We start from the raw sequence: 54,078 nt of genomic DNA, 5'->3' as shown, positions 1-54,078 counted from the left end.
GGCTTTGTTGCACAAACCTATCTCTAAAGGCTTATTCCACAATATAATTCTCAAATGAATAAGCCCACACCTAAAATCTATCGTACAACCAATTGGTCTTCTTATAACAGTGCATTAATAAATCGAGGAAATCTCTCAATTTGGTTTGATCCCAAGACTCAATGGTACGCTCAACCCAAAGGTAAACATGGTCGAAATCAAACTTATTCAGATACAGCCATCCAATGCTGTTTAATGATCAAATCCTTATTTCGTCTTTCTTTACGCATGGTCACTGGCTTTGTGCAAAGTCTCATTCATCTTTGTAGATTAGATTGGACAGCACCAGACTATTCCACCATCTGCAGAAGACAAAAGCATATTGATATTGCAATTAACTATCAAAAAAGCAGTAATGGTCTCCAGCTACTCGTCGATTCTACTGGCTTAAAGTTTCTAGGCGAAGGTGAATGGAAGCGTAAGAAACACCAACCTGAATATCGTCGCCAATGGCGTAAACTTCATATTGGTATAGATGCTGAAACCCTTCAAATACGCGCTATTCAACTCACTACAAATAATGTGAGTGATTCACAAGTGCTTGGTGATTTACTCGATCAGATTCCACAAGATGAGCAGATTGACTCTGTCTATACTGATGGGGCTTATGACACCAAGCAATGCCGTCAAGTAATTGCAGACCGACAAGCACATGCGGTGATTCCGCCAAGAAAAAATGCGAAACCTTGGAAAGATACAAAGACCAGCTCGCTAGAGCGAAATGAATTACTTCGAACAGTTAAACGTTTAGGGAGAACAATATGGAAAAATTGGTCAGGCTATCATCGCAGAAGTCTGATAGAAACCAAGATGCATTGCATCAAATTATTAGGCGATAAACTCCGTGCGAGAAACTTTCAAAGCCAAGTCAATGAGATTCATGCACGTGTGGCCGTATTAAATAAATTTACAGATTTAGGCCGACCTCACACCCAAGTTGCCACTTAAATTTAGATAACTTGGAAGAAGTTTAGCTTTTGAATGTTTGTGCAACAAAGCCGAAAGGAAATAAAACTTGTATACTAAGTTTTGGCGCACTAATTGCTTAATTCATTCTATTTTTTGACTGTTTGATATAACAAATTAGGAAGTGGATGTGACAGCAACATATTTACGTGGGCAAGATCTGATAGACCAGATTCAACAACAAGACTATTCCAGAGATCTGATTGGCTATCATGGAGAACCACCCAAAGTGGAATGGCCAAATGGTGCTCGTGTCGCGGTTCAGTTTGTATTGAACTATGAAGAAGGCGGTGAAAACCATGTAGAACATGGTGATGCAGGTTCAGAACAGTTTTTGTCAGATATTATTGGCGCGGCCAGTTTTCCAGACAAACACATGTCGATGGATTCCATGTACGAATATGGCTCACGAGCGGGCTTTTGGCGCATTCACCAAGAGTTTAAAAAACGCCAACTCCCCATGACCATTTTCGGTGTGGGTATGGCTTTGGCACGCAATCCTTACATTGTGGAAGCGATTAAAGCAGCCAATTATGATGTCGTATCGCATGGTCAACGTTGGTTGCATTATCAAGATATGCCAATCGAACAAGAACGCCAGCATATGGATCAAGCTATTAGCGTGCTTGAAACGCTATTTGGTAAAACACCAATCGGTTGGTATACCGGACGTGATAGCCCGAATACTCGAAAATTACTTGCTGAATTTCCTCAGATTCAATATGACTGTGACTATTATGGCGATGACTTACCATTTTGGAGCACAGTGACGAATGTAGATGGTGCAACACGTCCGCATTTAATCATTCCATATACACTTGAAAGTAATGATATGAAGTTTTGCTCGCCGGGTGGTTTTAATAGTGGTGAGCAATTTTATCAATACCTTAAAGATGCCTTTGATGTGTTATATGCCGAAGGTGAAACTGCGCCAAAAATGCTATCTATTGGTATGCACTGTCGTATTTTAGGGCGACCAGGACGCTTTAAAGCACTACAAAGATTCTTAGATTATGTGCAATCGCATGAAAAAGTATGGGTTTGTCGTCGTGCCGATATTGCAGAACATTGGATAAAACACCATGCACCGTAATAAAAAAAAATAAAGAAGAAAGAGAGGCTTAGCGCCTCTTTTTTTGTGCCTATAAAAAGCAATTTGTCTAAGAAATAAGGGATTGGCATTGATATTGCAAAACATGTTTTGAACGAACATTAAATATTTTTAGGCGATTTAATAGTGCAACTTGTTGAATTTAATCAAGCAACCGAAGCCGATGTAAAAACATTTTTAAAGCACTGTGTGCAAATTGAAAGCTGGGCGAATGAGCTGCTCAGTCAGCGTCCGTATGCATCATTAGACAGTATTTTGGAATACGCGGCTCAAGCTGCTCGTACATGGTCGTGGGAAGAAATTAAATCTGCTTTAGATAATCACCCGCGTATTGGTGAAAAAAAAGCCCAAGCTGAACTTTCTGAATTAGAAAAGAATTTTTCCAACCGTGAACAATCCGCTATTTCAGCCGATGAAGAAACACAAATGGCATTGCTCAAAGGCAACATCGCTTATGAAAAAAAGTACGGCTATATCTTCTTAATTAAAGCTTCAGGCTTAAGCAGTGAAAATGTATTACAAGCATTGCAGTACCGTCTGCTGAATAATCCAGAAACTGAAAAGCGTATTGTCCATCATCAATTGGCTGAAATTGCCTTATTAAGATTAAAACAGGAGCTAAGTGCATGATCAGCTCACATATTTTAGATACAAATCTTGGGAAACCTGCTGCCAATGTCTTGATTAAATTATTCAATGCAGACGGTATGTTACTTGGTGAAGGGCAAACCAATGCAGATGGCCGTGTGACCGACTTTGGTTTAAGCGAATTTTCTACGGGTAGCTATAGCTTAGAGTTTGCCACAGCGGACTATTTTGAAAGTCTTAATACCGAAACTTTTTTCCCAAAAGCAGTAATTCATTTCTTAGTAAAAGATGCCTCACAGCATTTTCATATTCCTTTGTTGATTAGCCCTTTTGCCTATTCAACATATCGCGGTAGCTAAAAACAGCATCATAAAACGGATCGGGGGATATAAAAATGACAGAACAAAATCAAACAGTTTCACCAGAACATGAATATTTAGGTGCAGGGAAAAGCCTAGCTTATGGCTTACAACATGTATTGACGATGTATGGCGGTATTATTGCGCCGCCACTGATTATTGGTACAGCCGCAGGACTTGAACCTGCACAAATTGGTTTATTAATTGCAGCAGCATTATTTGTCGGTGGTTTAGCCACGATTTTACAAACGGTCGGTGTGAAATACATCGGTGCAAAATTACCCCTAGTTCAAGGCGTATCCTTTGCTGGTGTGGCAACGATGATTGCCATAGTCACTGCAGGTGGTGGGCTTTCGGCAGTATATGGTGCGGTTATTGTTGCTTCATTAATCGGTTTCTTTTTAGCACCATATTTTTCAAAAATTATTCGTTTTTTCCCGCCAATCGTGACCGGCTGCGTGATTACCGTGATTGGTTTGTCATTGCTACCTGTCGCAGTACGTTGGATGATGGGTGGAAATAGCAAAGCGCCTGATTGGGGCAGTGCTGAAAATATTAGTTTGGCTTTTCTAACTTTAGCCATTGTCATTGTGCTGAATATTACTCGAAACGCTACAATTCGTCGTTTATCCATCTTATTAGCAATTGTGCTAGGTACAGTGCTGGCATATGCGATGGGCTTTGGCGATTTCTCAAAAGTCGCAAATGGCAATTGGATTCAATTCCCAAGTTTCTTTGCCTTTGGTATGCCAACATTTGAACTGAGTGCCATTATTGCCATGCTAATTGTGACATTGGTGATTATGACTGAAACTACAGCTGATATTATCGCTGTTGGTGAAATTGTCGGTACCAAAGTCGACGCTGAACGTATTACCAATGGGCTACGTGCCGATATGCTTTCAAGTGCGGCAGCACCAATATTTGGCTCATTCATGCAAAGTGCCTTTGCACAAAATGTAGGCTTGGTCGCGATTACTGGTGTAAAAAGCCGTTTTGTTGTTGCAGCGGGTGGCTTAATTTTAGTTGTATTGGGTATTTTACCAATTATGGGCCGTTTGATTGCTGCAATTCCTGTACCGGTATTGGGTGGCGCAGGTTTGGTATTGTTTGGTACAGTGGCTGCAAGTGGTATTCGTACTTTAGCTAAAATTGATTATAGTGAGCAAAAGAACCTAATCATTGTTGCTACAGCAATTGCCGCAGGTATGATTCCAATTATTGATCACTCATTCTATGCGAACTTCCCAAAATGGGTACAAACCCTGTTCCATTCAGGTATTAGTTCAACGTGCCTCATGGCCATCGTATTAAATATTGTGTTTAACCATCTAAACTTTTTTAAAAGTAAAGAAGTGAATAAAACCAGCAATATTGTTATAGATAGTCATCACTAAGCTATTCAAAATAAATAAAAAAAGCTCACATTAATGTGGGCTTTTTTTATTAAAAAATCTAATATTGGCTTTGTTTTTGCTAAATAAATTACTCAAAACGTATTTATCGCTAGGAAAAACAATTTAATGAAATTTATGCCTCTTTCAGCTGCAATTCTATGCACTATTTCAGCCAACTCTATCTTTGCAGCCCCAATCTGGCAAGACTTCAGCATTACCGGTCTATATGGCACCGACTATCAGCTCATTGCAAAAGAAGACAAACAAACCACTGTGACATTTGAATACGCGTCAAAGCTTAAATATGGTGATTTCTTCATTTTTGCCGACCGTACACATAATGACGTCAGGGGCGATCAAACCTATTTTGAAGCATCACCACGATTGAGTTTAGGCGCTGTAACGGGTAAAGAACTTAAATTTGGCCCTGTAAAAGATGTATTGCTTGCAACCACTTGGGAAGCGGGTAGCAACTGGATAATTTTCTCTATGGTATTGGCTTAGACTTTGATGTGCCATATTTTCAATATGCAAAATTAAATTTATATAAAGTGAATAATGATACTAAAGCTGATGACTATCAAATGACGCTTACCTATGCCATACCTTTTAAAATTGGCTCAGAATCTTTCTTAGCAGATGCTTTTCTGGATTGGTCAACTGCGGAAAAAGGCTCAGCCAGTGAGATGAACTGGACCAGTCAATATAAATGGAATCTGGGGCAACATATTTCCCCAGATACACGCCTGTATGTAGGCGTTGAGCATTCAGTTTGGAATAATAAATATAATATTAAAGGTAAAGATGAAAATAACGTCAGTGCGCTAGTGAAATATCACTTCTAATTGATTCGTTAAAACCGTACATCGTTACACAACATACTGCACAAGACTTAAAAGCCCCACGGATGGGGCTTTTAATTTCTGAGACAATTTTAAATTGAGGTTTCAATTTCAATGATAGTTTAAATTTATGCCACGATATTGAGTACTTCATTAAACTGATAAACATCACAATTATGTCCAATACCAATACGATCAACCACGGCAAAGTTACTTGGCGCCTCTAAAGTTAATAGAGGGTGATGCCATGTACCTGCATGGTAGTTAACACCTTGTGTACCATCTGAAATAAAAGCACAGAGTTTTGAAATATCAGGCGTTTGATCATCCAATGCAGGTGCCACCACAATTAAAAAAGCCTGACCTTGCATCGGGATAAAAGCTTGTGAGCCATTCGGATGTCGCTCAAGCATCGAAACCGAAAAAGGAATTTCTGTCTGTTTAATATTACGAAAAATACTAATACCTGCATGTGCTTCACCGAAGATTTCAGTGGTTACAAGGGCATGATAACGCTCGGTATGTGCATCATTGATATGAAAAAAATCCTGTCCTCCGCAGCAAATCACCTCACCAAAAGGGGCAAAGTTTTCAATGCTCAGGGGCTGTAGCTGAATTGTTTGAACCATGTGTAATTCTTTTATTGTCTATATCAAGTGTAGGAGAAGAAGGATAAAACCACAGTACTTATCCTTCTCGATGTAGAAAGTATTCAAGCTTTCAATTTAGCTTTTGGTTTTACCCCACAAACGAATACGGCTGATACCACCATCTGGAATCATATTAATGCGAATATGCGAGATCTTTTCATGTTGCAAAATTTCGTTTACAAAGCTATGAATATGATCCATTTGCATGTCTTGTGCTTCAAGCAAAAATGGCCAGAACATACTTTGTGGAATTAATTGTGGATCAGTTGCATCTTTAACATATACGGCTTGAATAGAGACTTGGGCTGGAAAGTTGCCTTTAAAGTGTGCCGTATCGATATCAATTTTTTCAATTGCACCAGTTTGACCCAAAGCCAAAATACACCAATCAAAGCCCGGTGCACGACGACGTTTGGTTTCCCAACCATCACCCATATTAATTCCGCGACCTGGGTTAATCAGATTACGTGGATGACCAAAATGTGCATCGCTATAAGCAATTACACGTCCACCATTTTCTAAAGCAACTAAATCAATTGTTGCAGTGTGATCTTGTTGTTGAACGCTCACTTCACCATACACTTTAAAACGAGCAACACCACCATCAGGAAAAATATTTAAACGCACATGAGTAAAAACTTGGTCAGCTGTAATCGGCAAAACATGATGCTGACTTGGGCCAAGTACGTTGTTCTCTAATATGTTCAACCATTCAGCTTGAGCAAGATCGCCATCAGGGGCGTAGCAGGCTTCAACTGAAGCTGAAGCAGGGTAATTCCCAGTGAAGAAGGTAGTGTCAATATCTAAAGCCTTAATATGCCCAGCTACGCCCAATTGAATAATTGCCCAGTCATAACCTGTGTGACGTTTACGGCGCGTTTCCCAACCATCCATCCATTTACCATGGTCATCGAATTTATCTTCAACAAAAATTGGCGCGTCAAATTGAAGCATACGTTTTGCTTCTGCGAAAAATTCATCTGAACATTCAATAATTTTTGCACCAATACGGTCATCTGCAAAATTTGTAAGTGTCTGTAATTGTGCAGGAATATCAAAATCGGGTGCTAATAAAGTCGCCATATATTAAATCCATTCGCTATTTTCTTTCAAAATTCATGCTTTGCGCTATCGTGCTACAAAAAATTTAACAACCGATAAAAACAAGCATTTACACGCGTTTAGATGCACAGCGTGTGCCAACTTTGGATTTTTTTCAGGGCGCTTTATAAAAAATGGCACGCTTTTAGCATTTTATGACTTAGAAACTTATAAAACACAGGGGAATTATAGATGGAAATTACAATTATTGGTGCAGGTATGGCGGGTCTAACTACAGGCATCGCACTAAAAAAATTCGGACACCAAGTAACCATCTATGAACAGGCAGAACAAATTTTACCGGTGGGTGCTGCTATTTCGTTATGGTCTAACGGTGTGAAATGTCTAAATTATTTGGGTTTGACAGAGCAAGTTGAAAAGCTTGGCGGCAAAATGGATAACCTTGCTTATATTGATGGTCTGACGGGCGATGTGATGACCCAGTTTAGCCTTTATCCATTGATTGAAGAAGTCGGGCAACGACCATATCCGGTATCACGTGCGGAACTTCAGAATATGTTAATGGATGAATTTGGTCGTGAAGATATTCATCTAGCTAAGAAAATGATTTCTTTTGTTGAAGAAGGAGAGCGTGTAAAAATTCAATTTGCAGATGGTAGCGAAATAGAATCTGATCTATTGGTGGGTGCAGACGGTACACACTCAATTACTCGTGCCTATGTTTTAGGTGAGCAAGTTGAGCGACGCTATGCAGGCTATGTCAATTGGAATGGTCTCGTTGATGTCTCAGACGATTATGCCGCAGCAGATCAATGGACAACGTTTGTAGGTGAAGGCAAACGTGTTTCACTGATGCCAGTGGCGAATAATCGTTTCTATTTCTTTTTTGATGTGCCGTTAGCTGTTGGTCTTGAAAATGATCGTAGCCAATACAAAGCTTTATTCAAACAATACTTTAAAGGATGGTGTGAGCCTGTCCAAAAGTTAATTGATGCAGTCGATGTGCAAAAGACCAATCGTGTAGAAATTCACGATATCGAACCATTTGCCAATTTTTACAAAGGTCGAGTGGTGATTGTAGGTGATGCAGCGCACAGTACAACACCTGATATTGGTCAAGGCGGCTGCCAAGCGATGGAAGATGCTATCTATTTGGCACGTTCATTGCAAATTAATACCTTAGGTTTACAAGATTCTTTACGTCGCTATCAGAACAAGCGTAATGAACGTGCCAATGAGTTGGTACTTCGTGCCCGTAAGCGCTGTGATGTGACACATATGAAAGATGAAGCGGTGACCCGAGAGTGGTATGAAGAGTTACGTAAAGAACAAGGCAATCATATTATGAAGGGAATTATTAGTAACATTGTCGGTAATCCACTCGACTAAGCTGTAAGACACAAAAAGAAATGTAAAACTAAAAGGTTAGCTTTCAGCAGCCAGTGTGAATATTCACACTGGCTTTTTTTAGCTATTTAGAAACATTAGATTGAAGAGCAAAGGATTAAATGTTTAAGGAAGTTGCTTTAATTGCAATTTGATTTCTTCCATTTTTTCGACCAATAAATTTACCATTATTTGTGAAAGACGTGATGTTTGACGTTTTGAAGCGACGCACAGTGCAATGGTTAAACGATGCATACCTTTTTCACGAATGGGCTTAAATACGATCTTTTTTGAGTTTAAAAGTGGTAATGCATCCATATATGACATTAAGCCAATGCCTAATTGTTGTTGAATTAATGATGTTATCATTCTAATGTTATTACATTCTATCTTTTGTATAGGATTAAATTTGTGATGTTTATAGAGTGTATGTACATAATCACTGATGACTAAGGGCTCACTTGGCATGATATGACGCTCATTTAAAGTGTCAGATAAATAGATTTTATCCATGCCGGCTAAGGTGTGATGTGGTGATAAAACATAGCCTAAAGGAATTTCAATAAAGGATAAGATTTCTAATTGATTGTGACTTTTAGGATTTAAGATAATGCCAAAATCTAATTCTGCATCAATGATTTTTCTCGATATTTCTTCACTGCTATTCATACTGATATTGAGATTAATCCATGGATAGCTTTCAGCCATGCGTTGAATACAATCCACGACAAAACCATCATTTAGGGCAGAAATAAAACCCATTTCAATATTGCCGCGACTTAATCCTTGAATTTCATCAAATCGAATTCGAGTCAGCTGATATTCTTTTTGCCATTTAAGCAAATCAGCATAAAGTAATTCACCTGCTAACGTTAGCTTCAGCCCCTGCGGTAAACGCTCAAATAAAGCAACGCCTAACTCTTCTTCAGCAAGAACAATTTGCCGATGCACTGCAGAGACTGAAATAAAAAGCTGTTCTGCGGCTTTACGTAAACTGCCAGTACGGGCAACAGCCATAAAATATTCAGAAAATCGGGAAAAGGTAATCGACATACAGCTATTCAATCTCACGGGCAGTTTACAAAGTACTTATCCATGCTTAAGCGATTTTCATGCCATAACTTTTGATTTTTTCAATTCATTCTGCTTTTGTGTTCTAAAAAGCAGAACATTGTATGCAAATCATTCTAATAGACAGAAATGCTATCCAAACGTATTTTTGACTTAGAAAGGCTTTGTTGCACAAAGATTTAAAAGATAACACTCTGCTCATTTGAACAGAATTCAAGTGACAACTTGGGTATGAGGACGACCTAATTCTGTAAATTTGTTCAATACGGCTATGCGTGCATGAATCTCATTCACCTGACTAGAAAAACTCCTTGCTGTTAATTTATCACCTAATAGTTTGATGCAATGCATCTTGGTTTCAACTAAACTTCGACGATGATAACCAGACCATTTTTTCCAAAGCGTTCTTCCTAAACGTTTAACTGTTTTCAGTAACTCATTCCGCTCTAAAGATCTCAATTTCTGATCTTTCCATGGTTTTGCATTTTTTCTTGGCGGAATGAGCGCATGTGCATCTCGATCTAGAATGACTTGTCTGCAGTGCTTCGTGTCATAAGCACCATCGGTATAGACCGAATCAATTCGTTCATCTAAGGGAATTTGAGCAAGTAAATCACCGAGTACTTGCGAATCGCTCACATTATTTGTAGTAAGCGGTACTGCACGTATTTGCAAGGTTTCAGCATCGATGCCAATATGAAGCTTACGCCATTGGCGACGATATTCAGGTCCATGTTTCTTACGTTTCCACTCACCTTCACCTAGAAACTTTAAGCCAGTTGAGTCGACGAGTAGATGTAGCCCATCACTACTTTTTTGATAGCTAATCGCAATATCAATATGTTTTTGTCTTCGACAAAGCGTACTGTAATCTGGTGCGGTCCAATTTAATCCACAAAGTTTAATCAGACTTTGAACAAAACCTGTGACCATGCGTAAAGAGAGTCTAAATAAAGATTTGATCATTAAACAGCATTGAATAGCCGTATCGGAGTAAGTTTGATTTCGACCTTGCTTGTTTTGTGGTTGTGCATACCACTGAGTGTTTCGATCAAACCAAATGGAAATGTTGCCCCGATTAATGAGAGCGCGATTATAGTAAGACCAGTTGGTTGTACGATAAGTTTTAGGAGTAGGTTTATTCATTTTGAAATTATAGGACTGAATAAACCTTATAGGCTAGGTTTGTGCAACAAAGCCCCGTCAGACTAGCCGACCGGTCTGTGTTGGCAATGGGGAAACCTGTCAGCGACTCACCCAACAAGGTGTAGAACAATTAGCTTGTCCATCACCAGATTTATGTCCTTTGGCACAGGGCGGACAATGTAAACCCTATGGCCGTTTGCATGTGAACTTAGATGAATCTGATGAATTTGGAACTTTTATCTTTAGAACCACGGGTTTTAACAGTATTCGGACTTTGGCTGCACGGCTGAGCTATTACCATGCAGCTTCAAATGGTTTGCTGTCATGTTTGCCATTGCAACTGACATTACGAGGTAAAAGCACAACGCAGAGTTATCGTCAGCCTGTGTATTACGTGGATCTGACTTTAAGGGAGGGAGTAGATTTACAGTCCGCACTTCAGACTGCAAGGGATATAGACCAACAGAGTAAACAAGCCGGGTTTAATCAAGAGGCTTTAGATCAAACGGCAAGGCAGGGATTTGCGAATGGTTTGTTTGAAATGGATATTGAGGAGGGGCTAGATGTGGTGGACGAGTTTTATCAGGAAGAAGGTCTGCACCAGCCTGTGGTAGAACAGAATGCGTTCGATATCCAGCAGGGATTGAAAGGATCTGTGACAGCTTTGAACTGAGTTAAATAAGAGGAAACCTTTTACTGATATCAATGAATTAAGGGAGCATTAGCTCCCTTTTTTACATAGAACAAGAATGTTTTAAGCTGTGTATCTGATATTTATGCATCTTTCAATTTCTGAAGATACTGTTCATCCAATATCCGCTGTTTTCGATTGAGAACAGCATTCAAAATCACAGCACAAAAAGCCGTTAGCAAAATTGGGCTGTTTAACAGAGGTGAAAGATAAGATGGTAGTTGTGAGAAAATAGTAGGTGAGAATACAGGCAACATACCTATGCCGGCACTGACTGCAATGATGTAGAGATTATTCACATTTTGAAAGTCGACACGCTGCAGTACTTTGATACCATTAGATGTCACCATCCCAAACATAAACAATGCGGCTCCACCTAGAACACATGAGGGTATAGACGCAACAAAGTAAGCTATTTTAGGAAATAGACCTAAAAGGATTAAAAACACACCAGCTAAAGCACATACACTGCGATTCTTAACACCTGTGATCGCTAGCAAACCGATGTTCTGAGCATAGGATGTATACGGGAAGATATTAAAAATCCCACCAATCATTGTGCCAAGGCTGTCAGCTCTAAAACCGCGAGTCAATTTTTCCTGATCCACTTCTTCTTCAACAATTTCACCTACAGCCATGAACATCCCAGCTGTTTCAATGAAAATAACCAGCATGACTACGCACATAGTCAAGACAGCCCAAAAGTTAAACTCTGGAATACCGAAGTGAAATGGCATCACCCAACCTAACCATGGGCTTTCATCTATCTTGTCTAAAGAGATGAGGCCAGAAAATGCAGCGATGATATAACCAATTCCCATCCCGATTAGAACTGAAATGTTGCCCAAAAAGCCTTTAACATAACGGCTGATGATAATAATGCTTAATAGAACACAGGCAGCGATAGATAAGTACAATGGATTTCCAAAGTCTTTTACCCCATATCCGCCAGCGGACCATGTGCCTGCAATACCAATGAGAGATAGACCAATCACAAGAATTTGAGTTCCTGTCACCACAGGAGGGAAGAATCGTATTAACTTTCCAATAAATGGTGAAATCAGGAAGCCAAAGATCCCTGCGATAATGATTGCCCCAAATACACTTAGTAGTCCCATATCTGGATTAGTCCCAATTGCAATCATTGGGCCTACTGCAGTAAAGGTAACTCCCATCATAATGGGAAAGCGAATACCTACATTTTTAAAACCAATAGTTTGAATGAGGGTGGCAATGCCACAAACAAATAGATCTGCAGTAATTAAGAAAGCAATTTCTGCAGTGCTTAACCCTAAAGCTCCTCCAACAATTAGGGGAATTGAAACAGCACCTGCATACATTACCAAGACGTGCTGGATACTGAGAAAAATCATGGAGCTTGGTTTTAAGTTATTGGCTGTGATTGTGTTAGTCATATATGTTTTTCTCCTTCAGCCTAAAAGGTATATTTGACGATGAAACTAGTAGCATTTTGATTAGTTTTAAAATATGGAGTGTCTTCGATTAAGAATTTGTTTTTCCAATAGTCGTATTCAATACCTGCTGCTAATTTTTTTGGGCTTAAGCCTAGATGAGGGCTAAGGTCATATTTGATTTGTGGGTTAAAGTGAAAGTCGGAAGAGTTATTACCTTTGGAATTGACTACCCAATCAATGTATCCATCAAAAATGATTGATGATTTAAGAAATGGGACGGTATATGACCAGCAAGGAGTGATTTGCCATTGTCCACTTGGGGTGTTTCCATCGTCTGGAATGCGATAGTAAAAATTAAGGGTGAAATAATCAAAGCCTTTGATATCAAGGTCAAAACCTGGACCAACTAAATAAGTCCACATATCGTCATAACCAGGCTGATCTTGGATGCTTAAGTCAAAGCTTGTAGCTATTAGGACATCTTTCACTGGCCCAAAGCTCAAATTCGTATTGGTTAGTTTTCCTATTGAAAAGCGGGGAGCAATTTCTGTATAGACCGCATTATGACCTTGGGAAGCAGTCTTTTCACCGTCAAACCAATAAGTGTCGACAAATAGATAGAGATCTCCCCATTTCCAACTGCTCGCATGTTCAAAAGTAATCGTTTCATGTGTATCTGGTTCAACTTCAAAACCTTTACCGTAAAGTGCAGAAATACTATTGGATTGCCAATTTAACCATGATTCCTCAGCAAAAGAATAAGTGCTTATTAAACATGTGCTTAAAAATAGATAGAGCGCATTTTTTTTCATATAATTGTTTCCGATATTCAAACTTCAGCACGATGTTTGTAGGTTGCACTAAAACGTGATTGCAAATATTCCATACTAGTAATTGGTAAGTACTTAGGAGGATTTGATTCGTTATAACAGTTAGGTAGGCAGCGAATTATCGTTTTTGGACTAGGTTGTATGAAAAATGGAAATGAGAATCTTTGTTTTTCTTTAGGACTCGAAACGCGATGAGGTGTCGATTTATAGAGATCATTTGACCATCGTGCCATCATATCTCCGATATTGATTACATAGGTGTTAGGTATAGGAGGAGCATCGATCCAATTACCATTTACATCCTGAACTTGTAATCCACCTACTTCATCCTGAGCCAAAATAGTTACACACCCATAATCAGTATGTGTTCCCGCTTTAAAACCTTGAGAGTCTGCATTGTCTAAGGTAGGCGGATAATGAATTAACCGGAGAAAACATAGGCTGTCTTGCAGACAATGATCAAAATAATTTTGCGGAAGACCAATGGCATGAGACATGGCATTAAGCAATATTTTTGCTAAATCCACCATTTCATCAAAATACTCTTCTGTAGCTACTTTCCACCCTTCAATATTTGGATAAACATTTGGTCCCCTTAGAGGTTCTTGATTAATGACTTCGGGATGATTAGCTTCTAAATGGACACCCATGTCATATATTTCTTTAAAGTCTTCAGGTAAGTCAGGGTTCAGTTGTTCTACTCCTAATGCACCATATCCTCTATGTGCAATTTTATTCTTTTGAATATCTATTTCTAATTTCTCTTGTAGAGGCTTACTAAAAAACTCTTTAGCTAAACTTTGAACTTCTGCAAGGTGATTCGGTTTATAACCACTGATATAGAAGAATCCCCATTCACGACATGCTTGGTCAATTTGGTTGCATATATCTGCATAATCAGGATGGTTAACGTCATAAAGAGGTGCAATGTCGATAACTGGTAATTTTTTCATGGGAAACTCCTTATTATTAGATATATGTTTTTTTGAACATGTTACGATAATGCTGTTCAACACTGATTGGTGGATATAGCGGTTCTGAGTTTTCCTCCAAACACTCTCGAATGCATTCAATCTGATACTGGTGATTACCGCTGTAGAAGAATGGAACAGAATATCGTTCCCCACCTGAGATGTTGATGACGCGATGGAGGGTGGATCTATATGTATTGTTCGTCCACATAGAGATTAGGTCACCTAGGTTAACGACATAACTATCTTCAATAGGCTCTGCCCAAATCCATTGGTTTGTTGACTGATCCCATACTTGTAAACCACGATTATGGTCTTGAAGTAATAGAGTAAGCCCGCCGAAATCAGTATGTGCCCCGCAACCTTTTTCATTTGGTTGAGCATTAGCTGGTTGAGGGGGATAGTGTAATAAGCGTAAAGTGACTAAATCTGCATCCTTACAAAACTCTGTGAAATAGTCAGCTTCCAAGTTTAGAGATAATGCAATAGCACGCATGAGTCGTTCAGAGACTTTAATCAATTCAACTTGATATTCCTCCATTACCTCTTTAAATCCATCAATATCTGGCCATTGGTTTGGGCCTTGGTTAAAAGCTTTATGGATGACAAAAGGATCTGAAGGTGAGCGTTCCTTCCCGATATAAAAGCCTTCCTTTATATCAGGCGGAGAATTAGGTTCAAGTGTTTGTGCTCTTAATGATTCATAGCCTCTATTTGCTTCAGAAAGCTCTTTGGACCACTGCTTTTTCTGTTCTGGGGGAAGACTAAAAAATAATTTGGAATATTCAAAAACCTTATCTTGTAATGCTTTAGAAACTCCATGTCCCGTAATGTAAAAAAAACCTTTATCTAAGCATGCTTTCCGAATATGTGAGGCAATGTTTTGGTGCGTTTGTATGTCATTATCCAAAAGTCCAGAAATATCGATGATGGGTATAGAGGTAATGTTTTGATTGTTTTCCAGCGCAGTCATGTAGCAATCTCTCAAAAATAATGTTTTCTTTTTTTATAAAATAATCATGAGACCGCATAGCAATGAATATCGAGCAAGCTGATGCCAAAAAGAGAGCTATTCTTAATTAATTAAATAAAAACAATTGCTTAAACTTTTTTAAATGAGTGGTGATGCTGAAAAAGCAACGGGATGCACTGAAAATAATGCTTTAGGTCCAAAAAATGGCTGCTACTTAATGGCAAGTTTTTTGCTTCTATTTCAATAGCTCATTCAAATTTATAAATGGATTGGGGCTTTAAAATTGGAATAGGATGTGATGTTAAAATGAGTACACGTGGTCTTCGCTTTCACTCAGCAGCAATTCATTATTTTGATGCTGTACGCCGGTGCGGTTCAATCAGGGAAGCAGCCAGACAATTAAATGTCGTATCTTCTGCTGTAAACAGGCAAATTTTAAAACTCGAAGATGAAATTGGAGCACCATTATTCAATCGGGTGCCTTCGGGTATGGTACTTACTCATGCAGGTGAGTTATTTTCAAGACATATAAGTTTAGTATTGCGAGATACTAAGCGATTGCAGAATGAATTGGATGCACTGAAAGGGCTTTATAAAGGTCATGTAGAAATTGCGAGTGTTGAAACACTGGCAATTAATTTCCTGCCAGAGATTATTGAAAAATTCCAAGTAAAATATCCTAATGTAACTGTAGGGGTTACAATTTTAGGCTCAAAAGATATCCCTAATGAAATCATTGAAAATAGGGTGGATCTAGGCTTGGCTTTTGCCTTGCCAAAGCATAATGATTTGCACCAAATAGCAATATCCCATTTTAAATTAGGTGCAATTGTATCGACTGACCATCCGCTGGCTTCTCAAAAGACGGTGTCATTCCATCAGTGCCTCGACTATGATGTGATTATGCCAAAACCTAATTTATCTATTTATCAACAGTTGGCGCCATTATTTGCGGGTGCACAACATGCTATTCCAAATTTTAAAATGCAAACGAGTTCTTTGGAATTAATGAAACAGTTAATACTCAGGAATAAGGGAATTGGTTTTCAGACATTCTTTGGGTTGGAAAATGAAATAATTAATAATCGCCTTCGCTATATTCCGCTTAATGATAACAATGGTATCTACTGTGATTTAGGTCTGTATGCACGTAAAGGGCATTATCTTTCCACAGCAACAGACGCTCTCTCCAGGCTTATTACAGATGAAATCCTACAAAGAGGCGAAGCTGGACAATAAACATAACCTGAAAAGTACAACTAAAAAGCTAAGCCCTTATCGAAATCCCTCAATAAAGGCTTAGCTTTGTTTATTTTGGATAAGCAGCATCCACGCCTTTAACGAAATAATTCATACTCATCAATTGCGTATTTGAGAGATGTTTACCTTTTCCCAAAAGTAATGTTCCATCTTGTTTGTAAAGTGGTCCACTAAACACAACATATTGACCGTTACGAATTTTATCTCGGACTGCCAAAACCTTCATTTTTTCATTGTTAGAGACCATTGGACCAAAACCTGCTATATCGATGGCACCTTCCTTGACACCATACCATGTCGATCCCGACTTCCATATTTTGTTATGCACTTGCTGCAAAACAGGAGTATAGATTTTTTCCCAATATAACACTGATGCAGCTAGGTGACCTTTAGGAGCAAACTTACTCATATCTGAGTTCCAGCCAAAGCCAAATTTCCCTTTTTCCTGAGCAGCTTTAACTACAGCGGGTGAGTTGGTGACTTGTGATAATATATCAGCATTTTGCGATATTAATGCAAGTGCAGCCTCATGCTCTTTTCCTGAATCAAACCAAGTGTTAATCCAGACTATCTTGGTCTTAATTTTTGGATTTACAGATTGAGCCCCAAGTGTATAGGCATTGATGTCTCTAATGACTTCAGGAATTGGGAATGGTGCTACAACACCCAAACATTACTTTTAGTCTTATAGCCTGCCAATACCCCTTGCAAGTAAGAGCCTTGATAGGTTCGGATATCATAGACTCCCACATTTTTTGCAGTTTTATATCCGTTCGCATGCATAAAAATGGTGTTCGGGAACTGTTTAGCTACCTTTTCAATGGCATTCATATACCCGAAGGTAGTAGCAAATATAACCTTATTTCCTTGTTGTGCGAGTCTCCGAAATGTACGTTCAGAGTCGGCATTATCTAGAATATTCTCGATATAAGAGGTCTTAAATTTACCCTGTAAGGACTTTTCTGCTTTCAGACGACCTATATCGTGTGAATAAGACCAACCATAATCGTTTTTATGAGCGACATAGACAAAAGCCGCTTGATCAGCGGCCAATGCTGGATTGGCCCCACTGATGAGTAAAAGTCCTAAAAGACTGGCATTTACGAAAATATTTTTTAAATTAAGTAGGTTATTCATGCTGATTCTCTTTGAAGAGTATCAGTTGAATTTTGTTTTGCCATAAATATTGCCAGTCGCTCCTCATAAATCTCACGAATATAATGGGCAACACTGCAACTGTCGGCAAACATGTTGTATTTCCAATTTAAACCATACGACTCTAAATTGATATTATCAACAGTCATAAGTTGAACTTTAGAATTTGGATTGTTCAAGTAGCTATCAATGATTTTACGAATGACTTCTTTGGTTGGTGCAAGCTTATATGCATGCCAGAAGTCTGTATGCCATTCACCTTCCGTAGGTTGATTAAATGGATACTGAATTCCTCGGCCAGGACGATTTGTTCCTAAGCCATTATATGGTCCTGTTTCAAATGCTAACCAGTTAACTGGATTATTCGGGACTGCAGGACGGATCTGCCCCCATGTAACTAAATTTCGATTCAGCCAATCATCTGCAAAACTATCATTATTAAAAGGATCTAACTTTCTGATAGCTTCAGGATCATCACGCATTTGTGATACAGCAAGCTCAATTTCATTTTCAATTTTAAAAATACAATGGCTGTAATCCATTGCAAACTCAAACGGCACACCTTCTTTTTCTATAAGATCTGCCACCGGAATTACTCGACGATAATCTTCAGACCAGTTATCAACGTGGCACTCTAAGGTAACCGTTATTCCTTTACTTTGAGCGTAGGTGTAGAAATCGATATAAGTTTTAGCAACTTCTTCGTTCGTTACATAATGACCATCTGCATGTTTTGCCCAAATCATCATGTTGTGGAATTTGGCCCCTACAGCGGCACTACGATTAATATCCTGTTTGAATGCTTCCTCATCCTTGCCAATAACATATAAGCCACAACCAGAATAAATAGGGATATTTGTTTTCTGACTTGTCTTGATGTAAGCATCTATTTGACTATCTTCAAGAGGGATACGATCCAGAAAATCAAAGACCTCCGCAGCTTTTAGCATTTCGAACTGTTCGAGAATAGTAGGCTCATTCAGGCTTACTGGTCGTTCTTTTGATGAGTTTTGAATGCCTAAACCAGCACAACCTAGAGGAAACATTTTTTTCATAATTTTGATACCAACTGTTGAATAAATTAAACGGCTTCTTTTTTCGATGCGTAAGTTTTTTGATACATATAGGCTAGGTATTCACCTACAGTCATTTCTTTAGGTTCAGCCTTAAATTGATCACCTAAATTTTGCAGCGTTTTGATTTTGTATTCGTAATCCAAGTCAAAGAAGGTTGGAACCGAATAACGTGAGATACCTGCTTTACTATTGAAAACACGGTGCATATTTGAGAGGTAGAGTCCATTAGTCATGAATTGGACTAAATCACCGAGGTTTACGATAAAAGTATCTGGTATGTGAGGTGCACGTATCCATTCACCCTCACTATTGCGTACTTCTAGTCCACCTACTTCATCTTGCAATAAGAGCGTCAGTAACCCCCAATCAGTGTGCGCACCGCACCCTAGCTGATTGTTTACAATTTTTTCAGATTGAGGAGGATAGTGAAGCATACGGGTAATAATGACAGTTTCATCATAGCCTGCCTCGAAGTAGTTTTCTTCAAGCCCAAGAGAAAGTGCCAATAGGCCAGCTAGATGCTTACCCAGTTTTAAAGTCTGTTGAATATAGGTTTCGGTCTGGGTCTTCATTTCAGGAAGATCTTCAGGCCACTGATTCTGCCCATGTTGTGGATAGCTTTTTTGGACATATGGGTGACTTGAATCTAGATTTTTCCCTGACATGAACCCTTCTTTTAAGTCAGGAGGAGAGCCTTCATCAAGTGTTTGAGCGGCCATTGGTTCATAACCACGAAGGCATTTGGAGTTTTTGAAATCAACTTCTAGTTTCTTTTCAATCGGAAGGTCAAAAAACTGTTTTGCAATGTCTAATTGTTTTTGGAGAACTTCAGAAGCGATACCATGATTTTTAATATAGAAGAAACCTGTTGTTCTGCATGCTTTATGGATTTCCCACGCAACAGATTTCCGGTTTTCCAGGTTATCGGAAAAACTGTCGCTTAAGTCGATTACTGGAATACTTTTAGCCGTAGAAGGTGGTGTGTATGTCAACATTTTTGTGGCTCTTTGAACTTTGTTGTTATCAACTTAATGACAATTTAATTCCGTGCATAGCAGAGAATCTCGCTCAACTCGTTGCCAAAAAGGCAACACTAAATAAAGTCAGAGTAGTAATAGGAGTCCAAGTAATTCAGCATCAATTAAGAATTGTGATGAGTTATAAAATGCTAGTTATTCGTTAAGTTTAGATAAGAAGAACAATAATAAGAAAAGTGTTCTAAAAATTAGAAATACCATTCCTAAAGTCTTTAATAGACAGATAGAAAAGAAAAAGTCATGATGCAGCAATGCTAAGAAGTTTGAATTAATCAATAACTTATAAGAGGGGCAGCGCTAAAATGAATACAATACCAGTTCTCAATTTATTCACTCAGCCACAATGTAGTCAATTTGACCCAAATGACTGGAATATTCTAGCGCAGCATTGGTATCCGGTAGTTCAAATCCAGGATGTAACGACTCAACCGCAGCAAGTTCAGCTTCTTGATGTCAAAATGGCTATTTATAAAACTGAAAGTGGAGAAATTCATCTGGTAAGAGATATCTGTCCACATCGAGGAGTGCCATTAAGTAAAGGATGGGTAGAAGGTGAAAATATTGTTTGTCCCTATCATGGGCTCAACTATAACGCACAAGGTAAGTGCGTAAAAATCCCTGCTCAACCAGAACTTACCCAAATTTCAGATCGGTTCACCTTAACTAAATTCCCTGTAGTTGAGAAATATGGACTAGTTTGGACTAGCTTATTTAGCCGTGATGAAAGTGAAGCTAATTTTCCAGTTCTTGAAACTTGGGATTCAGATGAACATCAATCAATACTCCCACCATTTGTTGATATAGCAGGTTCTAGTGGTCGTCAGCTCGAAGGCTTTATCGATGTGGCACATTTTGCCTGGGTACATAACAAGGCATTCGCTGATCGTGATAATCCAGTAGTGCCCAAATATGAAACTGAAAGAACGGATTATGGACTTAAAACGATTTATATCTCTACAGTAAGTAACTTTCCTCATAGTTTGAGACATTTAGAGCCAGAGAATTTCTTATGGAAACGAGAATTTGATGTATATCCTCCATTCTCGGCAACACTTACTGTCTATTTTCCTAACAATGGGATTTTAAAAATTTTGAATGCTTGTTGTCCTGTTTCACATAATCAAACCAGGCTATTTGTTCCGTTGACACGTAATTTTGATACGACGGGTGACCTACAGGCTGTATATGACTTCAATGCACAAATTTTTGCAGAGGATCAGGATATTGTTGAGAATCAAAAACCGGAAGAACTTCCATTAGATGTTTCAATGGAGGCGCACTTTGCAGCAGACAAATCTTCAACGACATATAGACGGATATTGGCAGAATGGGGATTAAGTAAAAGATATGTGGTCTAGAGATATAAGATAACCTGATTATCTCGATTGGTTGAAATATAAGGGAGGTAGTCTCCCTTATATTTTTAGAGATTGATTTCGCAGAAATACTAATATAAAAGTGACTCACCATTTATCGTAATTTCATTGTCTTAGCTTGAACCGTACCGGGTTTGTCGGAGAGTCAATATTCTGAGAGACTATCGCGATGACAAAATTAAAATATACCCCTGAAATCAGAGAAAGAGCGGTTCAATTACTAATTGAATCTGAAAAAGATTATCCTTCTACTTGGGCAGCAATCACAGCTATTGCTCCTAAAATCGGTTGTACTCCTGAAACACTACGTGTTTGGTATCAAAAATATTTAGATAGACAAAATCCTATTAAAGTACAACAGATATCTGATCAAGAAAAAATGAAGCAAATGGAACGTGAAATTAAAGAATTAAAGCGTGCCAATGAAATTCTACGTAAAGCAGCCGCTTTTTTCGCCCAGGCGGAGCTCGACCGCCCACACAAATAATGGTGGATTTCATCCATAACAATAAAGACTTATATGGTGTTGATGCGATTTGTAGGATTTTACCGATCGCAGCTTCAACCTATTACCGAACTTTAGATCTCGCTGACAATCCAGAACATCGAGCGAAACGAGATCTACATGATGAGCATCATGCTGAACAAATTAAACGAATTTGGAAGGAAAGTTCAGGTCGATATGGTGTACGTAAAGTCTGGCAAAAATTAAAACGTGAGGGTTATGTTATTGCACGTTGTACAGTTGCTCGATTGATGCAAAAGCTAGGTATACAAGGTGTTTGGCGTGGTAAGAATAAACAAACCACCCGTAACCGAGATGACCAAAAACGGGCAGATGATTTAGTGAAACGTAATTTTAATGCTGATCATCCAAACCAACTATGGGTGGGTGACTTTACCTATATTCAAACTCATTCAGGCTGGGTATATACCGCATTTGTTATTGATGTGTTCTCACGAGCAATTGTTGGATGGAAAGTATCTACACGGATGAATACAGATATGGTGCTCGATGCATTGGAGCAAGCATTGCACGATCGAGGCATGCCAAAGAATGTGATTCATCATTCCGATAGAGGTGTTCAATATCTTTCTATTCGCTATACCAATCGTTTAGAAGCTGCAAATTTACGAGCATCAGTCGGTACAACTGGTGATTCATACGATAATGCTTTGGCTGAAACGGTGAATGGCTTATACAAAACAGAGGTGATTGAATATTTAAAAGCAGATTGGCAAGGTTTAGCAGATGTACAACTTGCGACACTAAACTGGGTAGATTGGTTCAATAAAAAGCGTGTACACAGTGCACTGGGTTATGTATCGCCTTTTGAGTTTGAAGCAATGTACTATGATAAGATTAACCCGTTAGGTCAGGTGGCCTAACTTAAATAAAAAAGTCTCCGACAAACCCGGTACGGTTCAGTTTTAATTGACACTGGTATTGCAACAGTAACCAATGTCAAAGGTGGTACGAAAACTAAGACTGAAGCGGTAGATAGCATTTTGGGTGTGTCTAATCTCGGTTTTAGTGGGCTTTATAAAATTGATGATGATTATCAAGCATTCTTTAATTTGCAATCCGGTTTTAAGCCTTCAAAAGGTGAACAAAATAAAGATGGTGAGCTATTCGATCGAAATGCTTATGCCGGAATCAAAACGCCTTATGGTTCCGTAAGCCTTGGAAAGCAGTGGACATTTAATGATGACTGGTTTGTAGGGAGTGTATTTAAAGGAGGGTATAACTCAGGTGCAATTTTTAAGTTTTCTGAGTTTGATGCCGTAAGTGAAATTTACAGCAATACATTTAAGTATGCTTCACCAGACCTTAATGGTTGGCAGTTTGGCGCTTTGTATGCCACAGACGATGATTCAACGAAAAATACACATGGTCAGATTTTTTCTGGCGCAGCGAAATATGCTACACCAAAACTAATGATTGGTGCTTCTTATGAAGATCATGAAGCGCATGACACAGACAACCATTATAGATTAACAACATTAGCTTCGAAGTATACCTTTGATCAGCTCACTACTCGTCTAGGATTTGCATACGCGGATATTACGGGACCAGGGCAATATGCTGCAATAGCCACCAATTCAGCTGAACAAAAGGCTTGGGCATCTGAATTAGGTATTGATTATACCTTGACGCCAAAACTCACAGTATCAGGTGATGTAATCTACAAAAAAAATACGACATTTGAACATGATGTGATGGTCTACAGAGCGTTAGCCATTTACCAAGTTCGTAAACCACTCAGCCTAGTCGCAAACCTTGCATATCTCAATAACGATGATGGCTCTAGTGAAAGTCTAGTGAATACTGATTCGACACTCCCAGGTGGTGGTTATGCAAATCAGGATCAACTTTCATTGGCTTTAGGTATGCGATTGACATTCTAAAGGCAGAACCCGGACAGCGAGCTTAAAGCTAAGCCCGTAGCAGCATTACAAATGAATATAAGTGAGTAATCACAATGGAAAACAATACAGAAGCATTGATTAAGCCAAGTTATGACCCTGCTTTAACCAATCAGGATTTAGCACCGCTTAAAACTCAGACCTGGGGCTCATACAATATTTTTGCCTTTTGGATGTCTGATGTTCACAGTGTTGGTGGATATGTAACAGCAGGCAGCCTATTTGCTCTAGGTCTAAATAGTTGGCAAGTTTTAGTTTCCTTATTAATAGGTATTGTCATTGTACAATTCTTTGCCAATTTAATTGCTAAACCAAGCCAAAAGACCAGTACACCTTTCCCAGTAATTTGTCGTGCTACTTTTGGAGTTCAAGGCGCAAATATTCCAGCCGTTATTCGAGGACTTATTGCAGTCGCTTGGTATGGGATTCAAACTTACTTAGCATCTAGTGCCTTTATTCTAGTTATCCTTAAATTTTTTCCAGACATGGCCATTTATGCTGATGTAAAGCAATATGGTTTCTTGGGGCTTTCATATTTAGGTTGGATTGGTTTTATGCTGCTTTGGGTACTACAAGCAGTCGTATTCTGGTCTGGTATGGACAGTATCCGTAAGTTTATTGATTGGGCTGGACCAGCTGTATACGTGCTGATGTTTGCTATGGCGGCTTGGCTGGTATATGAAGCAGGATGGGAAAATATTGATCTTAATCTTGGCGGTGTGAAGTATGAGGGTTTAGATGTATTACCCGTTATGATTGGTGCCATTGCACTGGTAGTTTCTTACTTCTCCGGACCAGTTTTGAATTTTGGTGACTTCTCACGCTATGGAAAGACTTTTGAAGCTGTTAAGTTTGGCAATTTCTTAGGTTTACCCGTGAACTTCCTAGGTTTCTCATTATTAACTGTAGTGTGTATTGCAGCGACTTTACCAATCTACGGAAAGTTAATTACAGATCCTGTTGAAATGGTTGGCAAGTTAGATAATACATTTGTGGTAATTTTAGGGAGCTTAACGCTCATGATTGCGACGGTCGGTATTAACATTGTCGCGAACTTTGTCTCTCCAGCATTTGATTTCTCAAATGTCTCTCCAAGTAAAATCAGTTGGCGTATGGGAGGGATGATTGCAGCAGTTGGGTCAATCTTCATTACGCCTTGGAATTTATTTAATAATCCGCAAGTTATTCACTATACTATTGATATCTTGGGTGCATTTATTGGACCTTTGTTCGGAATTTTAATTGCTGATTATTATTTTATTAAAAAGCAGAATGTTGTTGTCGATGATCTATATACATTGGATACCCAAGGAAGCTATTGGTATAAAAATGGCTACAACTGCAATGCAATCTATGCATTGATTCCATCAGCAATCATTCCAATCTTATGCGTTTTAATTCCACAATGGCATGTCTTGGCAAATTTCAGTTGGTTCATTGGTATGTTTTTAGGCTTAATTACATACAGTGTAATTAGCATCAAATCGCCAGTTAAATATTCTAAGTCAATAAATTAGCAATCTAACTTAACCCCGCTACAAGCTTAGCGGGGTTAACTGTTAGTAAAAATCTATCAAAAGCTCTTATCGATTTCTTATTAGGGCATCGAAAAATCAAAGGTTAGTTATGCGTATTCAAGTCATTAATCCTAATACCTGTCTGGAAATGACACAATCTATTGCAGAAAGTGCAAGTAAAGTTGCAGCAGGATCAACAGAAATTGTAGCAGTTGCACCAACTCAAGGTGTTGTCTCAATCGAAGGACATTATGACGAAGCAATTGCTTCATTTCATTTGTTGGAATTGATTAAGCAAGGTCAATCTCAACAAGTTGATGGGCACATCATTGCCTGTTTTGGAGATCCTGGTCTAGATGCAGCTAGAGAGTTAACCGATGCTCCTGTAATTGGTATAGCTGAAGCTGCGTTTCATATGGCGACTTTAATTGCGACAAAATTTTCAATTGTGACAACGCTCAAACGCACAAAAATTATTGCTGAGCATTTATTACATCAATACGGTTATATCCATAAATGCGAAAAAATCCATTGTATTGATTTACCAGTACTCGACCTTGAAAAGAATGAAAAAGAAACTTATGACAAATTACTCGAAACCTGTTGGCTTGCAAAAGAAAATGATGGTGTTGGTGCAATTGTCTTAGGTTGTGGTGGAATGTCTAAGCATGTTGAGTCAATTTCAAAAGAATTAAATATTCCTGTAATCGATGGTGTAACAGCGGCAGTTAAATTATTAGAAGCACTTCATGGTTTAGGTCTTCGTACGAGCAAATGGGGAGATTACGATTATCCAAATCAGAAGTAACGTTTAACTCTACTTTAGTAATAGCACAAGAATATCTATGAAATCCCTGATTTTTCAAAGTGAGCATTTCATTTTTTATTCTCAATTTATTTGACCTAATACATATCTAGTTTGGAGAACCTATGGCAACTTTACACGCACCAATTTTTGATATCCCTCTATATCTACATCAGTATACCAATTTAGCTGATGAACGAATTGGAGCTAAAATCATAGATTGTTCTGATGATTTTTTTGCTGAAGCTAAACGAATGTTAAGTACCAATGCCCCAATTTTTGTTGAAGACAAGTTCGACGATCATGGCAAATGGATGGATGGTTGGGAAACTCGACGTAAACGTCATGCAGGTCATGATTGGTGTATTGTAAAACTTGGTGTAGCTGGAAAAATCCGCGGATTAGATATCGATACCACATTCTTTACAGGCAATTATCCTGCATCAGCCTCACTTGAAGCTTGCTATGCTCCGAATGATGAACTGGAGCAGGTTGAATGGATTGATCTATTGCCAAATAGTAAGCCAGCACCATATTTTTGATATTTCATCTGAGCAGGTGTTTACTCATATTCGCTTAAATATCTTCCCAGATGGGGGGATAGCTCGTTTACGTATTTATGGTGAAGTACAAATTCAAACTAAAAATAGCGATCAAATTCTAGATCTCCTTGCATTAGAAAATGGTGGGCGGGTAATTGCTTATAGTGATGCACATTTTGGACATCCAAGAAACCTGATTAATCCTGGACGAGGAATAAACATGGGAGATGGTTGGGAAACGAAGCGTCGTCGTGAGCCAGGTTTTGATTGGTGTGTATTAGCTTTAGGACGAGCAGGGGAAATTGAAAAAATTGAAATAGATACAGCTCACTTTAAAGGGAATTTCCCAGCACAAGTTTCCATCCAAGCTGTATATGTGGAAGATGCAACTGATCCACAATTGATCCCACAAAGTATGTTCTGGCCATTTTTACTTGAAGCCCAAAACATGCAAATGGATCACGTACATAGCCTCATTAATCAGGTTATAGAACATGAGAAAATTTCGCATATTCGCGTCAATATGATCCCTGATGGTGGCATTAGCCGTATTCGTTTATGGGGTAAAGTCACGGCTCAAGAGTCAATGACATGAACAAAATTCAAATACAGGCATTAACTACTGAAAACTTCAAAGCATTTGGCGATGTTGTGTCCAGTGCGGGTAGTGATTTTTTTTATATTAATGATCGACATACTGAGCGCTATCATGCTTTGGCTGAAGTTCAATCAGATACAAAAGTCGGTATTAGTATTTTTAAGAATATAAAAGCAAGTCAATTCCCTATAAAGATTTCCATGCTCGAAAGACACCCTTTGGGTTCTCAAGCATTTATAGGTATGCATGGGCAACAATTTGTAGTTGTTGTCGCAGAGAATCTGGATCAAGACAAGCCTAATTTAGAAACAATGAAAGCATTCATAACAGATGGTACGCAAGGTGTAAATTATCATGCTGGAACATGGCATCACCCTCTTATCACACTAGAAGCACCGAGTGAGTTTATTGTGATAGATCGTATTGGTGAAGGGAAAAATTGCGATGTCTATCAATTGGAAAAAGCACTAAATGTCGAAACTTAAGTGTTTGAAAAGAACATTTATTCGGACTTAATAGGGTAATTTTTACCGTTTTATTGCTGATGAGTCAAATAACTTTGAAAATTTTTCGTGTATTTCTAAATAGAAATGCACATACGTACAAATAATGAGGAGACTTGCGTGGCAAAAGATTACTTATGTGGGCAACAATTAATTGACCAAATTAATAATGCACCATATTCACGTGATTTAATTGGTTATCATGGTCAACCTCCAAAAGTGGAATGGCCAAACCAAGCCAGAGTTGCAGTTCAGTTTGTTCTGAATTATGAAGAAGGGGGTGAAAACCATGTTGAACATGGCGATGCAGGATCAGAGCAGTTTTTATCGGACATCATAGGCGCAGCTATTTTTCAAGATAAACACATGTCAATGGATTCAATGTATGAGTATGGCTCACGTGCCGGTTTCTGGCGTATTCATAATGAGTTTAAAAAGCGTAACTTACCGATGACTATTTTTGGTGTGGGTATGGCGTTAATTCGTAATCCTTATATTGTTAATGCCATTAAAGAATCGAATTATGATGTTGTCTCACATGGTCAGCGTTGGGTACATTATCAAGATATGCCGATGGAACTTGAACGCCAATATATGGATCAGGCAATTAGTGTTTTAGAAACGCTGTTTGGGACAGCTCCTATTGGTTGGTACACAGGTCGTGATAGCCCTAATACACGTCAATTATTGGCTGAATTTCCTCAAATTAAATATGACTGTGACAACTATGGGGATGACTTACCATTTTGGACGACTTTAACCAACTTGGAAGGACACACTCGTCCACATCTGATTATTCCCTACACCTTAGAAAGTAACGATATGAAGTTTAGCTCTCCTGGTGGTTTCAATAGTGGGGAACAATTTTATCAATATCTAAAAGATTCGTTTGATGTGCTTTATAAAGAAGGTGAAAGCTCTCCCAAAATGTTATCTATTGGAATGCACTGTCGTATTTTGGGGCGTCCAGGTCGTTTTAAGGCTCTACAACGCTTTTTGGATTACATTCAAGCATACGAAAATGTGTGGATTTGTCGACGAGGGGATATTGCTGAACACTGGTATAAGTATTATGCAGAATGATAGGTAAACAGTGATATACGCTGAATTATCAGGAGACTTTCCCTTGGGAGATTCTAGGCAGCCAACTTATAAAAGTCTTCGGCCATTTGATTTGGTGTCTTAAAACCCAAACTGAACCGTACTGGGTTTGTCGGAGACTTTTTTATTTAAGTTAGGCCACCTGACCTAACGGGTTAATCTTATCATAGTACATTGCTTCAAACTCAAAAGGCGATACATAACCCAGTGCACTGTGTACACGCTTTTTATTGAACCAATCTACCCAGTTTAGTGTCGCAAGTTGTACATCTGCTAAACCTTGCCAATCTGCTTTTAAATATTCAATCACCTCTGTTTTGTATAAGCCATTCACCGTTTCAGCCAAAGCATTATCGTATGAATCACCAGTTGTACCGACTGATGCTCTAATGTGAAGTTTTCCTACAATTAACATAATACACCATCTACGAAATGCAGCTGTTAGCTCCCATTTTTATTGTTAAACATTGAATCCTATATGTTTTCCTGTTGGAAGCTCTACATCAATACGGAGCTTCCCGCCCATTGCCTCAACATACTTTTTCATGGTTGAAATCTTAAGATCATTGCCACGATTTTCTATTGCTGAAAGCGATGGCTGTTTTATTCCCAAAGTTTCAGCAAGCTCTTTTTGAGAAATTTCGAGTTCTTCACGAATAAGATGAAGCTGATTTTCTAGCAGTAATTCATCTGCCATTTTTTGAATACGGGCTTGGCTCTCTGGCGAGCGGCTAGCTAACAATTCTTGCAGAGTCTTAGCCATTAGATTTATCTCCTAGGGTGGTGAGATGAAGTTGGTATTGTTCATCTGCAATATCCAGCATGTCTTTATAAAAACGCTTTTTACCGCCTTTATCAGCAATACATAGAACAATAGCCTGTCGTAAGGGATCAAATGCGAAGAAAGCTCTTAAGGGTCTACCGCGGTGTTGAACGCGCAGTTCTTTCATATTGGTAAATTTAGACTCATACACAGTATCTACTAAAGGGCGGCCTAAACTCGGACCCTGCTGTTGTAGAACGACCAGAGCAGCTAGGACCTTCTCTTGTATAGATTCATCTTGCTGTTCAAGCCACTGATTAAATAGATCTGTCGTAATGACTGTCCACATACCATAACCAAAATATAGTCTATAGTCTATAGTCTATAGTCTATATTCTATATTTTAGGAGCATTATGCTTGTTTTGCAAATGAGAAATGATAGGCAATAAAAAAGCCCGACATCCTAATCTGCACCCAACTTCTTGGATCGCCAATTTACAGTTACTCAGCCTAATAAAGTCTGGACAACAGACATTACCTATATCCGCACTAAGCAAGGTTGGTTGTATTTATGTGTGATGCTGGATCTATTCAGCCGTCGTATCGTGGGGTGGCAAACCAGCCATCGAATAGACCGCCAGTTGGTGTGTGATACGTTTAACTATGCAATGGCTCGTCAGGGTTATCCAACTGGTGTTATGGTTCATTCGGACCAAGGTTCACAGTACTTTAGTCGTGATTTTAGAGCGCTGTTACTGACAAATGATTGTACTCAGAGTATGTCACGCAGCCTTGCGCAGTACACTGCTCATGTTGGGATAATGCAATGACTGAAAGCTTCTTTCATACATTGAAAGGTCATGTGGTCCATGGCAGTGTGTTTGCCACTCGAAAAGAAGCGAATGCTGTCTTGTTTGACTATATTGAGATTTATTACAATCAGGTCAGGAGACATTCTGCAAATGGCTGGTTAAGCCCTGAAGCCTTTAAGAAGAAATATTTTAAGAATTTAGAGGGATTTGTTGTCCACGATACTGTTTAGGATCAAAATTTATGTTTATAGGACTTACGCACTATTACTTATAGATTCTCTGTGGTAGCAGATGATTTTTATCGAGAATAAAGTCATCAATGAAGTTTTTGATAATTGGTCTAAATAATTTCTTCTGCCAACGATATATATTTTCAAAGATCCGCTCAAACTGGTTCTTTTGTATCTCAACGTAGGCCATCAAGGCTGAAAAAATATGATTCAAAATCAGTTTAGATCGTCTTACTTGAAACTTTTCAATATGACAAACCTGTTTAATCACCCGGTGATATTGCTCTATTTTCCAATGACTTGAATGTAATTCATGAAAACCTTCAAAGGACAATAAATCATCTTCATCTTGATGCACAATATAAAACCTCTGCTGTTCTTTTAACTGAGTCTTAAATAATTGTACAAAGCCAAAATCTTTGAGCCAGACCACTTGACCCTGATGGAAATCTGGCAATAAGCGCAGTTGAAACCATTGTCCTTTTTCTGGGGAAACCTTACGGTTACAGTCGATACCAAACATAAATCGAATACCATATTTTCTTATGGTTTTTAGATTTCCAGTCGATGAATACTGATGTGGTTCTAGGATTTTAGACCATGCCTATAAGTGATAATCTACTCCCCAATAAGCATGGGAAATGCTTGTTTTGGAGTCAACCATGACACGAAGAAAACGTCGTAATCATTCAGCGTATATCAGTAAATAGAATATAAACATAAGTGAACTGAATGTGAAATATTATTTTATATAAGTGATTGATTTTAGGCTAAACGAAGAAGTCTATGAACTAAATATAACATACAACTAATTTAACATAATCTATATTATACGCAATCTAAGTGTTAGAACCCATTTAAAGTGTCTATATTCTCACCAATAAAAATGTCTAGTTTATGATGGCTTAAACATCATGGACTGGATATGAAATATAGATGCTGATCACTATGTCTGACAAAGAAATTCAACGTCTTGCTGTTCTGCAAGACGTTCGAGATCATCGTATTACACAAGTCCGTGCTGCTGAAATCCTTAATCTTTCAACCCGTCAAATTACCCGGTTATTACAGAAGCTCAATCAAGATGGTGTTTCAGGTATGGCGCATGCCAGTCGTGGTCAACCTGGCCATCGTCGCCATGATGATTTATTAAAATCAAAATGTCTTTCCATTATTTCTGAACATCTGCTGGGATTTGGACCTACCTTGGCCCATGAGAAGCTCAGCAGCATGTTTGACCTGAATATCCCGGTAGAAACGCTTCGGCGCTGGATGACTGCAAATGACCTCTGGATTCCACGATCCAAGCGCCTTAAACGTCCATATCAGCCACGTTATAACCGGGATTGCTTCGGTGAGCTAATCCAGATTGATGGCTCATATCATGACTGGTTCGAAGGACGCGCTGCTAAGTGCTGCTTGCTGGTTTATATCGATGATGCCACTGGAAAGCTGTTGCATCTGCGCTTCTGTGAGGCGGAAACGACCTTCGACTATATGCTTTCAACCCGAGCCTACATTGAACAATACGGTAAGCCTCTGGCCTTTTATAGCGATAAACATTCGGTCTTCCGAGTGAACCAGAAATCGAGCCAGGACAGCCAGATCACGCAATTTGGGCGGATTCTGAATGAGTTAAATATTGATATTATCTTCGCCAACTCACCCCAGGCCAAAGGCCGTGTGGAACGTGCCAATAGAACACTCCAGGATCGCCTGATCAAGGAAATGCGCCTAGAAGGTATCTGTTCAATTGCCGAGGCAAATGCCTGGCTGCCCTGCTTTATTGAGCATTTCAATCAGAAGTTTGCCAAGTGTGCGCGAAACTCAAAGAATTTACATCGGCCATTAACCGAATCTCATCTTGAACTGGATGATATTTTTACCTGGCAGGAACCGCGTAAGGTCACCAAGAATCTGACCCTGACCTATGACAAATGTATTTATCTGCTTGAACCGACAGAGCTGAATCATAAGCTTGTTGGGCAATATATTTCATTTCTGGAGTACCCAGATGGCACTGTGGCCCTCATGCACGAGGGACGAAAGCTCAACTACAGCATTTTCAATAAATTAGCTGGGCTACAGCAGAATGAGATCGTTGAGAATAAACGGTTAGGTACAGTTCTGGCACATATTCAGCAACAGCATGAAGAGTTGGAAAAACAGAATAAACGTTCCCGTCTCAAGAAAAGTATGCCGAGTCGTAAAGCTCAGAAAGCTGTTATTGAACAAAGAAAGTTAAATCCTGTGCTTGACTCTTGTGGTTAAAAACAGGACATTTTAAATGGTTTTTCGCATAGACATTTTAATTGGTGAATAACACTAAGTGTTATTCCTAAGTAGAAATGTCTATATTCTCACCAATAAAAATGTCTAGTTTATGATGGTTTAAACATCATAGACTGGATATGAAATATAGATGCTGATCACTATGTCTGACAAAGAAATTCAACGTCTTGCTGTTCTGCAAGACGTTCGAGATCAACGTATTAACCAAGTCCGTGCTGCAGAAATTCTTAATCTTTCAACCCGTCAAATAACCCGATTATTGCACAAGCTAAAGCAAGATGGTGTTTCAGGCCTGATACATGCCAGTCGTGGTCAACCAGGTCATCGTCGCCATGATGATTTATTAAAATCGAAATTTTTTCTATTATTTCTGAACATCTGCTTGGATTTGGACCCACCTTGGCGCATGAGAAGCTCAGCAGCATGTTTGCCCTAGATATCCCGGTAGAAACGCTTCGGCGGTGGATGACGGCAAATGACCTCTGGATTCCTCGATCCAAGCGCCTTAAACGTCCATATCAGCCACACTATAACCGGGATTGCTTCGGTGAGCTAATCCAGATTGATGGCTCATATCATGACTGGTTCGAAGGACGCGCTGCTAAGTGCTGCTTGCTGGTTTATATCGATGATGCTACTGGAAAGCTGTTGCATCTGCGCTTTTGTGAGGCCGAAACGACCTTTGACTATATGCTTTCAACCCGAGCCTACATTGAACAATACGGCAAACATCTGGCCTTTTATAGCGACAAACATTAGGTCTTCCGAGTGAACCAAAAATCTAGCCTAAACAGCCAGATCACGCAATTTGGCCGGATTCTGAATGAGTTAAACATTGATATTATCTTTGCCAACTCACCACAGGCTAAAGGTCGCGTAGAACGCGCGAATAGAACCCTTCAAGACCGGTTGATCAAGGAGATGCGTTTGGAAGGCATCAGTTCAATTGCCGAAGCCAATGCATGGCTACCCTACTTCATTGAGCACTTCAATCAGAAATTTGCCAAGTGTGCGAGAAACTCGAAGAATTTACATCTACCCCTAACCGAATCTAATCTTGAACTGGATGATATTTTTACCTGGCAGGAACCGCGTAAGGTCACGAAGAACCTAACCATCACGTATGATAAATGTATTTATATACTTGAACCGACAGAGCTGAATCATAAGCTTGCTGGGCAAAACATTTCAATTCTGGAGTATCCGGATGGCACTTTGGCCCTCATGCATGAAGGACGAAAGCTCAACTACAGCATCTTCAATAAATTGGCTGGGCTGCAGCAAAATGAGATTGTTGAGAATAAACGGTTAGGTTCAGTCCTGGCGCATATTCAACAGCAACATGAAGTATTGGAAAAACAAAATAAACGTTCCCGGGCCAAGAAAAGTATGCCGAGTCGTAAAGCTCAGAAAGCTGTTATTGAACAAAGAAATTTAAATCCTGTGCTTGACTCTTGTGGTTAAAAACAGGACATTTTAAATGGTTTATCGCATAGACATTTTAATTGGTGAATAACAGTGTTTTTAATATTACTTTAAGATCAGTATCTTATCGTTATTCATACCCTCTGGAACGTTCTCGTTCAACCGACTTGGAAACAAGTCGGTTTCTTTTTAAGCAAAACTGTAACTTTTAGCCAATAAAATTGATCAAAAAACATTCGTTTTTGCATTTTTTCCTGATTTCTCAAGGGTCACAGTTCAGAAATAATCCCCAATTTCTGCGGACAACTCTTGGGATAAAATAGGCCAACTTTGTAAGCTAAAACTTACATGAATTTAAGATTTTTGAGGATTGGTAATCCAAAGCATTAGCCCTATGATGAATACATAAGGGAACTGGATGTTTCCAGAAAACAAGAATAAGAAAATAGCGCAAGGAATGGGCAGCACGAGATCAGTAAGACGAGCACCCCGATATGAAAAAGCCCGACAGGATGTCGGGCTTTTTTATTGCCTTATGATTTTAATTTCACTTTGACTTTACAAGATTTAATGTTAAGATATATATCAATGATATATATCTTGGTTTCGGGAGGTAATTATGGAAATTGCGAAAGTATTTCAAACTGGTCGCAGTCAGGCTGTTCGCTTGCCTAAAGCCTTTCGCTTTAATGGCACGGAAGTGGCCATCAAAAGCTTCGGTCGTGGTGTATTACTCATGCCCATCGACAATCCTTGGGATGTCATGTTAGAAGCAATAAATGAGTTTGAGGTTGGATTCCAATTGGAGCGAGCTGATCAAGGCGAACAGCTCCGTGAGGAGTTCAGATGATTTACCTCTTAGACACAAATATTTGTATCTATGTCATCAACAATAAGCCTCAACAAGTTTTTGAGCGCTTTAAGCAATATCAACTCGGCCAGCTTGCGATTTCGAGTATCACGGCATCTGAGCTGGCTTTTGGTGTAGAGAAGTCTGGATCTGAACGCAATAAACAGGCGTTAAACAAGTTTTTGTCACCTTTAGAGATTCTTCCTTACGATGAACAGGCGATTTGGCATTACGCCAAATTACGCCAGAATCTTCAATCTACAGGTAAACCGATTGGCAGCTTAGATATGCTGATCGCTGCTCATGCTTTGGCATTGGATGTTGTATTAGTTACGAACAATACAAAAGAATTTGAACGAATTGATGGTCTGAAGCTAGAGAATTGGGTCTAATCGCTATATCTAGCCCGCCCTATGCAGGGCTAGAATTCGTATAAGAGATTTATGTTAAATGGATACAGCTTTTGAAAATTTTAACTTTGAATCAGAGATTTCATTTTTAATATGATAAAAACCAAAGGATAAAGAAAATTTTGATTTAGGTATGTCATAAGTGAATTTTTCAGGTGATGTAGAGGTTTTTTTATCTTGTCTTGGAACTAAAGAGTCAAGTTCAGATATTTTGAAAGCAGTTATTCTTGTTGCAAGTGAGTTTGACTCATTAGAGACTAATTTTGGTGGAGAAAAGCTATCCTATTGGCAATTTTTTAAGAGAGGTATTACGTTCAGGTTTAATGAACATCAGATACTAGATACCATTTTCATCTACGTCAAAGAGAATGAAGAATATTACCCATACCCATTTTTAGAAAATCTGATCACAGGTATTAATCACAAAAGTACGATGCAATCTGTAGCTAATTTATTTGGAACCCCCGAAAGAGAAAGTAACAGTTGGCTTAAATACAAAATATTTGATAATTATTTACATTTTGAGTTTCATAATTCATTAGAATTGAAACAAATTACAATGGGACAATATTAATACCATGTTATTAATTTTTATGTATTTTTTTAAATTTAAACCCTAGATTTGAGTCTAGGATTTTTTAATTTCGTAAAACCGCCATTATGTTAAATTTAGAACATGTTACTTTAAGTTCATAGAGGCTTTGTTGCACAAACCTATCTGTAAAGGCTTTTTCAGCGATATAATTTTCAAATGAAGAAGCCTACACATAAAATCTACCGCACAACCAATTGGCCCGCATATAACCGAGCACTCATGAGTCGCGGAAATATTGCCATTTGGTTTGATCCTGCTACGCAATGGTATGCGCCATCAAAAGGCAAAATAAGGGCGAAATCAAACCTACTCCGATGCAGCCATCCAATGCTGCTTAATGATTAAATCCTTACTCCGTCTGTCTTTACGTATGGTCACTGGCTTTGTGCAAAGTCTGATTAAACTTTGCGGATGAGCAGCTACGAATATCAGTGATATTCGTACACCACGCTTTGTAGAAGACAAAAGCATATTAATATTGCAATCAATTACCAAAAAAGTAGCGATGGGCTGCATCTACTCATAGACTCTACAGGCATGAAGTTTCTAGGTGAGGGCGAATGGAAACGCAAGAAATATGGACCTGAATATCGTCGCCAATGGCGTAAACTTCATATTGGCATAGATGCTAAAACTCTACAAATACGCGCTATTCAGCTTACAACCAATAATGTCAGTGATTCACAGGTGCTTGGTGATTTACTTAATCAGATTCCACAAGATGAGCAGATTGACTCTGTTTATACCGATGGAGCTTATGACACCAAGCAATGCCGTGAGGTCATTGCAGATCGGCAAGCGCATGCGGTGATTCCACCTAGAAAAAAATGCGAAACCTTGGAAAGATACAAAGAGCAGCTCGCTAGATCGAAATGAATTACTTCGAACAGTTAATCTTGGAAGCAGTGCTTCTCAGGCAGGACACTATGGAAAAAATCAGGCTATCATCGGTGAAGTTTGGTTGAAACTAAGATGCACTGCATTAAATTATTAGGAGATAAACTCAGAGCAAGGCGTTTTGATAGCCAAGTCAATGAGATTCATGCACGTGTAGCAGTCCTCAACAGATTTACGGAATTAGGTCGACCACTTACCCAAATTACGCCTTAAATTTAGCTCAATTAGGGGCGCTTTGCATTTCAAATCTTTGTGCAACAAAGCTGTTTGAATAAAAACTTATCTATGTACCTTCAATTTTAAGCATGGTTTGATCCTATCTTTTCAAATAAATGGCCATGCAATACTCAGTAAAAATAATAGCCCTAATACGGCGCAACTCATTTGCCAAAAACGTAAAGGATCTCGTTCAATGATTGCTGGTGGTTTAGAGTTTAATAATTCTTTGGAAGGATGCATTAGATTATGAATGAGTTCAGACAAGGCCTCAAAACGATGTATCGGTTCAATACTCAGCGCTTGGCCTAAAATTTTATCTAACCATATAGGTAAATCTGGCCGATATTTCCTGATGGAATGATATTGAACTTTTTTCATCTGCTTTAAACTGTTACAGCGAGCTAAATCTGTCCCATAAGGTAATTGTTTGGTGAATAAATAATAGGCCATTACCGCCAAAGAAAATTGGTCTGAATGTACAGATGGCGAATGATCAATAAAATACTCCGGTGCCATAAATGCCAAGGTTCCGAGTGCTCGATTCGCATTTTTAGGATTAATTTCGACCAGGCCTCTTACTGCCGTTGAACCATAATCAATCAGTTTAATTTTCATGGCATTTTCTGCATTTATAACCATGATGTTTTTTGGTCGTATATCCTGATGTAGCATTTCCAGTCGGTGCATTGCATTTAAAGCCAAGGCTGTTTGTTGCAAAATTGGTAAAATTTCATCCAGATTTAAAGGCTTTTCTTGGCGATGCAGCCATTGAGCCAAGGTTTCACCCTGTAAATATTCATAACATTGGAATAAATATTTTTTCTCAGTGTTATGTGGATAACACTGCATCAGGTTGTCATGTTTCAGACGTTTCGATACCCAATCTTCGAGTTGAAACTGCTCTACGGCATTTTTATCTTGCTGTAAATCTACCCCCAAAGTTTTTATAACCAAGGGCTGCTGCTGAGTATCGTGTGCCAAATACAGGCAACTGCGATGATTTTGGTGCAGAATTTTATCAATCACATAGCCTTCAAACACTTCACCTTTACTGAGCTGTTGTGGAAATACATAATCCTGCTGAATATGAAACTGATTCAGTTCAGGCAGCTGTTCTACATGGATCACCTGGAGACTTAAGTTATCATCACTGCCCTGTTCTAAAGCTTTTTCAACGAATGCTTTGGCAAGTTGATTTAAATCTGCATCTACTAAAATTAAATCTAATAATTGTTGATCTGTGACAAATTCATAGACCCCATCCGTCATCAGTAAAAAAATATCTTTTTCTTTGAGCTCAATATTTCGATAATCAATTTCAATACGATAGTCGGCACCTAAGGCTCGGCTAAGATAATGCTCTCTTGAAGACAACCAGACACGATGATCATGGGTCAGTAATTCAATTTCATGATCGCGAATGCGGTAAATACGACTATCACCAACATGAAAAACATGGGCTTGTTGCTGTTTTAAAATCAGTGCAGATAAGGTACAGACATAACCTCGGTCTTTATCAAAACGTCCTTGACTTTGTTGAGTCTGTGCATAAAGCCATGAATTGGTCGCGCGGATCACGCGTTCTGCTGAAGTCTGTGTACTCCAGGCATCTGAAGTAGAATAATAGTCAGATAAAAAACTGCCAACGGCGGTTTCTGCTGCAAGATGACTGACATTACTGCTACCGATTCCATCCGCTATAACACAGGCAATACCTTTCTGTTTCAGCACATGTCCTTCGGGCAGATATACTCCATGGAAATCCTGGTTCTGTTGTTTAATTCCGGCAGTAGAATATTGCCCAATACTGACTTTTAATGTTTTTTTCATGCTGAAAGCTCAAAAAGGGATCTATATGATCCCTTTATAAAATGGTGAATATTAAAATTCTTTTTTAACACCAGTACGGACATGGGTTGTATAAAGTGCCAGACCTGTTAATGCCAAACCACCCACCAGATTACCTAAAGCAACCGGCAGTTCATTCCATAGGAAGTAGTCAGCAATCGAGAAGTCACCGCCCATCATCATGGCAAATGGGAACAGGAACATGTTAACGACAGAGTGCTCAAAGCCCATGGCAAAGAACAGCATAATTGGCATCCACATGGCAATGAATTTGCCACTCACCGTAGTAGACATCATCGCGCCAATGACACCTAATGACACCATCCAGTTACACAGCATGCCACGGATAAAAATAGTCATCCAGCCGGCGAATCCGTATTCGGCATAACCTAATGTCCGCTCCTCGCCAATATGCGCAATTTTCACACCGACAGGGTTTGGATCCGCTGCAAAACCCATGGTATAAACCGCTGCCATGAGCACTGCAACGACTAAACAGCCTGTAAAGTTCCCTACAAACACCAAGCCCCAGTTTTTTAGAATACGTCCCCATGTCACCCCTGGGCGTTTATCTAGCCATGCCAGCGGCGTAAGTACAAATACCCCAGTTAACAGGTCATAGCCCAATAAATACAACATACAAAAACCAACTGGAAACAGGAGCGCACCAATTAGTGCTGATCCTGTTTGCACGGCTATGGTAATGGCAAATACTGCTGCCAGTGCCAAAATCGCACCTGCCATAAAGGCACGAATCAATACATCACGGGTTGCCATATGTAATTTGGATTCACCCGCATCTACCACTTTTTTTGCAAACTCTGCAGGAGCAAGATATGCCATGTCATCGTCCTCATTTTTAATATCTGGACCTGTTTTTAAACAAAAAGACGCCTAAGGTCTTTGAAACCTTAGGCGTCGTTGCCTTAAATATCAGAACAGGTAATTTTGTTATGGCGCCATTGCCATGCTTGTTATAAATAAAGCAAAAGCTGTGCCATAAATTATTTAAAAATCATTCAATTTTTTACGCTCTATTGGCTTTGTTGCATAAATATGTAAGCATCTGATTTAAATAAATTTAATTTTAGATCAAAAAATAATCAAAACTTTTAAAATCATATAGTTATGAAATCTTTGTGCAACAAAGCCCTTACCCAATAAAACAATGGATAGTTGTGTTAATACAACTATCCATTGTTTTATTTATTATTGCATACTATTGATTTAAAGCACCTATTATTGATTGTATTAATTCAACTAACACCATATCATGTTCAATAATATATTTAAAAATGTGGCTGCTATGAGTCTATATGAAGCATTAAAAAATGTGAAAAGTGAAGAAGATGTAAAAGATGCCTACATAAAAGCTTTAGGGTTAAAAGGTTTCACGAAAGGCTTGATTGATATTCAAACTAAAGAAATTTGGTTTGAAGCAAAAGACACAGGAAGACATAGTACCTATGCGATGTTCACCCAACTTTTACACTACGTTCAACAATCATTAAATCGTGGTGAAAATGTCCCCCCTTTTTTGGCGGTAATTGATACTGAAAAAGCTGCAATTATGAAAAGCAGCGATGTAATTCCTTTTTTAGAAAAAAAGACAGTTAAATGGGGTAAATCAGCAAGTAAATATACTCAAGAAGCTTTAGAAGTTATTTCTGCTTATATAGGCACATATATTGTGTCTTTTAAAATATCGACACATGAAGAAGAATTTATATCTACCGTCAAGTCTGCAATAAAATCAGGAGATATTAACCGAACTCAAATCACACCCAATAACCTGAAACAAGTGTTTGATAAATGGGTTGATATGATTGGTAAAGAAATTAAGGATGTAAATGAAGATGATTACACCCTTTTGTTCTTTGCTGACATTATGAATGATGGAGTTGTAAGTACACATAAAGACCTACCTGCTAAACTAGCATTTATCAGCAATACACCTGCCTTCATGTTGAATGGTCAAGTTTATGAGCTTGGGAATCGTGAAGGCTATCGTAGATTCTGGGCTATTTATCATAGACCACCAAAAGAAGAATATAGAAACTATCTATTAGAACGTAGAGATAGCTTAATTCCGATAGATGAACGTAGTTTTAAAGGTGCTTTTTATACCCCCCTACATGTAGTTGATAAAGCCTATGATAAGTTGGATACAGCTTTGGGTAAAAATTGGCAGAAAGATTATATTGTTTGGGATATGTGCTGTGGTGTGGGGAATCTTGAAGTTAAGCACTCTAACCATCGCAATATATTCATGAGTACATTAGATCAAGCTGATATTGATGTAATGAAGGCATCAAAGACTTGTGTGGCTGCTACACGTTTTCAATACGATTATCTTAATGATGACATTACTGCTGATGGGAAAATTGATTACAGTCTTACAGAAAAATTACCTTTAGAGTTAAGACAAGCCATTTCAGCAAGGAAAAAAATACTTATTCTAATTAATCCCCCATACGCTGAGGTTGGTACTGGTGCTGATAGTGGTAATAAGGCAGGTGTAGCAAATACCAAAGTAGCCAATCATCTAATGCACGACTATGGTAAAGCTAGTAATGAACTCTTTACTCAATTTGTCGCACGTATAGCACAAGAAATCCCTCAAGCTACAATCGCAATGTTTTCAAAACTAAAATACATTAATGCACCTAATTTTGAGAAATTTAGACATACATGGAGTGCAAAATATTTAGATGGATTTATCGTACACAGTAAGGCATTTGATGGATTAAAGGGTAATTTTCCTATTGGATTTCTAATATGGAAAACAGATCAAACTCTAAAAAATAAATGGACAATAGATACTGTTACAACAGAAATACTTGATAAAAAAGCACTTCCTATTGGAGAAAAGAGTTTTTATCACCTTCCAAATAGTAGCTATCTTAATGTTTGGATAAACCGTCCAAAAAGAAATAACTTAAAAGCGTTACCCTTAAAAAATGCCATAATGCCAGCCACATCAAAACCTAGAGTTGATACTTGGTCTGATAATGCTATTGGTTATATGTACTGTGGGAAAAATGATATGCAACATGCAGTGCAACAAACCGTACTTTTTTCTTCTCCATACGGTCAAGGAGATGGTTTCTTTATTAATCCTGAAAATTTATGGCAAGCGGCAGTCGTATTCAGTGTTAGACGTTTAATCAAGCCAACATGGATAAATGACCGTGATCAATTTTTACAACCTACTAATGAATTATCTGATGAGTTTAAGAATGATTGCTTAATTTGGATGTTATTTAACGGTAGCAATCTTACAGCCAGTGCAAACAATTTAGAATGGAACGGTGAGCAATGGAATATCACCAACCATTTCATTCCTTTTACCGAACAAGAACTTGATAGTCCTGATAGATTTGAAAGCGATTTCATGGTCAGGTATTTAATGGGTAAGACACTAAGTGATGAAGCTCAAAATGTTATGAATGCAGGTAAGGAATTATGGAAAAATTACTTCCAACATACAGATAATCATTCAGTTAGAGATGAATTAAAGTTAAATCGTGTAGATGTGGGTTGGTATCAAGTTAGGAATGCGCTTAAAGCAAGAAATAGTAGTGGAGATTATATCCCTGTATCTTTCTCTAACTTTGATAATGCCTATAAGGAATTAAGCGATAAACTAAAACCTATGGTATACGAATTAGGTTTCCTAAAAGAATAAGTTAATTTTGAATATGAAAGAAGGTTGAATATATCAACCTTCTTTTTTAGCCAATTAGATAGTTGTGTTGATAGTTGTGTTGATAGCTGTGTTGATAGTTGTGTTGATAGTTTTTTTAATGATTTTACTATACAACTATAATAAGTATGTAATAGAATTAATTTATTAGGTTTTTTATAAAATTACTGCATTTAGGGATCACATATGTCTGAAAATAGATTTACTAAAGCTAGACAGAATAAGGAGTTTACACATATTGATGTAAACTCTGATGCTAAAAATTCAACTGGTGCTACTCCATCCAATAAGATCATAACTAGAAATAAAAGTGTGGTTCTTCTTGAGCCAAATACATTGCCAGTATCCACAAGATCACGAACAAAGAATGGTAGAAATCTCACTATTCCATTATTCGTAGAAGAACTAAATATTATTGAAAAAGCAGTAGCTATATTGGGTCAAAAAAGTGATACCTCTATAAACAATTTCATTCGACAAACAATCCTTGACCAATGCAAAAAGATCATAGGGAAAGATGAATATCAAAAGATGCTGAGTCAACAGTTGAATGTAATTAAAACACCTAAAGAAAAAAATTAACGTCCGTAAAACAAAACCATTAATACAACTATTAATAGTTTTGTTGTTGATTGTATAAAGGCTTACTTATGGCAAAAATAATATGTGTTGCTAATCGAAAAGGTGGGGTAGGAAAAACAACCCTTGCTACTAACCTAGCTGTTGCATTAAACAACAAGGGAAAAAGTATTCTAATAGATGCTGACGAACAACAGTCTGCTTTCAAATGGGCTAATCAGAGAGATGATATTGAATGCATAACTATTCATTCCGATCTATTAGAAAAGTTGGAACAACTAGATAAGGAATATGAATATATCCTTATTGATGTTGCTGGTCGTGATTCTACTATTTTCCGTGAAGCCTTACTTGTATCTGATACTTTAATTGGGCTTTGTTGCATAAATATGTAAGCATCTGATTTAAATAAATTTAATTTTAGATCAAAAAATAATCAAAACTTTTAAAATCATATAGTTATGAAATCTTTGTGCAACAAAGCCACTTCAAGATCAAGTACTTAAAATTATCAAAATGGTAAAAAGAATAAATTTAAATCGTTAAATAGAAAATCATGTAAAAATACTCAAAATCTTGCAATAAGTACAATCGCAACGTAAGATGAGAATTGCAGTGAAGTCATTTTAAATTCCGTGTACGGCAAATTGCATTACATGGAACAAACCCACAATAGTTACAGCTATTGTGGGTCATTATCCCCTGTTCTCAACTAAGTTATAAGAAAAATACCCCTATCATTCGATTAATTCCTTTATATAAATAATAAAGTAAATATTTGTTTTCCATGAAATTTTATAAAATTCAGTATTAGACCTGTGGCGAAAACTTATCAAACGAAGTATTGGTTAATCTTTTTCTTCAACATCTTCCTTAAACTCAAACAAATCATTCATCGTACAGTTAAAGTATTTACATAACTTATCGGCGACTGGCAATTCAATACGTACAGCACGATCATAATACATACTCGTGAGCGTATTGCGATTGATGCCTGTCGCACGTACTACATCACTTAATTTTAAAATTTTTCGATCGCCCATGAGGCTGGATAACTTGCAAGTAATCATATATCAATTAATTTACAAAAAAATAACCTACTAAAAGTTATTTTAAGTTGTTGACTGAGTAATACCCTGCTATATTTAACCTACAGCAGATCATTACAACTCATAGAAAGCATAATTCATCTATTTCAACTAAATTATAACTTTTTAAATGTAAGGATTGAAGCTGTATTAGATTATTTTGTGGAGATGACCGCCATGTTGCCAAATGAATTATTGATCAGCCAGCAAGCTCGTGACTTAGGAAATCAATTAATTAAAGAAATGAACATCAATAGAAGTTACGGAATGGCTAATTTTCTTGGAGTAAATACTTGCTATGATAATCATCAGGCTGTACTTATTTGGACATTTCAACTTCTTGAAAGGGAACCTACCTTAAACGAATTAGCAGAAATTAAAAAATATTTTCTTTTAATCTTTCCAGATAGTGTTTATCAATTAGCCTAAGTTGTTTTTAAAAATTATTTTCAGGGGGGGATTACCGGATAGTCTGATAATTCTGAATAAGATCATAATCCGCTGACGTTTAACTAATATTTACGAAATTCCACACTGACTGTATGGTGGATGGTACTCCATCGAGGTATAGAAACATTGGCTTAAAATAGGATTCAAGTTACATAATAAAAAAAGTCCAGAATTTATAGGCTTAATCTGGACAAAAAGGAAACTAAGAAAAAGAAATCTTGCTTAAAGTTAGGCAATTACTCCATGGAATTTCGTAGCAACCCAATCTGCAATCATAGAGCCCGCATTGGGAGCTATACTTTTCTATCAACGATGTATAGTCAAACTACTTTATTATTCATACAAGATTCGAAAAAAACTCGAAATAACTCATCGACTGAGTCGATCAACCATTCTTTACGCTTACGTTTAACCCATGCCCACATGTGTTCTATAGGATTTAAATCAGGGCTGTATGCAGGAAGCCAAAGAATTTTATGCCCTTGTTGTTCCAATAACTCCTGAATATCTGCTCTTTTATGAAATGCTGCATTATCCATAACCACTTCACTATTTTCTGGTAATGCCGGTATGAGGAATTGCTCAATCCAAAAATGAAAAACATCTGAATTGATTTTGCAGTCAAATAAACCGACTGAAAATAACTTACCCTCATGGATTGCTCCAATGGCATTGGTCTGATTCTTTAATTGCCAATTATATTGCCATAAACAGGGTACTCCTTTTCGTGAGTAGCCATGAGGTCTATAATCATGTGACTTAAAACCACTTTCATCCAGATAAATAATCGGATGGTTTTTTTCTAATTCATTCACTTGCAGAATAAATTTATCCCTAAGCTTTGTATCTGCTTTAGGATGGCTTAACGTCTTTTTTTAACTGTAATATTTAAGCGCTTTAATGCAGCACCAATAGATGAAACACCACAATTAAAACGTGCAGCACGTTCATATTGATAAGCATCAGGATACTTTTCAACATCTTCACGTAAAGCATCATCGTTAATTTTAGAAGGTTTACGTACACGAGTTTTTTTAATCTCTATACGTTTCTTCCATTCAACAATGGTATTTTTATTAATTTCAAATTGTGCAGCTACCGCTCGAATAGAATAACCTTCCTCAAGCTTAGCTAAAATTTTACGTCTAAAATGTTCTGAATAACTCATTGCACCATTGTATTGGTTTTATAATGATTTGACTATACAAGCTATTTTATACTATGTACGACAAGGCATGGGGGTGGCATTATTGCCTGACTTGATCCTAGACACTATCACTACCTCTCCCGATTATTCTTAATTTTCGATGGGTATATTCATCCTTTTAATGACTGATGTGTGCTGAAAAAACAGGAGGTTTTAACTTGGTAAACCATACATACTCATCAGGAGTTTACCATGAGCAAGAAACACAAGACGTATACGGCAGAATTTAAAGCTGAAACCATCAAAGCAATAGAAGCCATTCAAGGCAATGTATCTAAAAACAGCTAGAGAACTCGGCATTTCCATGCAGACCCTTTCGCATTAGAATAATAAGGCAAAAGCAGGGACTTTAGCTGGTACTAAATAGTATTCATCTGATCTAAACGCTTTGCTCGAAGAAAATAAGCAACTTAAACAGCAGCTTAAATCCGCTGAAATGGTGAAATGGAACGTGAATTTCTAAAAAAGGCAGTAGCGTACTTTGCCAAATAAAGTCAGTAAGGTACGCCTATGTGAAATCCCAAAACACTTATTTCCGATTATTTTGATGGCACGATTACTTCATGTATCAGTTTCACGCTTTTATGATTGGCTAAAACGAGGTGTGAATAAACGATTAGTTCAGGTGGCCTAACTTAAATAAAAAGTCTCAGACAAACCGGGTACGGTTCACTATTTTTGTCGTGTACAGAGAGTTTTTCTATATAAAAGTATGATACTCACCTAGCCATTACTTAAATAATCACCCCACCACTGCATCATTTCAGTCCGTTGAACTAAGTAATCAGCATGATTATAACTGGCACGGGTACGGTTCTTATCAATATGTGAAAGTTGTGCCTCAATCCAATTATCTTGAAATAAACCTGAGTCATTCAAAATGGTACTAAAAGTGGAACGTAGTCCATGAGAGGATAATTGATGTTTGCCATAGCCCATCTTACGAATAGCCATATTTAATGTATTGAAATGAATCGGTTGATTGTGTTTCCGAGGGCTTGCAAAAATATATTTTTCACCGTATGACCATTGCATGACGTCTTTTAAAATCTCTAAAGCCTGATCTGAAAGTGGTACTAAAAAGTCTGGAATCTCATGGCCTAAAATGACTTTACGTCGAAATTGTTTAATATGCAAGGCAGGAATTTTCCATATTTTTGCATTTAAATCAAAATGATGAGGCTCAGCCAATAACAATTCAGCCCCTCGCACTCCAGTATGTAATTTGAACATTAGTGCTTTTTTAATAATGGGATGGGCATCCAATTTTTGTAAGTTATTCTTAAATTCGGATATTTCCTCCGCTTTTAAATACGGATAGTTCTTCTTAATTTTACTGTTGATTACAATTTTATTTAAACCATGAGCGATATTATATTCACAATAACCCATCGCTACAGCGTAATCATAAATTTGGTTCAAATAGCTACAAGCTTTTTTGACTGGTTCTTTTACTTGGCGCGCCTCTATTTTTTTTATTACTGAAACCAAGTCATAGCGCTTGACGTTTTCAAAAGGTAAATCCTGAAGGTCTGGGTAAATATCATGCTGTAAACATCTTTCTGCTAACTGTAGTACACCGCAGCGGGGTAAATCATTAAATGCATTCTTAAGTTTGAACTGTAGCCATTCCTCCCCTACTTTACGAAAAGTAATTACATTAGAAATAGTATCTTTTTCAAAACTAAAATTATTGTCTTTAAAATCATCTCTGACTTGTCGTGCCTTTTTCAGTGATAAATCAGGATAAAGTCCTAACTGAATGCGGCGACGTTTTTTTATTTGTGGATCTGTATAGCGATAACACCAAGATTTTCTTCCATTCGGCTCAATCTTCAGGCTAAGTCCATCTTCATCAGATAAAAAACAAGTTTTTTCCTTGCAATGCGCTTGGCGAACTTTAATTTCTGTAAGACTCATGAAATTTAAATGAAACCTCTCAGAGGATTGATTGTATCAATTATATCAAAATAGAACGCTTAATATATGATGCGTAGGCTACGCATCATATAAAATTGTAATACACTGTTTTATATATTTATTGTTATTAGTATTTTTATTTTAGTAACCATCTTAAGTCCCACCTCTACTTAATATGTAAGATGAGATAAATAAGCAGCTAATTACACTAACCTGAGTTAGATATAAAAAAGAGTAGAAAAAAATCCGGTGGTGTTTTAAAAAGTATGCTGACATTAAATGAAGCCATTATTGATGTAAAAGAAGGTTAAGTCGAAGGCTTTAAAATGGTTTTCAAGCTTTTTGGAGAAATTACAACTTCTTCTAAAACCACGCCTTATTCGATGCCTTAATAAATAAGAGTATCCATGTCTATCCTCAACTTTACTTATTTTCAGATAGCAACCAATCGAGAGCACTCATTTTTACAATACCATTATAATTTGCTTCAGTCCCTATCGTGTCTAAGGTAAGTAAATATTTGGGATACGAATCAGAAATTTTCTGTAATGGACGTAACTCTCGGCTAAGTGTCTCTTCATTGAGCGTTTCTAATGCCACTTGATAATAAGTTAAATTCTGTAAAGTATCGACAGCAACAAAATCAATTTCATATTCATCAACCCGCCCTACATAGACGGTATAACCTCGTCTGACAAGCTCAAGATAAATCACATTTTCTAAGATATGACCTTGATCAGCATTAGCATCAGGCAACATAATCCGGCGCAATCCGACATCAACTAAATAGTATTTTTCAGAGGATTGTAATAACTCACGCCCGCGTACTTTAAATTGTGCGGCACTATAAAATAACAAACTGTCCTGTAAGCCCTGAATATAGCGTTTTACTGTTTCAAATGAAATTTTAACCCCACTTGAAACAAAGGTATTTTTAATTTTATTGATGGAAATAGGTGAGCCTGTCACGCTTGCCAAATATCTTGCGACACGCTCGAGAGAGTTAATATCGGCAGTATTCAAACGGGGAATAACATCTTTAAACATTACACTGGCATAGACCGCTTGCAAGTAATCATAAGTTTCCTGCTGGCTAGTCATGACAAGCGTATAAGGGAAACTACTGCGCGTATACATGGCATACAAATCACGATTGGATAATTGTTGGATGATCGGATTATTTTCAATATGCCACAGTTTAAATTCTTGGAATGACAGAGGTAGAACATGTTGCTCGATATAGCGTCCTGTAAGTAAAGTCGCAAGTTCTCCACTTAGAAAGAATGCATTTGAGCCTGTAATATATAAATCGATATAATCCCGAACATATAAAGAGTCGACTACTTTCTCAAAATTTGTAACATGTTGTATTTCATCTAAAAAAACATAGTTTTTTTTAATTTTATCAACTTTGGACAATACATAATCATGTAGTTTACGGTAATCGGTGAGTTCTTCAAATTCCATAAATTCGAAGTTGATGGCAATGATGTTTTCGGCTTGTACACCCTGTGCTTTTAGGTCTTGTTGAAACATCGCCAATAAGGTGGATTTTCCAGAGCGACGCACACCTGAAAGTACTTTAATGACATCACGGTCTTGCCATGTATTCAGAAATTTTAAGTAGCCATCACGTCGAATATTAGCGCTTCTCATTATTTACACTTAGAATCTAAAGTTTTAATAAATTCTATCAAATTTTAGAACGTATATGTAAATATATTTAATTTTAAAAAAAGTTTAAAGGTTAAGTGAAACACTCAAAGCTGCTGTTAAAGTATGCGGATAGTAAATGTAACAAAAATCTAGATTCTATCTTTTTTGATTATTTTCCATGTCATGTTATGTCATTGATGCTGCGACTTAACGGCTATATAAATTAAGTGAAAAGTAAATGGAACTAAGATGTTAACTAGAGTGGAACTCATTTTTGTTGTGCTAATGGTATCAGCCTTATTGCGCATGAAATGCTAAAAGGTTTATTTTTTAAGATCATCAGATTAAGTGCATTTTGATAATGAATAAAGCTCCGTGTGGCGCTTTATTCATCCTAGCCACCAATATTGCAAAATGCGATAAAATGTTATGCATGTGATCACCCACACTCGAATTATAGAAGCAATGCAAAAGTGGCCACAGGCTGAAACGGCATTAGATGGTTGGTATCGAACCATAAAGGCAAACGATCCGAAAGATTTTGCTGAGATGAAACATCTCTTTCCAGAGGTCGATAAAGTTGGAAAGTTCCATGTATTCGATATTGGCGGGAACAAGATCCGACTTATTGCAGTCGTGATGTATCAAGCAAAACGTGTGTATATCCGTGATGTCTTGTACCATAAAGAATATGACAAAGGTCATTGGAAGGAAGGTTAGTATGAACGCGATGATTAAACAGGCCGTAGACCACTGGCACTGCGTTGCACCATTGCTCAGCAAGCCAGAAAATGAAGACGACTTTCATACACTTGTTGAAGCTTTAGATGAACTTTTAGATACTGTTGGTGATGACGAGTCCCATCCTTTAATGGGGCTTACTCATCAGCTTGGTGATTTGGTTTCTGATTATGAAAATGAGCATCTTCCTATGCCTAAAGGGGACGGTCGTGCTGCTTTGGCTTTTTTGATGGAGCAACATGGTTTAGGTCAGTCTGACTTAACAGAGGTTGCAACACCATCAGTGATTTCTGAGATTTTAAGTGGTAAACGCCAACTGAATATTCGTCATATTAAGGCATTGTCTGAGCGGTTTAATGTATCGGCAGATACGTTTTTCTAAAAGAGAGGTGGATCAGGAAATTTGGCTCAATTAGGGGTACTTTGCCTTTCAAATCTTTGTGCAACAAAGCCCAGAGAATCTATAAATGATAGTGCGTAAGTCCTAGAGTATATAAAATTGTCATACCATCATCTTAACTTTGAAGATCGTACTGCATTAATGCTTGAGTCAAGAAAAGAAGGCTTTTCAGCCAGAAAATTTGCTGAACTCATTAAAACACATCCTAGTACGATCTATCGTGAGCTTAAAAGAAATAGCATCAATGACGTTTATCAAGCGATAACCAATGCTGCGAATTTTGATCTTGAACCGTACCGGGTTTGTCGGAGACTTTTTGTTTAAGTTAGGCCACCTGACCTAACGGGTTAATTTTATCATAGTACATCGCTTCAAAATCAAAAGGTGATACATAACCTAGTGAACTATGTATACGTTCTTTATTGAACCAATCTACCAAATTTAATGTGGCAAGTTGTATATCACCCAAACCACGCCAATCTGCTTTTAAATATTCAATCACCTCTGTTTTGTACAACCCATTCACTGTTTCAGCCAATGCATTATCGTATGAATCCCCCGTAGTGCCGACTGATGCTCGTAAATTCGCTGCTTCTAAACGGTTGGTATAGCGAATTGAAAGATACTGTACGCCTCTGTCACTATGATGAATCACGTTATTTGGCATTCCTCGATCATGCAATGCCTGCTCAAGTGCAGCGAGCACCATGTCGGTATTCATCCGTGTTGATACTTTCCATCCAACAATTGCTCGTGAGAACACATCAATAATAAATGCGGTATAGACCCAGCCTGAATTGGTTTGAATATACGTGAAGTCGGCCACCCACAAGTGATCAGGATGATCAGCTTTAAAATTGCGTTTTACTAAATCATCTGCTGATTTTTGATCATCTCGGCTACGCGTTGTTTGTTTATTCTTACCACGCCAAACACCTTGTATACCTAGCTGTTGCATCAATCGAGCAACTGTACAACGTGCAATAACATAGCCTTCGTGTCTTAGTTTTTGCCAGACTTTGCGCACACCATAACGACCTGAACTTTCTTTCCAAATACGTTTAATCTGTTCAGCATGATGTTGATCATGTAGATCTCGTTTCGCTCGATGTTCTGGATTTTCTACAAGATCTAAAGTCCGGTAATAAGTTGAAGGTGCGATAGGTAAAATTCTACAAATCGCCTCGACTCCGTACGGCTCTTTATTATTATGGATAAAATCCATCATTATTTGTGTGGGCGGTCGAGCTCCGCCTGGGCGAAAAAAGCGGCTGCTTTGCGTAGAATTTCATTGGCACGTTGCAGCTCTTTATTTTCACGTTCGAGCTGTTTAATACGTTCTTGATCTGAAAGCTGCTGTACTTTAACTGGATTTTGTTGATCCAAATATTTTTGATGCCAGGAACGTAGTGTTTCAGGGGTACAACCAATTTTAGGTGCAATTGCTGTGATTGCAGCCCAAGTAGAAGGATAATCTTTTTCGGATTCAATCAATAATTGAACCGCTCTGTCTCTGATTTCAGGAGTATATTTTGGTTTTGTCATTGGGACATTCTCTCAAGAAAAATGGTCTCCGACAAACCCGGTACGGTTCAAAATGACGATGCTTGTCCTTTACGTAGTGCACGCATGACTTCAATACCTTTAATTGTGGCATAAGCCGTCTTCATAGATTTGAATCCTAATGTGGCCCTGATGATCCGCTTTAGCTTGCCATGATCACATTCAATCACGTTATTTTTATACTTAATCTGCCTGTGCTCAAGGTCTGGTGGACATTTACCTTCCCGTTTTAACCGTGATAAAGCACGTCCATATGTGGGTGCTTTATCCGTGTTGATCACTTGTGGAATTTGCCACTTCTTCACATTATTTAAAATTTTTCCAAGAAAACAATATGCTGATTTGGTATTACGTCTAGAAGAAAGATAAAAATCAATGGTATCGCCACGTTGATCGACTGCACGATACAGATAAGACCATCGTCCATTCACTTTTACATAGGTTTCATCAATATGCCACGAGCTCAGATCTGTAGGATTACGCCAATACCAGCGTAAACGTTTTTCTATTTCAGGAGCATAACGTTGAACCCAACGGTAAATAGTCGTGTGATCAACATTCACACCCCGTTCGGCCAGCATTTCCTGCAGTTCACGATAGCTAATGCCATATTTACAATACCAGCGCACAGCCCAAAGAATGATTTCGCCCTGAAAATGCCGACCATGGAAAGGATTCATATGCTGCACCTTTAGCTAAAACAGTCTTCAGCTTACCATTCGTGGTTATTTGCAACAGTGCCCTTACTTCAAAGCCAAAATTTTTCGGGCACCATTAAGTACGAATAAAGAAACCAGTATGCCAATGATTAAGTCTGGATAAGCTGATCCGGTCCACGCCACGAGTACACCGGCAAATATAACGCCCATATTTACGACAACGTCATTCGCCGAGAAAATCCAACTGGCTTTCATATGTGCGCCATCTTCTCGATGACCAGAAATAAGATATAAGCATGTCACGTTAGCTATAAGTGCGAGCAGGCCAATAACAATCATGAGCGTTGATTCTGGCTCGCTTCCAAACATGAATCGTCTAATGACATCAACAATCACGATAACAGCAAGTAATAACTGAATCCAACCTGCGAAATGGGCTGCTTTTATTTGATATTTCGCAGCTTTTCCGACGGCATATAGTGCAATACCATAAACGGCTGCATCGGCAAACATATCTAGAGAATCAGCAATCAATCCTGTAGACGCAGCAATAATACCGCTGATGAATTCTATAAAGAAAAGTAGAGCATTAATACCTAATAACAGTTTAAGTACTTTAGCTTGTCTCACAGGATCAGGTTCATTAGGTATATCGCCTGAAGAAAGCTGTATTTCATCAAGTTTCGCCCCAAAACCCAGTCCTTCGAGTTTAGCCGTAATTTGCTGAATCCCTTCATTATGGAAGACTTTCAGTTTTCGATTGGGAAGATCAAAAGTAAGACCTTTAACTGCTTCAATATCTGCAAGAGCCATACGGACCATTTGCTCTTCAGCAGAGCAATCCATTTTAGGAATGGTGTAGGTACTTGTTTG

At 38.0% G+C, this 54,078-nt stretch carries 47 protein-coding genes, 12 pseudogenes and 2 other annotated features (1 of these 61 cut by a window edge); of the genes and pseudogenes, 33 read left to right on the top strand and 26 right to left on the bottom strand.

Going from position 1 to position 54,078, the window contains the following annotated elements; genetic code table 11:
* Positions 1-54: 54 nt before the first annotated feature.
* From AC4CUY_RS21705 to AC4CUY_RS21680, 6 genes and pseudogenes are all read left to right on the top strand, one after another.
* Positions 55-987 carry an IS5-like element ISAha1 family transposase gene (locus AC4CUY_RS21705; RefSeq protein ID WP_004637176.1) on the top strand — a complete coding sequence of 311 codons (933 nt, stop codon included), beginning with the start codon at positions 55-57 and terminating at the stop codon, positions 985-987.
* Between the two features lie 148 nt (positions 988-1,135).
* Positions 1,136-2,098: an allantoinase PuuE gene (puuE, locus tag AC4CUY_RS21700; protein ID WP_000127611.1), complete on the top strand. Its 963-nt coding sequence runs from the start codon at positions 1,136-1,138 to the stop codon at positions 2,096-2,098.
* Positions 2,099-2,242: 144 nt separating this feature from the next.
* Positions 2,243-2,746 carry a 2-oxo-4-hydroxy-4-carboxy-5-ureidoimidazoline decarboxylase gene (uraD, locus tag AC4CUY_RS21695; protein ID WP_004637178.1) on the top strand — a complete coding sequence of 168 codons (504 nt, stop codon included), beginning with the start codon at positions 2,243-2,245 and terminating at the stop codon, positions 2,744-2,746.
* Positions 2,743-3,063 carry a hydroxyisourate hydrolase gene (uraH, locus tag AC4CUY_RS21690; RefSeq protein ID WP_000625767.1) on the top strand — a complete coding sequence of 107 codons (321 nt, stop codon included), beginning with the start codon at positions 2,743-2,745 and terminating at the stop codon, positions 3,061-3,063. Before uraD ends, uraH begins: the two co-directional genes overlap by 4 nt.
* Before the next feature lie 35 nt (positions 3,064-3,098).
* Complete coding sequence (locus tag AC4CUY_RS21685) at positions 3,099-4,460, top strand: nucleobase:cation symporter-2 family protein (protein ID WP_000139429.1); 1,362 nt, start codon at positions 3,099-3,101, stop codon at positions 4,458-4,460.
* A gap of 126 nt (positions 4,461-4,586) precedes the next feature.
* Positions 4,587-5,305: pseudogene (locus tag AC4CUY_RS21680) on the top strand (outer membrane protein OmpK).
* 125 nt (positions 5,306-5,430) lie between these two features.
* Here AC4CUY_RS21680 and AC4CUY_RS21675 read toward each other — a convergent pair.
* Positions 5,431-5,931 carry an ureidoglycolate lyase gene (locus AC4CUY_RS21675; protein WP_000250866.1) on the bottom strand — a complete coding sequence of 167 codons (501 nt, stop codon included), beginning with the start codon at positions 5,929-5,931 and terminating at the stop codon, positions 5,431-5,433.
* A 96-nt stretch (positions 5,932-6,027) separates the two neighbouring features.
* Positions 6,028-7,035 carry an allantoicase gene (alc, locus tag AC4CUY_RS21670; protein ID WP_004637181.1) on the bottom strand — a complete coding sequence of 336 codons (1,008 nt, stop codon included), beginning with the start codon at positions 7,033-7,035 and terminating at the stop codon, positions 6,028-6,030.
* 210 nt (positions 7,036-7,245) lie between these two features.
* On the opposite strand from alc (AC4CUY_RS21670), the gene hpxO reads away from it, so the two are divergent.
* On the top strand, positions 7,246-8,403 hold the full coding sequence (gene hpxO, locus AC4CUY_RS21665; RefSeq protein ID WP_000406591.1) for an FAD-dependent urate hydroxylase HpxO: 1,158 nt from the start codon (positions 7,246-7,248) through the stop codon (positions 8,401-8,403).
* A gap of 123 nt (positions 8,404-8,526) precedes the next feature.
* Here hpxO and AC4CUY_RS21660 read toward each other — a convergent pair whose 3' ends face one another.
* Entirely contained in the window at positions 8,527-9,453 is a 927-nt protein-coding gene (locus tag AC4CUY_RS21660) for a LysR family transcriptional regulator (protein WP_004637185.1), read from the bottom strand.
* Positions 9,454-9,684: 231 nt separating this feature from the next.
* Positions 9,685-10,617, bottom strand: a complete 933-nt coding sequence (locus tag AC4CUY_RS21655; protein ID WP_004637187.1) for an IS5-like element ISAha2 family transposase — start codon at positions 10,615-10,617, stop codon at positions 9,685-9,687.
* Between the two features lie 55 nt (positions 10,618-10,672).
* Here AC4CUY_RS21655 and AC4CUY_RS21650 point away from each other — a divergent pair.
* Positions 10,673-11,290, top strand: a pseudogene (locus AC4CUY_RS21650) (recombination directionality factor); the annotation flags it as partial.
* Between the two features lie 101 nt (positions 11,291-11,391).
* Here AC4CUY_RS21650 and AC4CUY_RS21645 read toward each other — a convergent pair.
* The 4 genes from AC4CUY_RS21645 to AC4CUY_RS21630 are packed head-to-tail and all read right to left on the bottom strand — an operon-like array spanning position 11,392 to position 15,497.
* Positions 11,392-12,723 (bottom strand): nucleobase:cation symporter-2 family protein, encoded by a 1,332-nt coding sequence (locus tag AC4CUY_RS21645; RefSeq protein WP_004839196.1) that lies wholly within the window; start codon positions 12,721-12,723, stop codon positions 11,392-11,394.
* Positions 12,724-12,743: 20 nt separating this feature from the next.
* Positions 12,744-13,535, bottom strand: a complete 792-nt coding sequence (locus AC4CUY_RS21640) for an outer membrane protein OmpK (protein WP_280095793.1) — start codon at positions 13,533-13,535, stop codon at positions 12,744-12,746.
* Between the two features lie 17 nt (positions 13,536-13,552).
* Positions 13,553-14,506 (bottom strand): isopenicillin N synthase family dioxygenase, encoded by a 954-nt coding sequence (locus tag AC4CUY_RS21635; RefSeq protein ID WP_004637057.1) that lies wholly within the window; start codon positions 14,504-14,506, stop codon positions 13,553-13,555.
* A gap of 16 nt (positions 14,507-14,522) precedes the next feature.
* Positions 14,523-15,497, bottom strand: a complete 975-nt coding sequence (locus AC4CUY_RS21630; RefSeq protein ID WP_000125683.1) for an isopenicillin N synthase family dioxygenase — start codon at positions 15,495-15,497, stop codon at positions 14,523-14,525.
* Positions 15,498-15,803: 306 nt separating this feature from the next.
* On the opposite strand from AC4CUY_RS21630, the gene AC4CUY_RS21625 reads away from it, so the two are divergent.
* On the top strand, positions 15,804-16,736 hold the full coding sequence (locus AC4CUY_RS21625; protein ID WP_005403791.1) for a LysR family transcriptional regulator: 933 nt from the start codon (positions 15,804-15,806) through the stop codon (positions 16,734-16,736).
* A 70-nt stretch (positions 16,737-16,806) separates the two neighbouring features.
* Here the strand turns inward: AC4CUY_RS21625 and AC4CUY_RS21620 are convergent.
* From AC4CUY_RS21620 to AC4CUY_RS21610, 3 genes and pseudogenes are all read right to left on the bottom strand, one after another.
* Positions 16,807-17,894 (bottom strand): annotated as a pseudogene (locus AC4CUY_RS21620) (BMP family ABC transporter substrate-binding protein).
* Complete coding sequence (locus AC4CUY_RS21615) at positions 17,891-18,967, bottom strand: hypothetical protein (protein ID WP_490774697.1); 1,077 nt, start codon at positions 18,965-18,967, stop codon at positions 17,891-17,893. The pseudogene AC4CUY_RS21620 and the gene AC4CUY_RS21615 overlap by 4 nt, the downstream one beginning before the upstream one ends.
* A gap of 26 nt (positions 18,968-18,993) precedes the next feature.
* Positions 18,994-19,983: an isopenicillin N synthase family dioxygenase gene (locus AC4CUY_RS21610; protein ID WP_004637065.1), complete on the bottom strand. Its 990-nt coding sequence runs from the start codon at positions 19,981-19,983 to the stop codon at positions 18,994-18,996.
* A gap of 344 nt (positions 19,984-20,327) precedes the next feature.
* On the opposite strand from AC4CUY_RS21610, the gene AC4CUY_RS21605 reads away from it, so the two are divergent.
* The 8 genes and pseudogenes from AC4CUY_RS21605 to puuE (AC4CUY_RS21570) all read left to right on the top strand — a co-directional run bounded on the left by AC4CUY_RS21605 (position 20,328) and on the right by puuE (AC4CUY_RS21570) (position 28,876).
* On the top strand, positions 20,328-21,383 hold the full coding sequence (locus tag AC4CUY_RS21605) for an aromatic ring-hydroxylating oxygenase subunit alpha (protein WP_004637068.1): 1,056 nt from the start codon (positions 20,328-20,330) through the stop codon (positions 21,381-21,383).
* A gap of 187 nt (positions 21,384-21,570) precedes the next feature.
* Positions 21,571-22,790, top strand: a protein-coding gene (locus AC4CUY_RS21600) for an IS3 family transposase (RefSeq protein WP_490774688.1) whose coding sequence is annotated in 2 segments (ribosomal slippage) — positions 21,571-21,847 and positions 21,847-22,790 — 1,221 coding nt in all. Because the reading frame shifts where the segments join, the coding sequence is not laid out codon by codon here.
* Positions 21,846-21,962 (top strand) — a sequence feature (AL1L pseudoknot). It overlaps the preceding gene by 117 nt.
* Before the next feature lie 45 nt (positions 22,791-22,835).
* The gene (locus AC4CUY_RS21595) at positions 22,836-23,810 is read left to right on the top strand and encodes a porin (RefSeq protein WP_490774699.1); all 975 of its coding nucleotides are present in this window, start codon (positions 22,836-22,838) and stop codon (positions 23,808-23,810) included.
* 74 nt (positions 23,811-23,884) lie between these two features.
* Entirely contained in the window at positions 23,885-25,345 is a 1,461-nt protein-coding gene (locus AC4CUY_RS21590; protein WP_004637077.1) for an NCS1 family nucleobase:cation symporter-1, read from the top strand.
* Positions 25,346-25,454: 109 nt separating this feature from the next.
* A complete protein-coding gene (locus tag AC4CUY_RS21585; protein ID WP_004637078.1) occupies positions 25,455-26,153 on the top strand; it encodes an aspartate/glutamate racemase family protein in 699 nt (232 codons plus the stop codon).
* A 122-nt stretch (positions 26,154-26,275) separates the two neighbouring features.
* A pseudogene (gene alc, locus AC4CUY_RS21580) lies at positions 26,276-27,287 on the top strand (allantoicase).
* Positions 27,284-27,775 (top strand): ureidoglycolate lyase, encoded by a 492-nt coding sequence (locus AC4CUY_RS21575; protein WP_004637081.1) that lies wholly within the window; start codon positions 27,284-27,286, stop codon positions 27,773-27,775. The pseudogene alc (AC4CUY_RS21580) and the gene AC4CUY_RS21575 overlap by 4 nt, the downstream one beginning before the upstream one ends.
* Before the next feature lie 138 nt (positions 27,776-27,913).
* A complete protein-coding gene (puuE, locus tag AC4CUY_RS21570) occupies positions 27,914-28,876 on the top strand; it encodes an allantoinase PuuE (RefSeq protein ID WP_017395441.1) in 963 nt (320 codons plus the stop codon).
* Between the two features lie 151 nt (positions 28,877-29,027).
* Here the strand turns inward: puuE (AC4CUY_RS21570) and AC4CUY_RS21565 are convergent.
* The 3 genes and pseudogenes from AC4CUY_RS21565 to AC4CUY_RS21555 form a co-directional block, all read right to left on the bottom strand.
* Positions 29,028-29,288 (bottom strand): annotated as a pseudogene (locus AC4CUY_RS21565) (integrase core domain-containing protein); the annotation flags it as partial.
* Positions 29,289-29,354: 66 nt separating this feature from the next.
* Positions 29,355-29,657 carry a helix-turn-helix domain-containing protein gene (locus AC4CUY_RS21560; RefSeq protein ID WP_001140620.1) on the bottom strand — a complete coding sequence of 101 codons (303 nt, stop codon included), beginning with the start codon at positions 29,655-29,657 and terminating at the stop codon, positions 29,355-29,357.
* The gene (locus AC4CUY_RS21555; protein ID WP_004637084.1) at positions 29,650-30,006 is read right to left on the bottom strand and encodes a type II toxin-antitoxin system RelE/ParE family toxin; all 357 of its coding nucleotides are present in this window, start codon (positions 30,004-30,006) and stop codon (positions 29,650-29,652) included. The genes AC4CUY_RS21560 and AC4CUY_RS21555 overlap by 8 nt, the downstream gene beginning before the upstream one ends.
* A gap of 119 nt (positions 30,007-30,125) precedes the next feature.
* Between AC4CUY_RS21555 and AC4CUY_RS21550 the strand changes: the two are divergent.
* Positions 30,126-30,700, top strand: a pseudogene (locus AC4CUY_RS21550) (IS3 family transposase); the annotation flags it as partial.
* 34 nt (positions 30,701-30,734) lie between these two features.
* Here the strand turns inward: AC4CUY_RS21550 and AC4CUY_RS21545 are convergent.
* Positions 30,735-31,274: pseudogene (locus AC4CUY_RS21545) on the bottom strand (transposase); the annotation flags it as partial.
* A gap of 362 nt (positions 31,275-31,636) precedes the next feature.
* Between AC4CUY_RS21545 and AC4CUY_RS21540 the strand changes: the two are divergent.
* The 7 genes and pseudogenes from AC4CUY_RS21540 to AC4CUY_RS21510 all read left to right on the top strand — a co-directional run.
* The gene (locus AC4CUY_RS21540) at positions 31,637-32,971 is read left to right on the top strand and encodes an ISNCY-like element ISAba32 family transposase (protein ID WP_108091255.1); all 1,335 of its coding nucleotides are present in this window, start codon (positions 31,637-31,639) and stop codon (positions 32,969-32,971) included.
* Between the two features lie 151 nt (positions 32,972-33,122).
* Positions 33,123-34,456: pseudogene (locus AC4CUY_RS21535) on the top strand (ISNCY family transposase).
* Between the two features lie 580 nt (positions 34,457-35,036).
* Entirely contained in the window at positions 35,037-35,267 is a 231-nt protein-coding gene (locus tag AC4CUY_RS21530; RefSeq protein WP_000401521.1) for an antitoxin, read from the top strand.
* Positions 35,264-35,659: a type II toxin-antitoxin system tRNA(fMet)-specific endonuclease VapC gene (vapC, locus tag AC4CUY_RS21525; protein ID WP_000639719.1), complete on the top strand. Its 396-nt coding sequence runs from the start codon at positions 35,264-35,266 to the stop codon at positions 35,657-35,659. The genes AC4CUY_RS21530 and vapC overlap by 4 nt, the downstream gene beginning before the upstream one ends.
* 160 nt (positions 35,660-35,819) lie before the next feature.
* The gene (locus AC4CUY_RS21520) at positions 35,820-36,251 is read left to right on the top strand and encodes a DUF6392 family protein (RefSeq protein ID WP_004763240.1); all 432 of its coding nucleotides are present in this window, start codon (positions 35,820-35,822) and stop codon (positions 36,249-36,251) included.
* A gap of 358 nt (positions 36,252-36,609) precedes the next feature.
* The gene (locus AC4CUY_RS21515; protein WP_261484713.1) at positions 36,610-36,687 is read left to right on the top strand and encodes a hypothetical protein; all 78 of its coding nucleotides are present in this window, start codon (positions 36,610-36,612) and stop codon (positions 36,685-36,687) included.
* Positions 36,688-36,722: 35 nt separating this feature from the next.
* A pseudogene (locus AC4CUY_RS21510) lies at positions 36,723-37,148 on the top strand (IS5 family transposase); the annotation flags it as partial.
* Between the two features lie 345 nt (positions 37,149-37,493).
* Here AC4CUY_RS21510 and AC4CUY_RS21505 read toward each other — a convergent pair.
* Positions 37,494-39,218, bottom strand: coding sequence for a bifunctional protein-serine/threonine kinase/phosphatase (locus AC4CUY_RS21505; RefSeq protein WP_000751934.1), 1,725 nt, complete (start codon positions 39,216-39,218; stop codon positions 37,494-37,496).
* Positions 39,219-39,269: 51 nt separating this feature from the next.
* Complete coding sequence (locus tag AC4CUY_RS21500) at positions 39,270-40,079, bottom strand: formate/nitrite transporter family protein (protein ID WP_000323725.1); 810 nt, start codon at positions 40,077-40,079, stop codon at positions 39,270-39,272.
* Between the two features lie 463 nt (positions 40,080-40,542).
* Here AC4CUY_RS21500 and AC4CUY_RS21495 point away from each other — a divergent pair, with 463 nt between their 5' ends.
* The 3 genes from AC4CUY_RS21495 (at position 40,543) to AC4CUY_RS21485 (ending at position 43,916) form a co-directional block, all read left to right on the top strand.
* Complete coding sequence (locus AC4CUY_RS21495) at positions 40,543-42,924, top strand: hypothetical protein (protein ID WP_042874539.1); 2,382 nt, start codon at positions 40,543-40,545, stop codon at positions 42,922-42,924.
* A 204-nt stretch (positions 42,925-43,128) separates the two neighbouring features.
* Positions 43,129-43,524 (top strand): hypothetical protein, encoded by a 396-nt coding sequence (locus tag AC4CUY_RS21490; RefSeq protein ID WP_004637098.1) that lies wholly within the window; start codon positions 43,129-43,131, stop codon positions 43,522-43,524.
* 68 nt (positions 43,525-43,592) lie between these two features.
* Positions 43,593-43,916 (top strand): AAA family ATPase, encoded by a 324-nt coding sequence (locus AC4CUY_RS21485; RefSeq protein ID WP_490774696.1) that lies wholly within the window; start codon positions 43,593-43,595, stop codon positions 43,914-43,916.
* 453 nt (positions 43,917-44,369) lie between these two features.
* Here AC4CUY_RS21485 and AC4CUY_RS21480 read toward each other — a convergent pair whose 3' ends face one another.
* Positions 44,370-44,591 carry a helix-turn-helix domain-containing protein gene (locus AC4CUY_RS21480; RefSeq protein WP_035245357.1) on the bottom strand — a complete coding sequence of 74 codons (222 nt, stop codon included), beginning with the start codon at positions 44,589-44,591 and terminating at the stop codon, positions 44,370-44,372.
* 195 nt (positions 44,592-44,786) lie between these two features.
* On the opposite strand from AC4CUY_RS21480, the gene AC4CUY_RS21475 reads away from it, so the two are divergent.
* Positions 44,787-45,038 carry a hypothetical protein gene (locus AC4CUY_RS21475; RefSeq protein ID WP_004986445.1) on the top strand — a complete coding sequence of 84 codons (252 nt, stop codon included), beginning with the start codon at positions 44,787-44,789 and terminating at the stop codon, positions 45,036-45,038.
* Between the two features lie 341 nt (positions 45,039-45,379).
* On the opposite strand, the gene AC4CUY_RS21470 is transcribed toward AC4CUY_RS21475, so the two are convergent.
* Together AC4CUY_RS21470 and AC4CUY_RS21465 are read right to left on the bottom strand one after the other, a co-directional pair.
* Positions 45,380-45,874 (bottom strand): IS630 family transposase, encoded by a 495-nt coding sequence (locus AC4CUY_RS21470; RefSeq protein WP_004637102.1) that lies wholly within the window; start codon positions 45,872-45,874, stop codon positions 45,380-45,382.
* A 47-nt stretch (positions 45,875-45,921) separates the two neighbouring features.
* Entirely contained in the window at positions 45,922-46,227 is a 306-nt protein-coding gene (locus AC4CUY_RS21465; RefSeq protein ID WP_000122230.1) for an IS630 transposase-related protein, read from the bottom strand.
* A gap of 231 nt (positions 46,228-46,458) precedes the next feature.
* Here AC4CUY_RS21465 and AC4CUY_RS21460 point away from each other — a divergent pair.
* Positions 46,459-46,891, top strand: a pseudogene (locus AC4CUY_RS21460) (transposase); the annotation flags it as partial.
* A 98-nt stretch (positions 46,892-46,989) separates the two neighbouring features.
* Here AC4CUY_RS21460 and AC4CUY_RS21455 read toward each other — a convergent pair.
* From AC4CUY_RS21455 to AC4CUY_RS21445, 3 genes and pseudogenes are all read right to left on the bottom strand, one after another.
* Complete coding sequence (locus tag AC4CUY_RS21455; protein ID WP_000059655.1) at positions 46,990-48,186, bottom strand: tyrosine-type recombinase/integrase; 1,197 nt, start codon at positions 48,184-48,186, stop codon at positions 46,990-46,992.
* A 275-nt stretch (positions 48,187-48,461) separates the two neighbouring features.
* Positions 48,462-48,578: pseudogene (locus AC4CUY_RS21450) on the bottom strand (IS1 family transposase); the annotation flags it as partial.
* A 31-nt stretch (positions 48,579-48,609) separates the two neighbouring features.
* Positions 48,610-49,842: an ATP-binding protein gene (locus AC4CUY_RS21445; RefSeq protein WP_490774695.1), complete on the bottom strand. Its 1,233-nt coding sequence runs from the start codon at positions 49,840-49,842 to the stop codon at positions 48,610-48,612.
* Positions 49,843-50,271: 429 nt separating this feature from the next.
* On the opposite strand from AC4CUY_RS21445, the gene AC4CUY_RS21440 reads away from it, so the two are divergent.
* The 3 genes and pseudogenes from AC4CUY_RS21440 to AC4CUY_RS21430 form a co-directional block, all read left to right on the top strand.
* Positions 50,272-50,562: a type II toxin-antitoxin system HigB family toxin gene (locus AC4CUY_RS21440; protein ID WP_000558186.1), complete on the top strand. Its 291-nt coding sequence runs from the start codon at positions 50,272-50,274 to the stop codon at positions 50,560-50,562.
* A gap of 1 nt (position 50,563) precedes the next feature.
* Entirely contained in the window at positions 50,564-50,965 is a 402-nt protein-coding gene (locus tag AC4CUY_RS21435) for a helix-turn-helix domain-containing protein (protein WP_000993197.1), read from the top strand.
* A 117-nt stretch (positions 50,966-51,082) separates the two neighbouring features.
* Positions 51,083-51,244 (top strand): annotated as a pseudogene (locus AC4CUY_RS21430) (helix-turn-helix domain-containing protein); the annotation flags it as partial.
* 64 nt (positions 51,245-51,308) lie between these two features.
* Here AC4CUY_RS21430 and AC4CUY_RS21425 read toward each other — a convergent pair.
* From AC4CUY_RS21425 to AC4CUY_RS21415, 3 genes are all read right to left on the bottom strand, one after another.
* A protein-coding gene (locus AC4CUY_RS21425; protein WP_280097166.1) for an IS3 family transposase occupies positions 51,309-52,528 on the bottom strand; the annotation gives its coding sequence in 2 pieces (ribosomal slippage) (positions 51,309-52,252 and positions 52,252-52,528; 1,221 coding nt in all).
* Positions 52,137-52,253: a sequence feature (AL1L pseudoknot), on the bottom strand. (Overlaps the previous gene by 117 nt.)
* A gap of 47 nt (positions 52,529-52,575) precedes the next feature.
* A complete protein-coding gene (locus AC4CUY_RS21420) occupies positions 52,576-53,226 on the bottom strand; it encodes an IS6 family transposase (protein WP_004777953.1) in 651 nt (216 codons plus the stop codon).
* A 63-nt stretch (positions 53,227-53,289) separates the two neighbouring features.
* Positions 53,290-54,078: the 3' portion of a cation efflux transmembrane domain-containing protein gene (locus AC4CUY_RS21415; protein WP_005093338.1), read on the bottom strand. It continues 492 nt past the right edge of the window; the window shows 789 of its 1,281 coding nt (coding positions 493-1,281); its start codon lies off the right edge, out of view; it ends in the stop codon at positions 53,290-53,292.

This window comes from Acinetobacter sp. 778_lipA (assembly GCF_058242985.1).
The sequence above is the reverse complement of the archived record's forward strand: the minus strand, read 5'-3'. Positions and strand labels throughout refer to the sequence as shown.

Bases quoted from the DNA above. Each gene is read 5' to 3' on its own strand.
- uraH (WP_000625767.1), top strand. From the start codon at position 2,743: ATGATCAGCTCACATATTTTAGATACAAATCTTGGGAAACCTGCTGCC.
- AC4CUY_RS21420 (WP_004777953.1), bottom strand. From the start codon at position 53,226: ATGAATCCTTTCCATGGTCGGCATTTTCAGGGCGAAATCATTCTTTGG.
- AC4CUY_RS21625 (WP_005403791.1), top strand. From the start codon at position 15,804: ATGAGTACACGTGGTCTTCGCTTTCACTCAGCAGCAATTCATTATTTT.
- AC4CUY_RS21640 (WP_280095793.1), bottom strand. From the start codon at position 13,535: ATGAAAAAAAATGCGCTCTATCTATTTTTAAGCACATGTTTAATAAGC.
- AC4CUY_RS21590 (WP_004637077.1), top strand. From the start codon at position 23,885: ATGGAAAACAATACAGAAGCATTGATTAAGCCAAGTTATGACCCTGCT.
- AC4CUY_RS21705 (WP_004637176.1), top strand. From the start codon at position 55: ATGAATAAGCCCACACCTAAAATCTATCGTACAACCAATTGGTCTTCT.
- AC4CUY_RS21635 (WP_004637057.1), bottom strand. From the start codon at position 14,506: ATGAAAAAATTACCAGTTATCGACATTGCACCTCTTTATGACGTTAAC.
- AC4CUY_RS21440 (WP_000558186.1), top strand. From the start codon at position 50,272: ATGCATGTGATCACCCACACTCGAATTATAGAAGCAATGCAAAAGTGG.
- AC4CUY_RS21435 (WP_000993197.1), top strand. From the start codon at position 50,564: ATGAACGCGATGATTAAACAGGCCGTAGACCACTGGCACTGCGTTGCA.
- AC4CUY_RS21530 (WP_000401521.1), top strand. From the start codon at position 35,037: ATGGAAATTGCGAAAGTATTTCAAACTGGTCGCAGTCAGGCTGTTCGC.
- alc (WP_004637181.1), bottom strand. From the start codon at position 7,035: ATGGCGACTTTATTAGCACCCGATTTTGATATTCCTGCACAATTACAG.
- AC4CUY_RS21685 (WP_000139429.1), top strand. From the start codon at position 3,099: ATGACAGAACAAAATCAAACAGTTTCACCAGAACATGAATATTTAGGT.
- AC4CUY_RS21495 (WP_042874539.1), top strand. From the start codon at position 40,543: ATGAGTCTATATGAAGCATTAAAAAATGTGAAAAGTGAAGAAGATGTA.
- AC4CUY_RS21465 (WP_000122230.1), bottom strand. From the start codon at position 46,227: ATGAGTTATTCAGAACATTTTAGACGTAAAATTTTAGCTAAGCTTGAG.
- AC4CUY_RS21655 (WP_004637187.1), bottom strand. From the start codon at position 10,617: ATGAATAAACCTACTCCTAAAACTTATCGTACAACCAACTGGTCTTAC.
- AC4CUY_RS21455 (WP_000059655.1), bottom strand. From the start codon at position 48,186: ATGAGTCTTACAGAAATTAAAGTTCGCCAAGCGCATTGCAAGGAAAAA.
- AC4CUY_RS21675 (WP_000250866.1), bottom strand. From the start codon at position 5,931: ATGGTTCAAACAATTCAGCTACAGCCCCTGAGCATTGAAAACTTTGCC.
- AC4CUY_RS21500 (WP_000323725.1), bottom strand. From the start codon at position 40,079: ATGGCATATCTTGCTCCTGCAGAGTTTGCAAAAAAAGTGGTAGATGCG.
- AC4CUY_RS21555 (WP_004637084.1), bottom strand. From the start codon at position 30,006: ATGTGGACAGTCATTACGACAGATCTATTTAATCAGTGGCTTGAACAG.
- AC4CUY_RS21660 (WP_004637185.1), bottom strand. From the start codon at position 9,453: ATGTCGATTACCTTTTCCCGATTTTCTGAATATTTTATGGCTGTTGCC.
- AC4CUY_RS21515 (WP_261484713.1), top strand. From the start codon at position 36,610: ATGATTAAATCCTTACTCCGTCTGTCTTTACGTATGGTCACTGGCTTT.
- AC4CUY_RS21645 (WP_004839196.1), bottom strand. From the start codon at position 12,723: ATGACTAACACAATCACAGCCAATAACTTAAAACCAAGCTCCATGATT.
- AC4CUY_RS21540 (WP_108091255.1), top strand. From the start codon at position 31,637: ATGCTGATCACTATGTCTGACAAAGAAATTCAACGTCTTGCTGTTCTG.
- AC4CUY_RS21615 (WP_490774697.1), bottom strand. From the start codon at position 18,967: ATGAAAAAAATGTTTCCTCTAGGTTGTGCTGGTTTAGGCATTCAAAAC.
- AC4CUY_RS21610 (WP_004637065.1), bottom strand. From the start codon at position 19,983: ATGTTGACATACACACCACCTTCTACGGCTAAAAGTATTCCAGTAATC.
- hpxO (WP_000406591.1), top strand. From the start codon at position 7,246: ATGGAAATTACAATTATTGGTGCAGGTATGGCGGGTCTAACTACAGGC.
- AC4CUY_RS21605 (WP_004637068.1), top strand. From the start codon at position 20,328: ATGAATACAATACCAGTTCTCAATTTATTCACTCAGCCACAATGTAGT.
- AC4CUY_RS21575 (WP_004637081.1), top strand. From the start codon at position 27,284: ATGAACAAAATTCAAATACAGGCATTAACTACTGAAAACTTCAAAGCA.
- AC4CUY_RS21485 (WP_490774696.1), top strand. From the start codon at position 43,593: ATGGCAAAAATAATATGTGTTGCTAATCGAAAAGGTGGGGTAGGAAAA.
- AC4CUY_RS21630 (WP_000125683.1), bottom strand. From the start codon at position 15,497: ATGACTGCGCTGGAAAACAATCAAAACATTACCTCTATACCCATCATC.
- AC4CUY_RS21505 (WP_000751934.1), bottom strand. From the start codon at position 39,218: ATGAAAAAAACATTAAAAGTCAGTATTGGGCAATATTCTACTGCCGGA.
- AC4CUY_RS21445 (WP_490774695.1), bottom strand. From the start codon at position 49,842: ATGAGAAGCGCTAATATTCGACGTGATGGCTACTTAAAATTTCTGAAT.
- vapC (WP_000639719.1), top strand. From the start codon at position 35,264: ATGATTTACCTCTTAGACACAAATATTTGTATCTATGTCATCAACAAT.
- AC4CUY_RS21480 (WP_035245357.1), bottom strand. From the start codon at position 44,591: ATGATTACTTGCAAGTTATCCAGCCTCATGGGCGATCGAAAAATTTTA.
- AC4CUY_RS21585 (WP_004637078.1), top strand. From the start codon at position 25,455: ATGCGTATTCAAGTCATTAATCCTAATACCTGTCTGGAAATGACACAA.
- AC4CUY_RS21490 (WP_004637098.1), top strand. From the start codon at position 43,129: ATGTCTGAAAATAGATTTACTAAAGCTAGACAGAATAAGGAGTTTACA.
- AC4CUY_RS21560 (WP_001140620.1), bottom strand. From the start codon at position 29,657: ATGGCTAAGACTCTGCAAGAATTGTTAGCTAGCCGCTCGCCAGAGAGC.
- AC4CUY_RS21475 (WP_004986445.1), top strand. From the start codon at position 44,787: ATGTTGCCAAATGAATTATTGATCAGCCAGCAAGCTCGTGACTTAGGA.